Raw genomic sequence first — 55,930 nt, 5'->3', positions numbered from 1 at the left:
ACCCAAGAAGGTGGCGCTGACCGCATGCATGCACAAGCTGCTGACGATCATCAACGCGGTGATCCGCTCGGGCAAGCCGTGGCAGGCTGGTTATCCACAGGCCTGCCGGTGCTTGAGAAAGGCTTGACTTCAAACACAGTTGCTCTCCCTCTTTTGTCCTGCGCATCGTAGTCGCACGCCATAAGCAAGCGCAGCAAAAGCCGAAACAAGCACCGCAGTAGCATCCCCCCATGCGCATCCTCCTGGCCGAAGACGACCACAACCTGGGCACCTGGCTCAGCCGCGCGCTGGAGCATGCGGGCATCCAGGTGGAATGGGTGAACGACGGGCGCCTTGCTGACCGAGCCCTGCAGCAGCACGACAACTACGACGCGCTGGTGCTGGACCTGGGGTTGCCCGGACTGGACGGCCAGGCCGTGCTGCAGCGCCTGCGCGACCGCGACCAGCGGCTGCCCGCGCTGATCCTCACGGCCCGCGATTCGCTGGACGAGCGCGTGCGCTCGCTCAACGCCGGGGCTGACGACTTTCTGGCCAAGCCTTTCGAGCTGGCCGAGCTGGAGGCCCGCCTGCATGCCCTGGTGCGCCGCGCGCGTGGCAACGAGCACCCGCGTCTGGCCTGTGGCGCGCTGGTGTACGACAACCCGCGCAAGCAGTTCACGCTGCATGGCGAGCCCCTGGCCCTGTCGCCGCGCGAGCATGCCGTGCTGCGCGTGCTGGTGCAGCGCAGCGGCGAGCCGTTTTCCAAGCAGCAGATCCTGGACCGCGTGTTCTCTGACGACGAGGACGTGCACCCCGAAGCCGTGGAGGTGTTCGTACACCGCCTGCGCAAGCGGCTGGACGGCAGCGGCGTGCGCATCACCACCCTGCGCGGGCTAGGCTATGCGCTCGAAGCAAATGATGTGGCTCCCCCCTGAGACGCTGCGCGTCTTCCCCCCTGAGGGGGGACGCCACCCGTGGCCTGGCAAAGCCAGTTCCACGGTGGCACTGGCGTGGGCCACGCGCATGTTCAGGACCGCTCCCTGTTCTTTGCGGCGGAGTCCGCTGCCATGTCTTTGATACAACGCCTGCGCCGCGCCAGCCTATGGCGGCTGCTGGCCCTGCTGCTGCTGCCGCTGCTGGCCGTGGTGACGGGGGTGGAGCTGTGGATGACGCGGCACGACGCGCTGGAGGCGGCCAACGCGGCCTACGACCGATCGCTGCTCGGGGCGCTCAAATCCATTGACGCCAACATCTCCACCGCCTCGGGCGGCCTGTCGGCCGAGCTGCCATACAGCATGCTCGAATTTTTTGAACTCACGGCCAGCGGCAATGTGTACTTCCGCGTGGCATCGTCCGACGGGCTGGTGGAGCTGGGCAACGCCGACCTGCCACTGCCGCCCGATCCGCTCACGCCCGGCGTGCCACGTTTCTATGACGCCACTTACTTCGGCGAATCCGTGCGGCTGGCCGCCTACCGCCGCGCGGTGGAAGGTGCCGCGCCGGGGGTCGATCCCAGCAGCGTGCTGGTGCAGGTGGCCGAAAGCACCCGCTCGCGGCAGGAGTTCACCCGCCGCTTTGTGCGCCGGGCAGCGCTGCGCGACACGCTGGTGCTGGCGCTCATGGTGCTGGGCACCGCCGCCACGCTGGCCGTGGCGCTGCGGCCGCTGGCGCGCCTGGCGCGCGAGGTGCAGGCGCGCAGCCCCGACGACATGACCCCCATGGCCGACACCGACCTGCCCGCCGACATCCGCCCCCTGGTGGCTGCAGCCAACCAGCAGATGGCCCGCACGCAAGACCTGGTGGCCCAGCAGCGGCAGTTTCTGGACGACGCCTCGCACCAGCTGCGCACCCACCTCACCACACTGCAGATGCAGATCGACTACGCCCGGCGCGAGGCCGACGCCACCCAGGTGCAGCACACCCTGGAAGCCATCGGCGGCGAAGTCGCACGCGCCACGCGCAGCACCCAGCAACTGCTGGCCCTGGGCCGCAGCGATACGGCTGCGGTAGAGCTGGCCCCGTTCGACCTGGCCGCGCTGCTGCGCGCCGTGGCGCTGGAGCTGCTGCCCCGCGCCCGCGCTCGGCAGATCGACTTTGGCATCCACACCCCCACGCCCGAGTTCATGGCCGTGGGCGACAGCGGCCTGCTGCGCGAGGCGCTCACCAACCTGGCCGCCAACGCCATTGCCTACACGCCTGAACACGGCACGGTCACCGTATCGGCTGCGGGCGACGGCCTGGGCTGGAGCCTCAGCGTGGAAGACAACGGCCCCGGCCTGCCCGCCAGCGAACGCGATGCACTGGGCCAGCGCTACCGGCGTGGCTCGCAGGCGGCGGCGGGCGGCTCGGGCCTGGGACTGGCAATCGCGCGCTCCATCGCCGAGCGGCACCGGGGCGGCCTGCGGCTCGAAGAACGCGCAGGTGGGCCTGGTCTGCTGGCCATCCTGTGGTGGCCCCGGGGCTGAAAACCCCCATCGCGCAGCACCCCAGATTCCGCCAGAATTCGCCCCGCATGCCGTCCGCACCACGCCCCCTCCCCACCCTGCCCCGCCGCCACGCCCTGCAGTGGCTGGCAGCACTGGCGGGCACTTCAGGCGCTGCGCACGCGCCAGCTGCGTGGGCGGCCGATGCATCGCTGGAGCCTGCCGAGTGCATCGCCCCCTCCCGCCCCGGCGGCGGGTTCGACCTGACCTGTGGCCTGGCCACCCAGGCGGTGCAGGTGGTGCGCCCCGCACGCCCACCGCTGCACACACGCTACCTGCCCGGCGGCATCGGTGCCGTGGCGTTTGACCAGGTCGCCACCGGACGGCTGGGCGGGCCAGGCACGCTGGTGGCGTTCTCCAGCGGCTCGCTGCTCAACATCGCGCAGGGTCGCTTCGGCCCCCACCCGGTGAGCGCCGTGCGCTGGATCGCCACGCTGGGCACCGACTACGGCGTGGTGGCCGTGCACCGCGATGCGCCCCACCAGCGCCTGCAAGACGTGGTGGCCGCGCTGCGCAAGGACCCGGCGCGCGTGGTGTTTGGCGCAGGCGGCACCCTGGGCAGCCAGGACTGGATGAAAGCCGCCCTGCTGACCCGCGCCGCCGGGCAGGACCCGAAGCGCATGCGTTTCGTGTCATTCGAAGGCGGCGGCGAGGCGCTCAAGGCCCTGCGGGGCGGCCACATTGGCGTCTTCACCGGCGATGCAGCCGAGGCCCGGCAGGCCCTGGAAAAAGGCGCGCCCCTGCGCTTTCTGGCCGTGCTGGCCCAGGCCCGCCTGCCCGGCGCCCTGGCCGACCTGCCCACGGCGCGCGAGCAAGGCGTGGACCTGGTCTGGCCCACGGTGCGCGGCCTGTACATGGCCGCCAGCGCCCCCGATGCCGCCGTGCGCGCCTGGGTGACGGCTTTTGCCGATGCGCTGGCCGCACCCGGCTATGCCGCGCTGTGCGGCCAGTACGGCCTGTACCCGTTTGCGCGCACCGGCGCGGCGCTGGAGGCGTTTGTGCAACGCAGCCTGGCCGACTACCGCCAGCTGGCGCAGGAGCTGGGCCTGCGGTCCTGGCCGCGCTGAGGCGGCAACCGGCTCAGCCCCACCGGCCGCCCTCAAGCGGGGCGGATGGACAGCAGAGGCCAGCGCTCGGCAAATCGCTTGGACGCCACGCGCTCGCGGTAGGTTTGTGCAGCGGCGCGCACCGGGTTGTGGCGCACAACCAGTTGGAACAAGTCGTCCAGCCCGTGGGGTGCCACAACGCCGATGGAGTCGTCAGCGCGCAGGAACACCCCCACACAGGTGGCAATCTCTGGCCACGTGCCCACGCCATCTTCCAGCGACGCCAACGGCGGCACCTGCAACCCCAGGTGGCGGGCAAACCAGTGGTGCACGGTGGCCTGGTTGGTCACCTCCCATGCCACAGAAGGCATGGCGTGGCGCAACCGGGTTTCCAGCGCCGCGTCGTGCACAGCGCCTTCCACAGTGGGGTCGAAGTAAACAACATCCACGTCGTCCAGCGGCGTGGGTACTGCAAACCCGTGCAAGTCATCCCACACCAGCGAGCGCACGGCGCCGACACCGATGCACCATGGGTTCAGCCCCAGCGCCCGCACGGCACGAAGCGCCTCCATCAACAACGGCGAAGCGCGCACCAGACCGGTCAGCCGCTGGTGGTACTCAGACAAGAAAGGACTGTGGGACTGACTCACAAGGCAAGCCCTGTGACCCGATGGCCTGGCGCACAAGGAGGGATCAGGGCGACGCCACCCCTTGCAAAGACAGGCCCCTTCACCTCTCCAGCCACCACTGGATCACCACCTTGGCCAGGAACCCCAGAAACCCCACGCCCAGGCCCAGGAAGAGCACAAAGGTGCCAAACCGCCCGGCCTTCGATTCCCACGCCAGCTGGCCGATGATGAACAGCATGTAGGCGATGAACGCCCCCACCCCATAGGTGAGGAAGAAGCCCGAGATCTGCGCCTCGGTGAAGCCAAAAATCACGATGCCCCTCCAGGCGTGCGCGCTGGCGCAGCGGGCACGGCCAGGTCGCGCTCGGGCAGGCTGGAGGCATCCACCAGGTCGCGGTAGGCGTGCCAGCTGGCGTGGCCCAGCATCGGCATCACGGCGATCAGGCCCAGCAGCAGCGAGCCCAGGCCCAGCAAGGTAAAGCCTAGGATGATCGCCGCCCAGAACGCCATGGGCATCGGGTTGACCACCACGGCCTGCCAGCTGGTCAGCACCGCCTGCAGCAGCGTGGCGCGGCGGTCCAGCAGCAGCGGCATGGCCACCACGCTGGACGCAAAAATCGGCGCGGCCATCAGGCTGCCCAAGGCCAGCCAGATTTCAAACAACCAGCCATCACGGGCCATGACCACATGGCGCAGAAAGTCGAGCGGCGTTTCGATGGGCACGGGCGCCAGCAGCGTGATGAGCGCCGCCGATGTCATGACCCAGCCCAAGGCCGCCAGCGCCAGCAAGGCGCCAAACTGCACCATGCACCAGTAGTCGTTGCCCCATTTGTTCACATGGCTGTTCTGCCAGTTGAACCAGGTCTTGAGCACCACGCCCAGGTTGGCGCTTTCGCGGCGCTCCAGCGCGCGGCTCAGCGCATACAGGCTGGTGGCCAGCACAGGTGCCACCACCAGAAAACCCGACAGTGCCCCCGCCAGCAGCCAGAACCGGTGGTGCCCCACTGCAAAGATGGCCGCCCCGAACAGCGTGAGCGCCAGGCCATGCGCAAAGCTGATCCAGCCCGCCTGCGCCATGTCGCGCCAAGCCAGCACCAGCCAGGTCATGGGCTGCATCAGGCCGATGGTGCGGATGGCGGGCAATGGCGGGGGATTACGGGGCATGGTGGGAGGGGTCGCCGAGCGACGATGGAGTGTGACGTTATCGGGCAGCGGCATCAACCGCCGCGCGCCCAAACCTTGACCTGAGGCAAGAAACCGGGCCGAGGGAAGCCCGTCAGGCCAACAGCCTGCACAGCGCCGTGAGGCTGTCCACCGTGGCATGCGGCTGCACATCGTCATGGGGCCAGGGGTGGTTGGCGCTGTTGATCCACACCGCCTGCATGCCTGCGTTCAGCGCGCCCTGCGCATCCAGCGTGGCGTCGTCGCCCACATGCAGCACCTCGTGGGGCAACACGTCGGCCGCCGTAGCGGCGGCATGGAAGATGCGCGCATCGGGCTTGGCCACGCCAAACTCCGACGCGCTGATGCTGTGGCGAAAGTAGTGGCCGATGCCGATGCGGTGCACGTCGGCATTGCCGTTGGACACTGCCACCACCGGGTAGCGCGCCGACAAAAAGGCCAGCGCGTCGTGCGCGTCGTCAAACAGCTCCACGCGCATGCGCTCGGCAAAGAACAGGTCAAACGCCGGTTCGGCCAGCGCGGGCTCATCGCCCGCCTGGGTCAGCGCCAGGCGGATGGACTCGCGCCGCAGCGCGCTCAGGTCGTGCAGCAGGTCGGGCCGCAGCGCCACCATCTGGTTGCGGATGGCGCGCAGCGATTCGGTGCTGGAGAACAAAGCCGCCGTGGCGGGCGCATGGTGCGTGAGCCAGTCCAGCAGCACGCGTTCGGCCCGGGTGATGGTGGGCCAGATGGGCCAGAGCGTGTCGTCCAGGTCGATGGAGATGGCGCGAATGCGGGCGATGTCCAGCTGCGGGGCGGATGCCTGCGCAGGCGCGGTGGGTTGAGGCTGGGGGGCGGTCATGGTGCGGCAAGAATACCCGACGGTAACCAGCGGATGTGCCGCAGATCCCGCGTGCCCGCCATGCCCCGGCCCATTTGCCACAATCGGGCCATGCCCTCCACCTTTGCCCCCGCCCCCCCCTACACCCACGGCCAGGCCGACCGCACCGCCGTGCTGCTGTGCAACCTGGGCACGCCCGACGAACCCACGGCCCCGGCCGTGCGCCGGTACCTGGCACAGTTTCTGGGTGACCACCGCGTGGTGGAGATCCCCAGGCTGCTGTGGTGGCCCATCCTGCACGGCATCATCCTGCGCACCCGCCCGGCCAAGTCGGCCGCCAAATACGCGAGCATCTGGACGCCCGAGGGCTCGCCCCTGGCGCACTGGACGGCCAAGCAAGCCACACTGCTGCGCGGCTGGCTGGGCGAGGCAGGCCACGCGGTGCTGGTGCGCCACGCCATGCGCTACGGCAACCCGTCCATCGCCAGCCAGCTCGATGCCCTGAAGGCCGAGGGCGCCACGCGCATCCTCATCCTGCCGCTGTACCCGCAGTACTCGGCCACCACCACGGCCAGCGTGTTTGACGCCGTCTACACCTGGGCCGCACGCACGCGCAACGTGCCTGAGCTGCGCTTCGTCAACCACTACCACGACGCCCCCGGCTACATCGACGCGCTGGCCCGCACCATCGAAACCCACTGGAAGCACCACGGCCAGCCCGACCAGCTGGTGATGAGCTTTCATGGCGTGCCCGAACGCACCCTGCACCTGGGCGACCCCTACCACTGCGAGGCGCGCAAGACCGGCCGCCTGCTGGCCGAACGCCTGGGCCTGCGCGAGGAACGCTTTCGCATCACCTTCCAGTCGCGCTTTGGCAAGGCCAAGTGGCTGGAGCCCTACACCCAGCCCACCATCGAGGCGCTGGGCAAGGCGGGCACGCGGCGGGTGGATGTGGTGTGCCCCGGCTTCACCAGCGACTGCCTGGAGACGCTGGAAGAAATCAACATGGAAGTGCGCGAGGCCTTTTTGCACGCGGGCGGGCAGGAGTTTCACTACATCCCCTGCCTGAACGACAACAACCACTGGATCACCACCCTGAGCCGCGTGGCCCAGCAGCACCTGGCGGGCTGGCCCACCGAGGTGCCCACCGCCGCCGCACTGGCCGATGCACGCAGCCACGCACAAGCCGGGGGCGCCCCCGCCGGGGCCTGTCCCGTGGCCCACTGACCAATCACTATTATTTTTATAGCTGCCAGCGCTTACCCCATAGGCGATAGCAGCCATTTTTATCCAAAAAATTGTCCCTCTCAAACCAGGACACCACCCCGCCCATCCACAGCGGCTTTCCGGTCTTACCCCCCTCTCCCCTCGCGGGAGAGGGTTGGGGAGAGGGGGCTGCACCCGCACCGCGCCCCTGTCACCCCGTGTCACCCCCTCTCTCCGGCCCTCTCCCGCGAGGGGAGAGGGAGTGAGAACCCTCGCTGACACAGCTACCTGAACAGGCTTTTTTCATTCATATTCCGCGATGGCAGCCCCCTGCTGATCTGCAGCCCTGCCGCACCCCACCACCCGCCCATGCCCGCCTTTGCCCTCGCCCCCCACCAGCTGCGGCTGACGATCAACCCCGCCACGCTGGGCTTTGCCAGCACGGCCGAGCTGCAAGACCTGCCCCTGCCCTGGATCGGCCAGGAGCGCGCCCAGGCCGCCGCGCAGTTTGGCCTGGGCCTGCACCAGCCCGACTACCACCTGTTTGTGCTGGGCGAAGTGGGCAGCGGCCGCGCGTCGCTGCTGCGCCAGGCCATGCAGGCGGCGGCCAGCCAGCGCGCCGTGCCGCCCGACCTGTGCTACCTGCACAACTTCGACACGCCCGACCGCCCCCGCGCGCTGCGCCTGCCAGCGGGCCAGGGCCGCCAGCTGCGCCAGGGCCTGGCCGACATGGCCAAGAACCTGCAGGCCGACATCCCCAAACGCCTGGCCGCCGCCGACTTCAAGGCCGAGGCCGAGCGCATCGAAAAAACCTGGCAAACCCAAGAGGCCGAGGCCTTTGCCGTGCTGGACGCGTTTGCCGAAGCCCGCCAGTTCCGCCTGACGCGCGACGGCGGGCAGATGGTGTTCACCCTCACCGGCCCCAAGGGCCAGCCGCTGACCGAAAGCGAAGCCCGCGCCCTGCCGCGCGAGCGCCGCGCCGAGATCGACGCCGCCGAGCAGGAAGTGCGCACCGAGATCGCCCGCTTTCTCGAAGCCGCCCGCCCGCTGGAGCGCACCCGCGACGACGCCCTGGCCGCCCTGCGCCGCCAAACCATCAAGCCCCTGGTGGAACACGCCTTGCACGACATCCGCCAGGGCCTGCGCAAGCAGATCAAGGACACCGTCAAGCTCACCCACTGGCTCGACCAGGTGGAGCAGGCGGTGCTGGGCAACATCGACCTGTTCGAGCCCCTGGATACCGAACGCGGTGGCGACCAGGGCACCGACGCCGAAGACGACCGCAAGGACGCGCTCGACGACCTGCTGGCGCGCTGCCAGGTGAACCTGGTGGTAGACAACCACGGCCGCACCGCCGCCCCCGTGGTGGTAGAGGACAACCCCACCCAGCGCACGCTGTTTGGCAGCATCGAGCACGGATCGGACGCCGACACCGTGCAGGCCGACCACACCGGCATCCACGCGGGCAGCCTGCTCAAGGCGCACGGCGGCTTCATCCTGCTGCACCTGCACGACCTGGCCGCCGAAGAGGGCCTGTGGCAACGCCTGCGCCGCTTTTTGCGCTGCGGGCGCCTGCAGATCGAAGAAGGAGGCGGCGGCCCGGGCCATGGCCCCGGCGGCGCCGTGGCGCTGCAGCCCGAGCCGGTGGACGTGGATGTGAAGATCGTGCTCATCGGATCGGTGGACGAGTACTACGCGCTGCAGGACGCCGACCCCGACGCCGCACGCCGCTTCCGCGTGAAGGTGGACTTTTCAGACCACTTTGCCGCCACGCCCGCCACCCACCACGCCACCGCCATCCTGGTGGCGCAAGTCTGCAAAAAGCGCGGCCTGCCCCACTTCGGCCCCGACGCCGTGGCCCTGCTGCTGGAGCAAACCCACCGCGAGGCCGACGACCAGCGCCGCCAAAGCGCCCGCTTTGCGCACACCGAAGCGCTGGCCATTGAAAGCGCCTCGCTGTGCAAGGCGCGCGGCGGCCCCCTGGTGCAAGCCGCCGACGTGCAGGCCGCCCTGGCTGCCCGCACCCAGCGCCACAACCAGCCCGAAGAAGAGCTGCACGACTCCATCACCGAAGGCGAGCGCTTGATCTCGCTGGCAGGCTCCATCACCGGCCAGATCAACGCCATGACGCAGATCGACCTGGGCGACTACCGCTTCGGCTTTCCGGTGCGCATTACCGCCCGCACCTTTGCCGGGCAAGAGGGCCTGCTCAACATCGAGCGCGAGGTCGATATGTCCGGCCCCATCCACGACAAGGGCGTGCTCATCCTGCACAGCTACCTCACTGCGCTGTTCAGCCACGTCGCGCCGCTGGCGCTCAATGCCTCCATCGTGTTCGAGCAGGAGTACAGCGGCGTGGAAGGCGACTCGGCCTCGTGCGCCGAGCTGTATGCGCTGCTGTCCAGCCTGTCAGGCCTGCCCTTGCGCCAGGGCATTGCAGTGACCGGCGCACTGAACCAGCACGGCGAAGTGCTGCCCGTGGGCGGCATCAACGAAAAGATCGAAGGCTGGTTCCGCGCCTGCGCGACGGCGGGGCTGGACGGCACCCACGGCGTGCTGATCCCCGCCCGCAACCAGCGCCACCTGATGCTGGACCGCAGCGTGCTGGACGCGGTGCAGCGCGGGCTGTTCCACGTCTACACCATGGGACATGTGAGCGAAGGCATTGCGCTGCTGACGGGCGAGGCATCGGGCATGAGCCCGGCGGAATTGCTGCAGGCACAGGCGGAAGAACTGGCTGGAGGCGCGGCCGCGGTGGAAGACACCGTGATGCAGCGGGCGGAGATGACGCTGCGGGCGTATCGGAGGGCCTGCCAGGTGGCGGGGGCAGCGCGCAGGGGGCGCGCCGTTCGGAGACGCTAGGGATGCCTCCCCATTGTCTTGACGCCATCTCTGGAGTGATCGGCAGCCCAATGGGCTTTGAGCTCAGACTGCCAGTCGTTCCATTAGCGCAGAGCGGTCCGCTTGATTCGCGCCACCATCGAGTACTACCGAGCCGCGCTCTAGCATATAGAAACGGTTGACCAAGCCGATGGCACGATGGACGTTCTGCTCCACAAGGACGATGGGAATCCCCTCGCTCGCCAAGTTGCCAATCAAGGTGAACAACTCATCCACAATCATGGGCGCCAGACCCTCCGTGGGCTCATCGATGAGCAGCAGCTTTGGCTCACCAACGAGCACCCGCGCAATAGCGAGCATCTGTTGTTCGCCGCCCGACAAGGTGGTCCCCATCTGACGCCGACGCTCCGCAAGGCGCGGAAACCGCTGGTAGATTTCCTCCATTCGCCTGCGCGCGTCCAAGCGGCTGCGCGACGGGCACTGCATCTGACCCAGATGCAGGTTTTCTTCAACGGTCAGGCCAGGAAAGATGCGCCTGTCCTCAGGCACAAGGCCAATGCCTCGGCGGCAGATTTGGTCTGCGCCGACGCCGTTAATTGATTCGCCGTTAAAGATGACATCTCCACTAGAGGGCGAGACCCAGCCGGCAATCGTCTTGATCACCGTGGTTTTACCCACCCCGTTGCGGCCAAACAGGCCAACCACTTCGCCATGGCCCACGTGCAGGTCTATTCCTTGCAAAACGTGGCTCAGCCCATAGTGGGTGTGAACGCCTTTGAGTTCCAACATCAGAGCTTCTCCCCGAAGTAGGCGGCCTGAACCGCAGGATTGGCACGCACCTGTGCCGGAGTGCCCTCGGCGAGCTTCTGACCCTGGTGCATCACCACCACAAAGTCTGACAACTGCATCACCAGGTCCACGTCGTGCTCGACCAGCAAAATGGAAAGACCATGGTTGTGGGAGAGCCCCCGAATCAGCGATTCGGTCTCACGGGTGTCGCCGTGGCTCATTCCCTGGGTCGGTTCGTCGAGGAGCAGCATGCGCGGGCGTGATGCCAGAGACACAGCAATCTCCAGTCGACGTTGCTCTCCATGCGACAGATAGCCAGCGAGCTCATCTGCCTTGTTACGAAGGTCGAACTGCTCAAGGAGTTCGTCCACGCGCGCAGCAGCAGTCTGGCTGCGGGCCAGTGGGCGAAACAGGCCGCGCCCCTGCTCAAGGAACTGCGCTGCCAGGCGCAGGTTCTCGCGTACCGGAAGCTCAAAGAACAGATTGGTAATCTGGAACGAGCGTGACAGGCCGTATCTGAGAAGTTGGTGGGGCGCACGGCCCGTCACATCCTCCCCATCGAAACGCACCGCCCCCGAAGAGGGACGTATGGCTCCGCTGATGAGGTTGAACAGGCTGCTTTTGCCAGCCCCGTTGGGGCCAATCACGGCCGTGATTTTTCCCGGCTGAGCCTCAAAGCTCACATCTTGAACTGCCTTGAGGGCGCCGAACTGAACGCTGATGCCTTTGACCGACAGAATGGGGTTCATCAACGGTTCTCCTTCTGGTTGCGTCGAGCATCTAGCCAGCGTTGTAGGGCGGGTGTCGCGTAACCGATGAGGCCGCGCGGCATGAGAATCACCACCAACACGAACAACACGCCGATAACAATGTGGTGATGCGTGGTGAAGGAGCCCACCACGGAGCGCAGGCCAGTGAGGATGGCAGACCCATAGAGCGGGCCGATAAGTGTGCCGGTGCCACCGACGATGACGTTGATGACCGCGTTGCCAGAAACCTGGAAGAACATCAGTTCAGGCGAGACGAAGCCGCGCAGCATGGGATAGAGCGCACCACTGCAACCGGCTATGCACGCGGCTGCAACGAAGGCCCCCAGCTTGTAACGCCAGGGGTCCTCACCCAGAAAGGAGACGCGGTGCTCGTTGGTTCGGATGGCGTCGAGCTGGCGACCCACGGGTGTGTCCATGAGATAGCGCAGCACCAGATAGAGCACACCGATGAAGGCGAGCACCACCAGGAAGAAGCCCGATGGCGTGGCCGAGTTGACGCCCCACATGATGTTGGCCGAGGGCACGCCGATGATGCCGTCTGAGGCACCGAGCTCGCGGGTGTTGTAGACCACTTTGGACAGAACCTGGGCGAGGCCGAAGCTGATGAGTGCGAAGTAGACACCCTTGGCGCGAATGGCAATCAGCCCACCAATCAGACCGGCCACAGCACTGAAAGCCAGGGTGACGCCCAAAGCCAGCCAGAACGAATCGCTCCAGTTCTTGAGCACCAACGCAGAGACGTATGCCCCTAGCCCAAAAAACAGCGCTTGTCCCAACGGCAGCAGGCCAACCCTACCCAGCAGAAGATCCACGGACAGGGCCAGACCTCCAAAAATCAGCGCTTCCGTTGCCAGGCGCAGGTAGAAGACGTCCCCCAGGGCCAGGGCAATGCCACCAAACAGCAGTGCACCGGCGAAGAACAGGATGGCTAGCCAGGTGGCTGCAGAGCGGCGCGGCCGCTCGCTGCTCGCCATGGCCACAGCGCCGCCACGTGGGCCAATCGTCGAAGAAGATGCTGGTGTGCTCATTTCAGGCGCTCCCAAGTTTTCCGAACAAGCCTTGCGGGCGCCACATCAGCACGAGGACCATGATGCCGAACAACAGGGGGTCGCTCCACACCGGGGAGATGTAAAGGCTGGAGATGGACTGCACCTGCGTAAGCAACAGGCCTGCGAGCAAAGCACCCTTGATGGAGCCCATGCCGCCGATGATGACCACGCTGAAGGCGATCAGGACGAAGTCCTTGCCCATGGTCGGAAACACCGAGTAGATGGGTGCCAGCAAAACGCCAGCGATACCAGCCAGGGCCACCCCGAAGGCAAAAGTGCCGGCGTAGACGAGCTGCACAGGAACACCCAGCGAGGCGCTCATGTTCCGGTCATATGCGGCCGCGCGAACGATCGCACCCAGCGAGGTGCGAAAGACCAGAAGCCACACCGCAGCGATGAGCGCCCCCCCGAACAGCATGACAAAGAGACGGTAGTTGGGAAAGAACAATCCCAGCATCTCGGTGGCGCCGCTGATGGGCGCCTCCAGGCGAAGGGGGTTGGCGCCGAACGCAATTTTGAGCGCGTCTTCCAGCACTACCGCCACGCCGAAGGTCAGGAGCAGGGTCAGCGTGTGACGGTCCTTGCTGTGAAACACCCGCTGGATCAGTCCTCTCTCGGTGACGAAGCCCAACACCGCCATCAGCAGCGGCGTCAGGACCAAAGCCCACCAGAACGACATGCCCGTCGCTAACAAGGCGACGGCAAGGTAGGCTCCTATGGCGTAGAACTCGCCATGGGCCATGTTGATGACATCCAGCAGACCGAAGATGATGGTCAGGCCCAACGCCATCAACACCACGGCCACGCCAATGGACAGGCCGTTAATCATCTGTGGTGCCAGTACGAACTGCAGCCATTCCATAGCGTTGCTCATGGTGTTGGACTCGGTCGTGGCTTCAGAATCGCGTGCAGACGTCGGCGCCGATGGCCGCGTCGGCCTTGACTTGGCCCACCAGCTCGAACTTGCCGTTGGTCACACGCATCGCGTGCATGTCCTGCATGGCCTGGTGGTCACCCGCACGCATGGTCTTTGTGCCTTGAGGGGTGCTCCACTGCAGCCCACGCATGGCGGCCCGCACCTTGTCGGTGTCGGTGCTGCCTGCGTTCTCGACCGCTGCCTTGTAGAAGAACAACACGCCATAGCTGTCGGCGCCGTAGAGGTCCGGTGCGCTCTTGTTGGCGGCTTCGAAGTCGGCTACAAACTTGCGGTTCTCGGCGCTGTCGATGCTCGTTGCATAGCCCACGCCGGTCACGAAGCCCTCTGCGTTCTTGCCGATGGCGGGCAGGTTTTGCGAGGTCACGGTGCCGGAGGCCCCAACCACCTGAACGTTGCGGTTGATTCCGAACTCAGCCATCTGGGAGAACAGGCGCACCGTGTCGTTACCTGCAACCGAGGTGTAAATCACGGCAGGACGCGACGAACGCATCTGACCGAAGAACGGGGAGTAGTCCTTGTTGTCCAGCGGAGCAAACACCTCGCCCACGGATTTTGCGCCCTTGGCTTCGGCAGCAGATTTGAATGCTGCCACCGTGCTGCGGCCCATTTCGTAGTCGGGTCCGAGATAAAAGACGTTGGCATTGGGCCGTGTGCGAGCTATCCAGTCGGCCAGTGCAGCAGACTGCATACCTGCCCGTGCGTTCACGCGGAACACATTGGGTGAGCACTTGTCACCAGTGATGGAGTCGGCAAATGAAACGGTTGTTGCAATGAGGCGGTTGTTGCGCTCTGCAACCTGACCCACAGCCAGGGTGGCGCCGCTATTGACCGTGCCGGTCAGGAAGTCGACCTTGTTGACCTGGAAGAGCTTCTCTGCCTTTTGCACAGCAACAGCCGGGTTGGCTTCTTCGTCTTCGTACACCAGCTCGAGCTGTCGACCGGCCACTCCGCCGGCGGCATTGATTTGGCGCGCGGCAAGGTCCAGGCCCCATTTCACCTGCTGGCCAATGCCTGCATAGGTACCGGACAGTGGCGTCACGACGCCGATGCGGATGGGCTGGTTCTGCGCAGCAGCGCTGCTTGCAATACAGGCAATCGCCAGGGCGATGGCAGTGTTTCTGGTTTTCACGTATGTCTCCTGTTTGGGTTGTTGGTGGTCAAGCGGCAGGGGGAAGCTGGGGAACGAATTCAGGAAACTCAGGTGCCTGTGAAGCGGGCACGACGCTTGTCATGAAATGCTTCGACACCTTCTCTGAAGTCGTCAGAGCTACGCAGGCGCGAATAGCAGTGGCCTTCAAGTTCGATGGCAATGGACAGGGGCGAGTCCTCGGTGTCGTTGAGCAGCTTCTTTGCAGTACGTTGGGCAAGAGGGGAGAAACCACGCAGCTCGTCGACCAGTGCGTCGGTTGCAGCTTCCAGCTCCGCATCGGGCACACACTCGGTCGCTACACCCCAGTCGTAGGCCTGCGGGCCCGTGATGCGACGACTGCGCATCACGATGTCCTTCGTGCGCGTGATACCAACCATCTTCTGCAGACGTGCAGAGCCGCCGGAGCCAGGAATCTGGCCCAACTTTTGCTCGGGCAGCGCATACAGCGTGGTCGGTGTCACGAGACGGAAGTCGCACGCCAGGGAGAGTTCAAAGCCCACACCAAAGCAGTAGCCACGGGCAGCGGTCACGACAGGCTTGCTGCAGCGGGCGGGTGCTGCAACGTTCCATGCGAGCTTGCTCACGTGCTCGGGAGAGGCCTCAAGGAAGCCCTTGATGTTGCCGCCGCTGGAGAAGTGCTCTCCTTCCGAGCGAAGGACGATGACGCGCACGCTGTCGTTGGCATCCAGCGCTTCAAATGTGATGCGCAGCTGCTCTCGCTGGGTCATGGAGATCACATTGAACGGGGGACGGCACAGAACGATGTCAGCGCGTTCACGCGATGGGTCTATCTCCACGCGGTAGCCGTCCAGGGTGGCGCTCAGCGTGAGCGCAGGATGGTTGAGGTCATTGAGTTGCATGATTTCCTTTGCGACTGGTTGAAGAGGGTTTGAAGAAGTGAATGGATTGATGGACGCGCATCAAGCGGGTGGCACCACAGGCAGCGGAGGTCGCGCTGCTTCAAATTCGCCTGCTACCAACTTGCGACGCAGGACCTTTCCGACAGGGGATTTGGGGATTTCGCGAACGAATACGTACTCGCGAGGGCGCTTGAAGTTCACGAGGTCAGAGGCGCGGCAGTGGGCATCCAGGGCATCAGCCCCCACGGCGTCATGGGTCTTCACGAACGCCACCACCCGCTGCCCCCATCGCTCGTCTTTCAGGCCAGCAACAGCCACCTCATCGACACTGGGGTGCAAAGAGAGCACGGACTCGATGTCCACGGGCGAGATGTTTTCGCCACCGCTGATAATCATGTCGTCAACGCGACCAGTCACGAAGAGGTCACCCTCTGCATCGAGGTAGCCCGTGTCACCCGTGAAATACCAGCCGTCGCGCAGGCTGCGTGCGTTCGCTTCGGGGCGTTTGTGATAGCCCTCGAAGGCTTCGTCGCTGAGGAGGTCGGCCACTATCTGGCCTTCTTCCAGAGGCGCTGCCACGTCTTCCGGGCTCTTGGCATCGAGCTTGATGACACGCAGTCGTGTGTTGATGCCTGCACGTCCCGCAGAGCCGGGCTTACCCACGGCGTTCTGATTGATTGAGAACGTGTAAATCTCGCTGCTGCCGTAGTGGTTGACGAAGAGCTCGGGCTGGAACGCTTGCTGAAGCCGCAGCAGCAGCGCATCGTGCATGGGAGCACCGGCAAAGCCGAGCTTGCGCACCGAGTGCGTGTCAGTTCGCTTGAACTCTGGGTGCGCAAGGAGGTCGTGGTACAGCGTGGGCACCAGATACAGATGGCTCACCCGCTCCGATTCGATGGCTCTCAATGCCGTGGCGGCATCAAATCGGGGCATGCAGACAAAGCGCCCATCGACAAGGGCCATCGTCAGCAGAGAGCGCACGCCCATGGTGTGGTACAGCGGCATCACGCCCAGGGTTCGCTCCCCGTACGCGTAGCGGTTTTGAGCGACGTGGGCGAGTGCTGCCACCCTCTCCGTACGCTGGCGCCGTGGGACGCCTTTGGGCGCGCCCGTTGTCCCCGACGTGTAGAGCATCAAGGACAGGTCTTCGGCGCGGGCCAAAGGTGTTGGGTCTCGGCGTTCTTTGAACAAGTCATCAAAGCGGTTCGCCTCACTACGAACCGTGCCAACGGCCATGCGCGTGACGGTCTTACCCAGAACGGAGCTCTCCAGCGACTCTTCCGACGCAGCCTCGAACACCAGAAGACGTGCCTCGGAGTCACGCAGCACGTAGTCAATCTCCTCGGGCTTGGCGCGCCAGTTCAGTGGCGTCATCACTAGGCCAGAGAACTGGCAGGCCCAGTGCAAGGTGGCCGCTTCGTACCGGTTTTGCAGCACACTGAGGACATGGTCCCCATGACGCAATCCCAGGGCTGCCAGGCCACGCTGGACGCCGCCGATGGCGCGGGCCCACTCACCCCAGGTGAGCCGAACTGAGCCGTCGACAAGTGCTGTCGTGTTGGCAGAGCGGTCAACGCTCTGCAAAAAGGTTCTTCCAAGGTCAAGCACGGGACACCTCCAGGACGGCGTTTACGATGGGGGTGTATCCAGTGCAGCGGCAAATGTGGCCGCTGAGCATGTCGCGTACTTCATGCTCACTGGGTTGGTGGCCTGCGTCGTGCTGACGCTTCAACCAATCTGCGCTGGACATCAGAATTCCTGCGGTGCAAAAGCCGCACTGCAACGCGTGGTGTCGCTTGAACGCAGCCTTGAGGCGAACGAGGTAATCATCCTGGTTCTCCGAGTCTTCGACCGTGTCAACACGCCGACCGTCGACTTGCACCGCAAGCGTCAGGCAGGAGCGGCTTGCCACGCCATCGACCCGGACCGTGCAGGCGCCACAGACACCGTGCTCGCATCCCACGTGCGTGCCTGTTGCGCCCAGTTCGTGGCGTAGAAAATCACTCAGCAGGGTTCGAGGTTGTGCGCGGCCCGAGCGGCTCCGCCCATTCAGGGTGAGCTGCACCAGGTGCAAACCTCCCTTGTCGAGAATTGGGGTATTCATGCTTGTCTCCGTGCTTGCTGGATGGCCTGGGCAGCCAGGCGACGTAACAGATGGCGCCGCGTCGCCGCTGGGGTGGCCGGGTCGTCGCGCACATCAAGAGACCAGGCGAGCTCGTTCAACGCCTTGTCAAGTGCATCGCCCTCAAGTTGAGGAATGACTTCGGCGTGAGGTCTGTCACCAAGCCCTCCCACGGTCACTCGCAGTTCTTTTGCATCTGACACCACAGCCACTGCGCAGAGGGCGAAGTCACCATGGCGGCGCGAGTGTTCGGCAAAGCCAAACCCTTGCCCGCCCGCCGGACGCGGAAAGCTCACCGCTTCAATCAGTTCATTGTTGGCGCGCGCGGTGCTCAGTAGCCCGGTGAAGAACTCGGAGGCAGGCACATCGCGACGTCCACGAGAGCTGAGCAGATGGACAACCCCCTTGAGTGCGAGCAGGCACAGTGGCAGCTCGGCCGATGGGTCGGCGTGAGCAATCGAGCCACAGACCGTTCCCCGATTTCGAATCTGAAAGTGGGAAATGTAAGGAAACGCCAGCTTCAACAGCGGGGGGACGTCCTGGTGGGCCTGAAGCTGCGCTTGGGTCACTGCCGCACCGACCCTCACTTCCCTGGAGCGGACCTCAATCATCGAGAGGGATTCGCAGCGCGAGATGTCAATCAGCAAAGAGGGCTGCGCAAGCCGCATGTTCAGCACAGCCATCAGCGACTGTCCGCCAGCAAGAATCCGGGCACCTTCGCCGAAACGTTCCAGAAGTTGCGCTGCAGCTTCAGCGCTGTCGGCACGGACATAGTCGAAGAGTGGTGGCTTCATTGAGTGACTCCCAGGCGAATCAGCAGGCGACGCCACCATGAGACGTTTGCATCACCTCCGCCCGAGGCCTGACGACCCAGCGATTCGAAGAGTTGAGCAACGATGACTCTGGCGGCGCTCTCAATCATCCGGCTGCCCACCATGGCGACCTTTCCACCGACTTGCGCTCTGTAGTCGTAGTGCAGACGGGTGCCTGTGGGTGTTGCTTCCAGTCGAACCAGGCCATCCCCCGCACCTGTGCCAAGGCTTGAGCTGCCACTGCCTGCCAAACGCAGGCTGTGCGGCGGTTGGATGTCCGACAGCTTGATGAGGGCCTCGTACCTGGCTTTGATGAGTCCAATGCCGACGGTCACGTCTGCGCGATATCGACTGTCCCCATCGGTCTTCAATTCGTGGCAGCCAGGAATTACCTTGGCAAGTGCAACCGGGTCCAGCAGCACCGCGAACACACGCTCAGGCGTGGCGGCAATTTCCACCGTGCCCTGTGCGGACAGCGATAACCCCTCGCCAGCTGGAGCGGGTGCTGGCGTCGCTTTGCGAGCCAGCGGATTCGTCGACTCTGGGTCAGGCGTTTGAAGGTGCTCAAGAACACGAGCAGGAGTCAGCGGAAGCCTCACATCCTCCACATCGCCCAAGGGCCGCAGCGCGTCGCTGAATGCGTTGGCAATGCAAACAGGCGTGCTCATGTTGTTGCCTTCGCCCAAACCTTTGGCGCCCATTGGGGTAAAAGGGCTTGGCGTCTCCAGGTGGACGATGACCGGGTCGGGCGTCTCGCAGGCCGTTGGCATCAGGTAGTCGGCCAGCGTCCCGCTCTGAAAACTGCCGTCTGCACCGTAGCGGAACTCTTCGAGCAACGCAGCACCCAGCCCCTGCGTGAAGGCACCACGGATCTGGCCGTCGGCCAGTGCCGGATTGAGAAGTCGGCCGGCGTCGTGCGCAGTGATGTAGCGGTCGACCACGACAGCACCCGTATTGGGGTCGATTTCGAGTCCGCAGACGTCGAAGACGAATCCATAGGCGGCAGAGGTGTTGACGCGGTCCTGCGCGTCAGGAGCGCGCAGGGTTTCCGGTGTCCAGAACGCGGTCTCCCGCAGACCAGGCTCCACGCCATAAGGCAGTAGCCCCGGTGCCCAGTGCGGGCTGGCGGCAATGCGGGTGAACGGCTGCCTCTGCGATGGCTGCTCACGATTGAAGACCTGTCCGCCTTCGAAGCACACATCTGCCGCGGGACATCCCCAGCCTGCCGCCGCAATGCGAGAGACCTTGTCGCGAAGGCGTTGAGCTGCCAGATGCACGGTTCCGGCAACGGCGCCTGCAAAGCGGCTGCTGTAGTTGCCTGCAGCCACGCTCCAGGCATCCTTGGCCGTGTCAAACTCGACGTTAACCACCACCTGTGACGGCTCGAGACCAAACACGTCGGCCACCACCTGAGCGCAGACCGTCATGTGGCCTTGGCCTGCAGGGGCGGACGCAATGGTGACGTTGATTCCGCCCAGCAGGTCGATGGCGACCGTGGCACTGGCAATCGCGCCGTTCTTCGGACCTGCCTTGGCCCGCTGCTCGGGCGTGAGAACGGTGCTGATGTAGCCCATGTTGGACACCGATGGCTCGACGATGGCCGCCACTCCAATCCCGTACAGCTTTCCCGCCGCGCGGGCGGCTGCTTGTCGCTCTCGCAGCTGATGAACATCCGCTTCGGCCATGGCCATCATCGCAAGGCGTGTGTAGTCACCCGAGTCAAGCACCGCGCCTGCAGCAGCGGTGTAGGGAAAGGCATCGGATGGCACGAAGTTGCGAAGGCGCAGTTCGACCGGGTCGATGGCGAGCGCCACCGCGACGCGGTCCATCAGTCGCTCCAGCGCGTAGTACACCTGCGGCCCACCAAAGCCGCGAACGAGCCCAGTGGGTGTTTTGTTTGTGACGACAACGCGGTTTCGCACGGACAGGTTGTCGATGGCATATGGACCCGTGAGCGCTCCGTGCATCCGATAGAACGTGGCGGGCTCAGGCGCTCGCAGGTAGGCCCCGACCTCGTCGGCCTGGTCGTATCGGAGCGCCAGGATGCGCCCCTCTGGCGTGACCGCGGCTTCAATGTGCGTCAGCCGTGCTGTGGCGGAGGTTGCCGCACTCAAATGTTCGAGCCGGTCTTCCACCCATTTCACCGGTGCGCCGGCCTTGCGGGATGCCAGGCACATCATGACGACGTAGGGGAAAACGGCCTGCTTTACGCCGAAGCTGCCGCCCGAGTCGCGCGGTACGCGGTGGCGCAGCTTGTTGCCCGCCACCTTCAACGCCATCGCCATGACGGCATGCAAGGAGAACGGTCCCATGAAATTGGAGAGGACGTCATAGCCCTCATCGCCCGGCAGGTGCTCGGCGATGACAACGCCACACTCCATCGGAGCGCATGTGTTTCTCGGGTAATGAACCGTGGTGCCGACGGTGCGAACACCAGGCGCGTTGAACGCCGACTCTGGGTCACCATATCGGAACGCCCTGTCCGAGACGACGTTGGAGCCCACGGCTTCATGCAGTACCGTAGACGCATCCGAGAGCCCTTGCTCAATCTCCAAGACCACGGGCAGTGGCTCATACTCGACCTGAACGAGGTCCAGCGCATCTTCAGCGATGTAGCGGTCTTCTGCCACCACCACGGCGACCGGCTCGCCGACGTGACGCACACGGTCCACAGCGAGAACCCAGTGCTGCATGGGTTGCTTGACTCCGACCACGAAAGGCTGTGCCCACGCCTTGACATCCTCTCCGGTCAAAACTGCGCGCACGCCAGGAAGCGCCAGAGCCTTGGCTGCGTCGACCCTAAGCAGCCGTGCATGGGGGTGAGGGGAGCGTAGAACCGCAGCCTCGAGCGTGCCGGGGCGAACGCCGATGTCATCTGCGAAAGCGCCTCTGCCGTTCAACAGGGCGTCATCTTCCAAGCGCTCAATGCGCTGGCCAACCCAGGCCTGGCGGGCCGCCTCTGCGAGTAAAGGGTCTGCGTGCAATTTTGTCTCCTGAGCTGTCTGGCAGCTGCTTTTTTTCTACAGCGCCAGTGTCAGAAAACGAGATGGCTCAGCGTTATCGCTTGAGTCCACCCATTGATCCGCCAGTCGGGTAACTATCCAAATAGTCTGGTGACTTTTCGAGAAGGCCTAAATTTCTTCCACGCGCGGGTCGGAGGGGGGATCGAAAAGGTTCACTTTGCGACGGTAGTCGGTGGGTGTGATGCCCAGGTGGGAGCGGAAGAAGCGCGAAAAATGGCTGGGCGCAGAAAAGCCCAACTCGTGGGACACGTCACCAACGGCATCCTGCGTCTTCGTCAGCCGTTGAATTGCTGCTTCAAAGCGCAAGACGTTGGCGTAGACCAGAGGGGTGACTTGCGTATCGCGCTGAAAAAGCGTGAAAAAGTGTGCCCGCGACAGACCTGTGGAAGTCGCCAGCATGTCCACATCAAGCTCTCGCGCAACGTCCTGACGCATGATTGCAATTGCCCGGCGTACGCGCGGGTCCATGGCGACGGGCGGCCGACTCTTCAGCAAGGTGGAGAGGTCACGCCAGCCGGTATAGCTCTCCACCACGGCAATGATGAGGTTGAACAGAAGGTCTTCGAGGCGAGAGGGCGAAACCTCGTCGTCCCACCACAGCTCCAGGACGAACTCCTCCACCATCTTCCGGGTTGCGGGACTCAAGCGCACGCAGCGCTGCGGAAAAAATCGTGGATGGGCTGAAAGAGCAAGTGAGCGCTGCAGATCTGCGAGCCAGCCTGGCTCGATGTAGAGCGCCAGTATCAGCGTGTGCGCATCGACCGGCGCGACATGCTCGTAAGCGTGTGGCTCCCAAGCGTTGACCAGGACGGCCAACTCGTCCGTGATAGGCGCACGTTCCCCCCGGACAATAAAGGCGCTGTCAGCCCCTCCTGCCTTGATGAGAATATGGCAATGATGATGGGCGTGCGCGACCAGCGGGGCGTCCATGTCAAGAAGGGCGACCCGTCCGAAGCGGCCTTGAAAAATCTTTATCGCAGAGGACAAGTTCGAACTCCTGCAGCTTGAACAATACCCGGAGTTCTATCCCATGGAAAGTGCCGGGGAGTTACTGATGCCTGCAATGCAGCAAAACTCTGTTCGGAGCGCTGGCGTGCGGACCCATGGAACGGTGAGGGCCATTAACGATGACGATTAATTTTCCAGAGCCTCATGGAGACCTACCGTTGAGTCGGCCTCTTTGAACTTGAAATATCCGTTCGGGTTGAGCCTGTCGAAACCTTGCGCAGCGCTTCGACAGACTCAGCGTGATCGGTTCAAGTAGATTCGTGCCGTATCAATAGAAGTCTGCGCGGCAGGTGCGTGCGCAGTACACGAGAGAGTTCAATCACGCGGCTGTTCGGCAGGTCCGCTCGGGTCAGGCGATTGTGGTGGTGGCCAAGGTACTTGGCATTCCCAAAGCGAGCCTGGGCAACTGTTAAGGATGCCCTGCATAACTCCCTCCAGTCTGTGATAGCGCGGTCTCGGGCCATCCGCTGCGTTGCTTTTTTGGCCCATAGCCCCGCTATGGGCTGCAAAAAGACGCCTTGCGGCCTGTCCCGATCCGCACTACCACCGACCCGAGAGGGTTATGCAGGACATCCTTGACGGCTGTCAGCCAAGGCAGAATTGGACAGCGCGGGCGGTGGAGACAAGAACATCCAGACCTCGCCCGAGCAGATGGAGATAGCCCGGTTGCGTGCAGTGAATGTTTGTCTTCGCATGGAGCGCGACATCGCAAAAAAGCCGCGGCGTACTTCGCGCAGGACACGCTGCGAGGTACGACTGGAGTCACCAGATGAGAAAGCTGTACACGGTGACCGCAGGCCGTTTCCCGGGCCTGCCCGCTGGCTGCCTACCGCCGGCAGGGTGTCGACCAGATTCTCGAAGGCCACCGAGTCACGCCTGTTGACCCGGTGACTCAGAGCATCATGGCGATACCTCGGGTTTCCGTGATGATGTGACGCTTGCCGCCCAGCTTGCCTCGATCCGTCGGGTTGGGGCCGGTGTACGGCCCACCCGGGGGGCTGCGTACACTGGCTCAACCATGCTGAATCGGATGAAGTCCAGCTTGTTTGCCTTGCGCAGTTCATCGAGCAGTTTCAGTCAGATGGTGCTCGTGCTACACAACTGCCGCGTGCCAATCGCGCAGTCGCCGCCCGCAGGTCATGTCGCTGCCAAAGCCTAGTTCATGCGGCAACAGTGCTGCGCTGACCTCATTGTTCTTGTTCCGCCCCACGCAGCGTCAAACGCCGATCAGGTGTTTGACGGTGCCATGGTTTTGTTAGCGGCTATGAACGCCGGGCTGAGTCATTCGCCACGAGCAGCCTGGCCACATGCCTTGATCCCCACCGGCCAATCGAGGGGTAGCGCCGCGCAGGGCCGTGTGACGCCCATCCTGCAGCGTGACCTGATGGGGTCAAGGCCGGGTTGTCATGCAGGCAGTTTGGCTGCAAGCAGTTCGACCTTCTCGATATTGGGCGGAGAACTCAGCAAGGTCGCGGCGTTGGCCATCAAGGCCGCGGCGATCTGGCCGTTCAGATGTGCCTGGCGACCTGCCTCATCGGCGAAGGCATCGAACACACCGAAGGTCGAAGGGCCAAACTTCAATGCGAACCAGGCAGTGGTGCCGGACTCGGCGTTGGCGAGCGGCAGTGCGCTGGCCAGGAAGTCGGCAAGCGCAGCCTCCTGGCCGGGTTTAGCTTCGAGGCGAACAAACAGGGCGAGCTTGGTCATGCTGTATTCCTTTGGGTAAATGGAAAAGTGGTTGAAGGGATCGACGAGACTGCAGTCTAAGTCCTCATGACAGACATCTCCAGTGGCAATAATGACAACATTGGTATCATTATTGCCATGAAACTCCACCTCCTTATTTGTGATGGCGTGTTTGATCTGGGGCTTGCGGCGCTCACTGACACAGTGGGCTTGGCCAATGCGATGGCGGGCTCGCTGCCACAGGTCCCCTCTCGCATAGAGCTCACGCTGGTGGGTGTGCGGCGTCGCATCCGAACAGCGCAAGGCTTGACGGTGCCCGTGGTCACTGCGCGTGGTGTGCCCGAACCAGACGTCGTGCTCGTGCCCGCTTTTGGCGACAAGATGCCTGACACGCTCTCGGCTCGGCTCACACGCCCCGATGTGCCCGATGCGGTCGCGGCTCTACAGCAGTGGTCCACCGCTGGCGCGCACCTTGGTGCCGCTTGCTCCGGTAGTTTCTTGCTTGCAGAGAGTGGTCTGCTTGATGGGCATCGTGCGACGACGTCATGGTGGCTGGGGCCGATGTTTCGGCAGCGCTATCCGAACGTCACGCTGGACGAGTCACGCATGATCGTGAACTCGACACGCTTCACCACCGCGGGTGCCGCTTTGGCCCACGTCGACTTGGCCTTGCGCATCATCCGAGGGCGCAGTCCGGCGCTGGCGGCCCTGGTGGCACGCTATCTGCTGGTCGAGACACGCAGTTCGCAAGCCGAGTTCGTGATTCCCGACCACCTTGCGCATGCCGACCCGATGGTAGAGCGCTTCGAGTGCTGGGCCAGACGTCGGCTCGCGCAAGGTTTCTCGCTGGCCGAGGCGGCCAGCGCCGCGGGCACAAGCGAGCGCACCTTGGCGCGGCGGCTGCAAAGCGTTTTGGGCAAGACACCCCTGTCATATTTCCAGGACTTGCGCGTGGAGCATGCCGTCCATCTCTTGCGCACCGGGAACGCCAGCGTCGACCAGGTCGCGGCACAGGTCGGGTACTCGGATGGAGTGACCCTGCGGACCCTGTTGCGCCGCAAGCTGGGCCGGGGGGTCAGGGAGTTGCGACGCGGTGGATGACCAAAGGCGTTTGGTGCATGTACGGCTGGAGACCGCCGCGAAACTGTCGGCAGCCAAGCCTTCCCAACCCGTGTCCACTACATCGTGCGTTGGGTGCAAAAGCACCAGCCGTGCCAAAGCCGTCTTCAGTGACCTTTCGAACGTCTGAGTATTGGGAAACTGTTACCTTTACCACTGCCTTCTGTTCAGTAACCAGTAACCTGGATTTTCATTCGCATGCTATTCAATCCACTTCAAGTAGGTTCTGTCACCCTGCCCAACCGCATCCTTCTGGCACCACTGACACGCGCCCGTGCCGACGCTGGCCACATGCCCAACGCGCTGATGGCCGAGTACTACAGCCAGCGTGCCACCGGTGGCCTGCTGATTTCCGAATGCACCATGGTGGCGCCCGGTACATCAGCCTTCGTCAATGAGCCTGGCATCTACAACGACGCGCAGATTGCAGCCTGGAGGCAGGTGACCGACGCGGTGCATGCCAAGGGCGGACGCATCTTCATGCAGATCTGGCACGCTGGCCGCGCAGCCTACCCTGGCGCTGCCGATGGCGCCCCCATCGTCTCCAGCAGCGCCAGCGCCATTGAGGGTGAGATCCACACGCCCCACGGCAAGGTGCCGCACGCGGTGCCTCACCCCCTGACCGCCCAAGAGATTCCCGGCATCGTGGCTGCGTTTGCTCAAGGCGCACGCAACGCCATTGCCGCCGGCTTTGATGGTGTCGAAGTACACGGCGCCAACGGCTACCTGATTGACCAGTTTCTGCGCGACACGCCCAACCAGCGCACCGATGCCTACGGCGGATCGCTGGAAAACCGTGCACGTTTGCTGTTCGAGGTACTCACTGCCGTGACCCAAGCGATCGGCTCCGAACGTGTGGGTCTGCGCCTGTCGCCCCTCAACAGCTTCAACAGCATGAAAGACAGCGACCCGCTGGCCCTCATCGGCTTCCTGGCCGATAGGCTCAATCCCTTCAAGCTGGCCTACCTGCACGTGATGCGCGCCGATTTCTTCGGCGTGCAGAAGGCCGATGTCATGCCCGTAGCGCGTGAAAAGTTCAAGGGTGTGTTGGTGGGCAATATGGGTTACAGCGCTGATGAGGCAGAGGCAGCCATTGCCGAAGGTAAGCTTGACGCTGTGGCCTTTGGCACCGCCTTCCTGGCTAATCCGGACCTGCCCGCACGCATCAGAGCCAAGGCACCGCTGAACGCGCCTGACTCCAACACGTTCTACACAGGTGGCGCCAAGGGCTATACAGACTATCCGGCACTGCAGGTCGCATAAATCACCGCCCCAAAAGATCGAAGAAACGAGCCACTTTATACCCAAGGCTCTGCCCTTCGATCTTGCGAAGCTGTGAATCGATGGCGTCTACCGAGTGTTGTACGCCATCACGATCTTTAATGGATAAGTTGCCTCGGTTTGCTCCGCCGCCCGCCGAACTCGTACGACGTACATCGTTTCCGGTTCAAACAGTACCAAGGCCGCACCATCCTCCCATCCTGAGGTGACGGTTAGGCCGCGAACGGCAGCCCGCCGCTACTTACCGGCGGCTCAAGATGCAAACGTGATCTTCTGCTTTGGGCCGGGAGCAGCCAGCCACTACCCCCTGGTTACTTGCCGAAAACCTGCCTATTTCACAGGGATCGGGTACCGACTACGCCAGACCCGTATGCGCCCGCAGCCACGCCGCAACATCCCCCGTCACCTCATCCCGATTCGTCTCATTCAAGATCTCATGCCGCGCGGCCGGGTACAGCTTGACCGCCACATCGGCCACACCGGCATCGCGATACCGCTGCCCCAGTTGCTCCAACAACACCCCGCCTGCGGCCAGCGGGTCTGCGTCGCCGGATGCGATGAGGATGGGCAGGTCGCTGCGGATGCGCGCGAGTTGCGCGGGGTCGGCCAGCCGGGGCGCAGGGGCGAAGAGTGAGGGGATCACGTCGGGCGGCACGTCCCAGCCGCACCACGGGTCGGCCACGTAGGCATCTACCTCGGCAGCGTCGCGCGACAGCCATTCGTAGCCGGTGCGGTGCTCAAAGCCTGCGTTGAATGCCGCGAGCCCGGCGGGCGCGTCGGCGGGGGCGTTGGCCATGGCGGCGGCGAACAGGTCAAGGGTGGTGGAGCCTGACAGGATGACGCCGGACCAGGTGGATGAATGGTCAATGATGGCCGCCTGCGCTGCGAAAGAGCCCATGGAGTGGCCGAACAAAAAGAGCGGAAGCTGCTGCGGCCCGTGCTGCGCACGGAGCAAAGCGCCGAACTGCGCTACGTCGGCAATGAGGCCGCTGAAGCCAGCGCTGCCAAAGTTGCCCAGCTTGCCACCTGCTGTGCGCCCGTGGCCGCGATGGTCCACGGCGTGGACGATGAAGCCTGCGGCGTTCAGCGCCCGCGCAAAGCGGTCGTAGCGCTCGCCATGCTCGGCAAGGCCGTGGGAGATTTGAACGACGCCCACAGGCTGGCCCGGGGTTTGGGCCCAGGTGTAGGTGGTGACCTGGGTGCCGTCGGCGTTGGACTGGAAGGAGGAGGTGGTGGTGCTCATCGTTTCATTCTGGCATGGGGTCTGGCCAGCACGCCACGATGAAATTGCCATGGGTGTGGCCTCCAGAGCTTCCCGCAGTCCAACTCAGCAACACGCGTTTTGAGATCAGCGGCAACCTATGGCCCGCCCCCGCCTGCGTGGGTCTTGCCTACCGGCTGGGGCAGCGCACGGGGCTTTTTTCTTGAATCAAAATGGTGCTTTCCGCCCGTCTGTATTCATTGTTAGCTATTTAATTTATAGCAAACAAGCTATCCGCCAGATTGCACGCCCTGCGCGCACGCACCCGGCAGCCCGCCTGCCGCAGGTGCACACCCCGGCGGCGCAGCGCGGGTCGCCTGAGCCGCGCGGGCGGCCTGCACTGCATCGCGAATCGCCTGCAGCACCACCTCGGGCTTCTCCAGGGGGATGCCGTGCCCGCTGTCCACCCACACCTGGGTGGCACCGGGGTAGAGGTGCGCGAAATCGGCGCGTTTTCGTTGCACATCGTCTGCCAGCGCAGACGAAGCCCCCGGGGTGCGCAGCGCGCTGAGCACAAACACGGGCACAGCGGGGTCCACCGGCAGGCTGGCAACGCGTTGCCCGGTGGCATCCAGCGCTGCCAGCTCTTGTTTGACCACGTCAGAGGTGCCCAGGCGGAAGGCCACTTTGAGCCAGGTGGGCCACAGGTCTGGGTTCCCAGCCCCTCGCATCTGGTCGGGGTGGGTGGAGTCCACCAGCACCAGCGCCGCCACCTCGCCGGGGTATTGGCGCGCATACAGCTGCATGTAGAGGCCGCCCAGCGAATGCCCCACCAGCACATAAGGGGGCGGCAGCTTACGGGCCTGGAGCAGCGCCCGCAGTTCTTCCACCACATGGGCGCCGTCGCGGGGCTCTGGCGATGCCTCGCTGTTGCCGTAGCCTGCGCGGTTGTAGGCCAGCGCAGTGGTCTGCTGCACTGTGTCGGGCCAGACCTTGGCCCACCAATCGAGGCGGGCCCCCAGCCCGTTCTCGAACACCACCACGGGTGTGCCCTGCCCTGCCAAGGCGTGTTCCACCGTGCGCCCGCCCGCCGTGTCGGTGACCACGCCCGGCACGGTGGCACAGCCCGCCAGACACACCGACAACCACAAACCCACCCACCGCCATCTTTTCATTTCGCCTTGACCATTCTGTTGAGTGAAGCCGACCCACCTGCCGGTGCAAGCCAGGGCCTTTAAAAACCTGCCGGGGGCACGCCACGGGGGGGCATCAAGCCGCATCACGCCGCCACAAACACGCCGTGAAGCCCCAGCGGCAGTGCATACGGCAACGTGGCCTGGGCCACGGGGCCGTCGGCCAGCGCGTCGGCGGCAAAACACGACAGCAGGGTTTGCTTGCGGGCGTAGTCCAGCGCGGTGCCCAGCACCCAGCCGGGGCCGCGCGCGTCGGGCACCCAGACATGTTCTTCCACGATGGTGTGGGGGCCGTAGCGGTAGCGCTGCGAGGCGCCGGTTTCCACGTTGGTGGAGGCAATGGCGCCCCACAGCGGCAGGCCGCCCTGGGTGCCCGTGGCATGGACGACCTGGCGGTGCCGCTGCCCGACCCGCTGGGGGTCGATGCGCGGAAACTCCGCCTCCACGCCCAGGCTGGCCTGGGTGGCTTTGCCGGTGCGCAGGTCCAGGCGGGCCACCGTCAGCACCGGGCCTGCCGAGCCTGCGAGCCGGGCGCGCATCACCTCGCGCGTGTCGGTGAGGACGCTGGATGCATCGGCTGCGCGCGCGTAGTCGAGATGAATCACCGTGCCGCTGGCGGTTTGCTCCTCCCAGGCGTTGCCCAGGTGGAACAGGAAGCCTGCAGGCAGGTGGAACATCTGCTGCCGCTTCCAGTCCTGCTTGTGGACCACCAGTGCGCGCATGCCCAGCTCGGGGCGCCACTGGTGTGCATCCAGCACGCTCGCCCCGGCCAGGCGGCGCCGCACGTCGTACACCAGCGGGGGCAGCAGGAAGACGAGGTGCCCGGCCGTGACTGCAAAGTCATGCACCATGGGCATGTGGCTGAGCGGGAACGCCTCGGCGCGCCGCAGCGCCCCGTCCGGGCCGATCTCGTACAGCAGCAACAGGCCGTGGTGGGCGTCCACGCCAAAGTTCCAGATCGTTCCATCGGGCTCCACCCGGGGGTGGGCCGAGAAGGGCACGCCTGCCAGGTCTGCACGCCAGGTCTTGAGGCCCCGGGTCTCCAGCGTGCGGGGGTCCAGGCGCGTGGCCGAGCCGCCCTCCCACAGCGCCAGCATGTCGCCCCCCACGGGCAGCATGCTGATGTTGGCGGCGTTCATGCTGTCGGGCGAGCTGGGTGGCTCGCGGCCCGGGAACACGGTGCCAAAGCCTTCGGTCAGCCTGCGGCCCGCCTGGACTTCGGCCTGCCGCTTGGCGGTGGCCACGTAGCGGCCCTGGTGGTGCACGGTGGTGCCTTCGATCACAAAACGGTGGGCCATGCCGTCGCCATCAAACCAGTGCCGGTAGCGCTCCCCGCCCAGGTCGTGGCCCGCCGGGCCCACGCGATACAGCGTGCCCGCCACGGCGTCCGGGAAACGCCCGCGCACCGAGGCTGCTGTCAGAGGAATGTCTGCCGCCGCCGTGGCAAACGCAGGCTTCCACGGCGCCTGGGATGCCTCGAACTGGGCGTGCCAGTTGGCGGAAGGCGCTTGCGCATGTGCCGCAGGGGGAGCCAGGGACGCAAGCAAGGGGCCGCCGCCAGCGGCCATGAGCCGCAGCACCAGATCACGGCGATGGATGGACATGAAGACGCCTCAAAAAGGATTAGCGCAGGCGGATGGTGATGCTGTGGTCGGCATCCAGCGGCACGGCCGCCGCGTCAAAACTGGGCGGGCCCATGCGGCCCCTGGCGTCGTTGGAGAAGCCATACCGCTCCGTGGGCAGGCCCAGCAGGTTGGTGTCCAGCTTGGCGTTGCCGTTTTCGTCGGCAAACGACTTGACCACGTAGCGCCCAGCGGGCAAGCCGCTGAACACCAGCTGCGCGGCACCGTCGCGCAGTTCGATCTTTTGCGAGACCACGGCCTGGTTGCTGGCAAACGCATCGGCCGAGTCAAACACGGCCAGGTAGAGCGTGGCTGGCGCTGCGGGGCCGTCGGTCACAGAGACCCGCAGGTCAGCCGCGCTGGCCGCCAGGGGCAGCCAGGCCGCAGCCATCAACAGGGTGGTGGGGATCGACTTCATGGGGTTGCTCCATGCAGCGTTGGGTAGGCCGCGCTTCAGCACCGCCCGGCCGCTTTCAGCAAGGCGTTGCACTCGGGGCTGGCATTGCGGCCACGGGCTGCAGCTGCTGGGGCTGCTGCGGCTGCAGGGCTGCTGCTGCCGCTTTTGCTGGCCACCATAGCGGTGCAGATGGCGTCGGAGTGCGGCGTCTGCCCAAAGCTCATGGCCTTCTGGAAGCCTGTGGCGCCGTACAGGTAGCAGCGGTAGGCCATGCCATCCAGGGTGTTGACGGTGTAGTTGATGCGGCCACCGGTTTCCTCTTCGCGGTCGGTGATGGAAAACTGCCCCACGGACCGCCCGATGGCCTGTGCCGTGCGCTGCTCCAGGCCCCGCTGGTCGAGGGTGGACGCGCAGCCACTGAGAAGCGCCAATGCCGCAACGGCCGGGGCGGCCCACAAAAGCACAGGGCGTGTAGAAGACTTCATGGGGTTCCTTGGTGTCATTGGTGTCATCGGTTTCATCGGTTTCATCGAACAAAGCAGTTGTCTGCGGGAAGGCTTGCCACGCTCGCGGCCACGGCCGAAAGCGATGGCAGGGAGCTGGGAATCTCGTCGCCCAGCAGGCACAGCCGATGGGCGGACGGCAGGGCCCAGATGGCACCAGCGTGCGTGCCCATGACGGTGTGCAACTCACCCCAGCGGGCGGCCAGCGCCGGGCTTGCGTCAGACCGCGCGAAGCGCACCACCCCCAGCTTGCTTGGGCCCACCTGTTGCGATGCGCCCGCGCAGCCGTTGCCCGCAAAGATCAAAACGCCTTCGTAGTAGTCGAGCGTGGCCTGCCCGGTGGTGCGTGCGCGCAGCGTCTTCTTGAACGACTGCGCCCCCACCGTGACGCAGCCCTTTTGCACCCAGTCGCCCTCCAGCGCGCTGATGGCCGTCATTGGCGCCATGCCTCCTGAGCCGCCGCCCCATCCCCCATCGGACAAGGCCACATCGCCGTCACCACCGCTGCGCCCGCTGCACGCCCCCAAAGGCAGGGTGAGCCCCAGGGCCAAGGTGATGAGGGCCGCAGGCACCACGGCTGCACGGTGCAACGAAGGCAGCAAAGGCAGTGAAGGAGGCAATGGGCACAACGCAGTCATACACGGCTCCTTGGTGGATGGAGGGAGAAAAAGAAGAGGGAAGAAAAAAACAGGCGCGCAGCAGCCCGCCACCGGCCCAGCCCTGCGGGCCCGGCCGTCGTCACGGTCTGCTCAGAAAGGAAAAGAGAGGGCGGTCAGCCCGGCTTGCGGGCCACGATGAAGACCCGGATGTCCTTGCCCCGGGTGCCGTGGCGTTCGACGCTGACAACCTCCAGCCCCTGCCGCACCAGGGCCGCCTGCAGCTGCTGCGCGTCGAAACACAGCACCTGCGGCGCCTTGCCAATGGCCTGCATCAGGGGCAGCGCCAGGCGGGGGATGAGCGGGTTCATCTCGTTGATGCACGGTGTCTTGGAGATCAGCAAACCGCCGGGCCGCAGGGCCTGCACCAGCAGCTTGAGCGCATGGTCCAGGTCCTCCACCAGGTGCAGCATGCTGAAGGCCAGCACCACGTCGTATGCGCCCTGCCCCTGCCCCGGTGCGTCAGCATCGGCCAGCGCAAAGCCCAGCTTCGGCACGGGCTGGGCGGCCAGCCGTTCGCGGGCGATGGCGATCATCCCCGGCGCAACATCGGTGGCCAGCATGCGCCCCGTGAAAGGCGCCAGCCGCATGGCCGTGCTGCCGGTGCCACAACCCACCTCCAGTACGTCCGCTGCGGGAGGCAGCAGCGCCTGCACACGCTGCAGCGTGGTCTCGTAGCCCGCCATGTCGGCAATCGGCTCGGCGGCGTATTTGGGCGCTATGCGGTCCCAGAAGCGGGCCTTGCGGGCAAATGAGGATGCACCCGCCTCAGCATGTGGCGTGGCATGGAGGGCCGGGGCAATGGAAGGCGTTGGCATGGGCGGGTGAGGCATCGGGTGTTGAGCGATACCGGAATGCTATCCATGCAAAACCCCGCAGGGAACGGCCTTTATTGCAGTGAACATATACATTTACGCATGGACAACCTCGACTGGAACCAGCTCAAAGCGTTTCTGGAGACCGCAGAAACCGGATCGCTCTCGGCCGCTGCCCGCAAGCTGGGGCTGACCCAGCCCACGCTGAGCCGCCAGGTGGCAGCCATCGAACAGCACATGGGCGTGACCCTGTTCGAGCGTGTGGGCAAGGCCATGGTGCTCACCCCCACCGGGCTCGACCTGCTGGAACACGCCCGTGCCATGGGCGCCGCCGCCGAGGCCCTGGGCCTGGCGGCCACGGGCCGGTCTGAGGCGGTGGGCGGTGTGGTGTCGGTGTCGGCCACCGACGCCGTGGCAGCCTACCTGCTGCCGCCCATCGTTCAGCGGCTGCGCGACCAGGAGCCCGGCATTGCTGTCGAAGTGGTTTCGTCCAACGCGCTGAGCGACCTGCTGCGCCGCGAGGCCGACATTGCCATCCGCCACGTCAAGCCCGAGCAACCCGACCTTATCGCCCGCCTGATCGGCGAGGCCACCGCCCACTTCTATGCATCCGAAGGCTGGGTGAAGATCCACGGCCACCCGCGCACCGCGCAGGACGCGACCCAGGTGCCGTTTGTGGGCTCGGACCGCGCGGGCCGGTATCTGGAGTACCTGCGCCAGTACGGGCTGCATCTGAGCGAAGACAACTTCAGCTGCTACTCCGACCACACCGTGGCCCACTGGGCGCTGGTGTGCCAGGGCATGGGCATCGGGGCCATGATGGAGAGCATCGCGCGCCACACCCCGGGCGTCGTCCGCGTGCTGGACGATGTGCCGCCGGTGCGCTTTCCGATCTGGCTGGTGTCGCACCGTGAGCTGCGCACCTCGCGGCGGATACGGGTGGTGTTTGAGGCGCTGGCGGAGGGGTTGTCCAACGGTGCGTCGCTGGACAAGCACTGAAGGCGGCACGGGCCAAGGCTCAGCGGTCGGTGGCTATGTGTGCCTCTCACTCGTACCCGCTCCTGCGGCGGCCCGATCCGCATCGACCTTGTGCGGCGCGCGCGAGCGCACTTGGTACCCCGCCGACAGCAGGTGCACATCCCAGCGCTGCTGCACTGCTCCCCAGATGCCTTTGGGCAAAAACAGCGCAAACAGCATGGCAATGGCGCCCAGGCCGATGAGGTAGAGCACGCCCTGCCCGCCCCACACGGTCTCTACCGCAAAGAAAAGCAGCGCGCCGAGGATGGGGCCTTCCATGGTGCCTATCCCCCCCACCAACACCATGAAGATCATGTAGGCCGTCCACTGCACGCTGAAATAGATCTTGGGCTGAAAGCTGATGGACGTGGCCAGCCACAGACCGCCGGCCAGTGCGCAGCCAAACGCCGACAGCACAAACACCAGCCGCTTGATGGCGACCACACGCACCCCAAGCGAAATGGCGGCGGTCTCGTTGTCGCGGATGGCCTGCGCGGCCGTGCCCACCTTGCTGCGCAGAAGCACGGCGTTGAGCCGTTCCATCAATTCCCAGGCCGAGCACTGGATGCGTGTCGGCATGCTGGCCGAGATGTACCCCGACCTGGACCACCGCGAGATTTGCCAGATGCTGGTGCGGGCCGAGCTGGCGGGTGGGCTGGATGTGGCACTGGCGGCGCGGGGTGAGCTGGACAGCAAGCCTGCTACCTCTGCAGCAGACGTTGCCCCCACCGCACGCACCAGAAAGCAGCCCCACTGATGGCGCGCGCTGACCGTGGGGTGCCGATCCGCTCGGCCGAAGAACTGGTGATGGCGCGGCGGGCGGCGCAGCTGGCCGCCGAGGTGCTGGCGATGATCGAGCCGCATGTGGTGCCGGGCGTGACCACCGATGCGCTGGACCGCCTGTGCCACGACCACATCGTGAACGTGCAGGGCGCGCGGCCTGCCAATGTGGGCTACCTGGGCTACCCCAAGACGGTGCTGACCTCGGTGAACCATGTCGTGTGCCACGGCATCCCATCGCCCCAGCAGATGCTGAAGAAGGGCGACATCGTGAACATTGATGTGGCGGTGGAAAAGGACGGCTGGTATGGCGATACCAGCCGCATGTTCTGCGTGGGCACGCCCAGCGTGCTGGCCCAGCGGCTGGTGCGCACCACGTACGAGGCGCTGTGCGCGGGCATCCGCACGGTGAAGCCGGGGGCCACGCTGGGCGATGTGGGCCACGCGATTGCCACCGTGGCGCAGCGCGAGAACTTCAGCGTGGTGCGCGAATACTGCGGCCACGGCATTGGCACCGTGTACCACGATGAGCCGCAGGTGCTGCACTACGGGCGGCGCGGCCAGGGGCTGCGGCTGGAGGCGGGCATGGTCTTCACCATCGAGCCCATGCTGAACGCAGGCCAGCACGAAACCAAGGAGCTGGCCGATGGCTGGACGGTGGTGACCAAGGACCGCTCACTCTCCGCCCAGTGGGAGCACATGGTGGCGGTGACAGACAGCGGCTATGAGGTGCTGACGGCGTGGCCGGGTGGCACGGGCGCGTATGCACCAGTGTGAGCGGCCTTTGAACCTCAAAATTTAGATGAAATAGGCCGCTACCGCGCGACTGTATTGGGTAGCCGGTATCAAAACCATAGCAAACCGCCTTACACACTCCGAGACGGCTACCAGGGCAGCTTGTCACCGCTGTAGGCGTAGAAGCACCCCGTTTCCTCCACCGGCAAACTATCCAGCACCCGCAGCATGTCGCCCGCCGCATCCGCCGCCGGGCGGCCAATTTCTGCACCATTGAACGGGGCCGACAGCGCCGAGTTGACGGTGCCCGGGTGCAGCGCCACCAGCACGGCCTGCGGGTGGGTGCGGGCCACTTCGATGGATGCCGTTTTGACCAGCATGTTGAGCGCCGCTTTGGATGCGCGGTAGCTGTACCAGCCACCCAGGCGGTTGTCGCCAATGCTGCCCACCTTGGCCGAGAGCACGGCGAGCAGGCCACGGCCCTGCTTGGGCAGCAGCGGTGCAAAGTGGGCCAGCACGAGAGCGGGGCCAAAGGTGTTGGTGCGGAAGGTGGCTTCCATCTGCGCGCAGATCAGCTGGCCCAGGCGCTTTTCAGGCATGCCGTGGGGGCCGTGCAGCAGGCCTGCGGCGTGGATGATGCAGTGCCACGGGCCCTGGGCCTTGAGCTGGTGGGCGGCGGCGGCAATGGTGGATTCGTCGTCCAGATCGACCGCCGGGTGGGTGTGGCGGCCCAGGCCCACGGCCAGGGCTCAGCGCGGGTCGGCCTGCAGGTGGGTGAGGAAGGCGCTGCCGATGGCACCGGTGGAGCCGATGACGAGGGCGCGGTAGCCCTCGGGTAAGGAATGCAGGGACTGCAGGGATGGGGTGGACATGGTCGAAACCTCTGGGTCAGTGTCTATCTGCAAACCACCACAGTTCGGGCTGAGCTTGTCGAAGCCAGGGCGCGGGGATAGCCTTCGACAGGCTCAGGCTGAACGGTTGGGAGGTGGCGGTGCGGCCCTTCGACAGGCTCAGGGTGAACGGAGGAACGAAGGCGGCGCGCATGGTGGGCAGTGGCTACAGCGCATCGATCCGCGTGCGCAAACTGGCCGCATGCTCACGCAGCGCATCCAGCTGCGGGCCCTGCATCTTTTGCAACTGGCGGTACACCATGCCGAGGCGGAAATTGCTCCCCAGCGTGCCTGCGTTGCGCGCAAAAAAGTCCCAGTACAGCGCGTTGTACGGGCAGGCACGCTCGCCCACCTTGAGCTTCTTGTCGTAGTGGCAGCCGCTGCAGTAGTCGCTCATGCGGTCGATGTAGGCGGCGCTACTCACATAGGGTTTGGTGGCCAGCAGGCCTCCGTCGGCAAACTGGCTCATGCCCACGGTGTTGGGCACTTCCACCCATTCAAAGGCGTCGATGTACACGCCCAGATACCAGCGGTGCACGGCGGCGGGGTCGAGCCCCGCCAACAGCGCAAAGTTGCCGATGACCATGAGTCGCTGGATGTGGTGGGCATACGCATGCTCCAGCGACTGGCCCACCGCGTGCTGCATGCAGCGCATGCGGGTTTGGCCCGTCCAGAACCATTCGGGCAGCGGTATGTTGTGGCCCAAAGCGTTACGCTCGTCGTAGCCAGGCATGTGGGCCCAGTAGATGCCGCGCACATATTCGCGCCAGCCGAGGATCTGACGGATGAAGCCTTCCACCGCTGGCAGGGGCGCGTTGCCTGCGTGGTAGGCGGCCTGGGCGCGTTGCACCACCTCGTGCGGGCGCAGCATTTTGGTGTTGAGCGCGAAGGACAGCAGGGAGTGAAAGAGCCTGCTGCTGCGCGTGCTCATGGCGTCTTCATACGCGCCAAAGTGCGGCAGCGTGGTGGTGATGAAGTGGTCGAGCCACGCCAGCGCCTCGGCCCGGTTCAACGGCCAGCGCAGCGCGCGGGCCTGGGGGTTGCCGAAGCTTTGCACGCCTGCGGCCTGGATGGTGGCCCACAGAGCGCTGTGGTCGTGCGTGGGGCGGGCGTCGGGCGGCAATGCGGGCGCGTCCTTGGTGTCTGGCCAGGGCTTGCGGTTGTCGTGGTCGTAGTTCCACTGGCCGCCTTCGGGCTCGCCAGCCTCGTCGATCAGCACGCTGTGGCGCTGGCGCATGCGGCGGTAGAAGTGCTCCATGAGCCACTGCTTGCGGCCCTTGAACACCTCGGCCATTTCGGTGCGGGTGGTGTAGAAGTGCTCGCTGCTGACAGCCTGCACCGTAAAGGTTTGCTGTGCACCCCAGGTGCGCAGTTGCTCATCCAGCCGCCACTCATCAGGGTGCTGGTATTGCAGCGTGTGCGCACCGTAGTGGGCCATGAGGGCGGCCAGGTTGTCAGGCATCGACTGGCGGTTGCTCGCGTCGTCGATGCCCACATAGCGCACGCGGTGCCCCGCCTCGCGCAGGTGGCGGGCCAGGTCGCGCATGGCGGCAAAGATGGCGAGGATTTTTTGCGCGTGGTGCAGCACGTAGTCGGTCTCTTGCCGCACTTCCATCAGCACATAGACCACGCCTTCGTCCTGCGCGGCGAACCACGAATGCTCGGGGTTAAGCTGGTCGCCCAGCAGCAGGCGCAGGGTGTGGGCACGCTGTGGGGTGGAGGGTTGTGGCGTGCTCATGCCGTGCCCCACATGCGGCGGTAGCTGCCGTCGGCATCGTGGTCTTGCGCCTGCTTGGTGGGGTTGAAGCGGCGGCCCCCGCGCGGGTCGGTGCCGCGCCCGGCGATGTAGAGCCAGTTGGCCTGGTTGCTGTACACGTCGTAGTCCACCAGTTGCGATTCGAACCACGCGGCGCCAGCGCGCCAGTCGCTGTGCAGGTCGTAGATGAGGTAACTGGCTACGACCTGGCGCAGGCGGTTGCTCAGATACCCGGTGGCAGCCAGCTCACGCATGGCGGCATCGACCAGCGGCTCGCCCGTCTCGCCCCGGCACCAGCGTTCAAAGCCGCGCGGGTTGTACGGGGCGGGCGGTAGTTCTGACAGGCCTCGCACCCGGTACAGCGCTGCGCCGTATTGCAGGTGCAGCAGCCGAAAGTAGTCGCGCCACAGCAGCTCAAACCACAGCCAGTAGGTGCCATCGTTCGCGCCGTGGTCGCGCTCAAAGGTTTTTAGATCGGCATAGATCTGGCGCGGCGAGAGTGCCCCCGTGGCCAGCCAGGGCGAGAACTTGCTGGAGTAGTCCAACCCCGTGAGTCCGTTGCGCGTGGCCTTGTAGCTGTGGGGCAGCTTGCGGGCCAGGTACTGCGCCAGATGGGCCAGCGCGGCAGCCTCGCTGCCATCACATGCAGGCGTTCCGTAGGGGAAGGACGAGCGCGCATCGCTGCCCTGGGGCGGTGCGGGTGGCTGGATGCTGGCAGCGCCCTGCTCTGCGCCCACGGCTTGCAGCACGGGCGCAGGCACTTGGGGCGGCGGCAGCAGTTTGGTGGGTGCGGGCAGTGGTGCAGCGGGGGTGATGCCTGCGCGCTCGACCTTCTGTCGGAAGCTGGTGAACACACCGGGCAGGTCAGAGGCAGGCCAGGGCATGTCGGCCGGGTGCAGCAGGCTGCTGTGCCATACGGTACGCACCTGCAGGCCTGCTGCGCGCAGGGCTGCGACCTCGGCCTGTTCGTAAGGGGCAGCAATGTCTTCGCACACCACGGTGGTGGCCCCCACAGCCTGGGCCAGTTGCGGCAAGGCGGTGGCAGGCGGGGCTTGGCAGATGAGCAGCGGGTTGCCCAATGCATTCGTCTGTTGATGAAGCCAGCGCAGCGCAGCGGCGGTGAAGGCGCGGCGGTGGGAGCCTACGCGGGCAAAGCCCCAGGGCGTGCGTTCATCGGGCGCGGGCAGGCACACCATGGGCAGCAGGTGTGTGGCCCCGCTGGTGAGCGCTGCGTGAAGCGCGGGCTGGTCGTGCAGGCGCAGATCGTTGCGAAACCAGAAGAGCACGGAGCTCATGCGGTGCCCTCCCCTGCCACGCCTTGCGAAGTGCCGCTGCGCTTGCGCTCGCTGCGGCAGCGGTCGGAGCAGTACTTCACCTCGTCCCACACCTTCTCCCACTTCTTGCGCCAGGTGAAGGGCAGGCCGCAGCGCTGGCAGGTCTTTTGCGGAAGGTCGGATTTTTTGCGCATACGCATGGCGGGCCTGTGAGTTGTTTATGCAGGCATCGACACCTGCTGCGCCAGCGCACGCCCGCTGAGCCACGCGCCTTCGACCTTGCCGCCGTGCAACCAGTCGCCACACAGGCCCAGGCGCATTTGCGCATCCCACCAGCTGCCCCGCGTGAGCGCGGGCTCGGTGTCGGCATAGCGCCATCGGTGGGCCGTGGCCGCAACGGGCGCAGGGCCCCCGAGAGCTGCAAAGGCGGCGAGCAGTTCGGCAGTAACGGCATCGGCACTGTCTTCGATATGGGCCTCACTCCACTCGGCGCTGGCGTGCAGCAGCCAGGTTTCTTGCCCCGTGCGGCCGGGTTTGCTGCTGTCGCGCGCCACCCAGCGCAGGGGGCCGGTGTTGATGAACGCGCCCTCCCACGGCAGGGCCACGGGGCTGGCGTAGCGCAGCATCACAGCCCAGCTGCCACGCATGCGTGCGCTGGCGGCCAAGGCGGCGCACGCAGGGGCCAGGGGCGCCAGCAAGGGCACGGCCTGCGGGGCAGGCACGGCCAGCAGCACGGCGCTGTAACGCGGGCTGTGCAGGCCATGTTCTGCCGAGGTGATGGCCCACCCACCTTCGGTGTGGTCCAGCCGCTGGACGGTGGTTTGCCACTGCGCCAGCGCAGGCGCGCCCAGGTGCTGCACCAGCCAGGCGGCGGGCGACGTCATGCGTGGGGTGCCCACAAACCGCTCCAGCGGGGTAGCCGGGGTGGTCCAGGCGTTGCCGTCAAAGCTGGCCAGCCGGGCATTCCACAACGCAGCCACGCCGGCCTGCTGCCAGCGGGCCACTTCGGCGCGAAAGGCCGGGTCGCGGGCGGTGAAATACTGCGCACCGTGGTCGCACTGCCAGGGGCCGTTGTCGTCTTCCGCGCGGCGGGTGCTCATGCGGCCCGACGGGCCTCGGCTTTTGTCGAACACATGCACCGTGTGGCCCGCCTGCAGCAGCGCCTGCGCGCACGACAAGCCTGCCAGGCCTGCGCCGATGATGGCGATGGTTTGTGGTGGCATAGCAAGGCTCATGGCTGTGGGTCGGTGCGTTGGTGGGTCACCCAGATCAGCGCCTGGGTGTCGATGCCCAGGGCCTGTGCGCGGGCAATGAGCTGTTCGCGCACACCCGGGGGCAGCTGCTTGGTGCGCGACAGGATCCAGCAGTAGCTGCGGTCCGGCCCCACCACCAGGGCCCATTGGTAGTCGGTATCCAGCGCGGCCACGTGGTAGCCGCCATAGAACGGGCCAAAGAACGACACCTTGAGCGAGGCGGTGTTGGCATCGCCCGTGAACAGGGCCTTGCCCTCGGCCTGGCGCCAGTCTTTTTTGCCGGTGTCAAAGCCCCGGTTGAGCACGCGCACGCTGCCGTCCGCCTGGCGCTGGTAGCTGGCGCTCACGTCCGTCATGCCACGCTCAAACGAATGGTCCAGCCGGGCCACCTCGTACCAGCGGCCCTCATAGCGGGCCAGGTCAAACGGGGTGACGGGCGTGATGCCCTCGGGCGGGCGGGTGGACGAGCAGCCGCTCAAGGCGAGCACCGCCACGGCCAGCCCGAGCCAGACCCAGCGGCGGAAGCAGGATAGGAAGAAGGGCATAAATTACCAATTGGTCACAAAACAAACCAATTGGTATTCTGCCACCACAAACGCTGTTGTGGCGAAAGCCCGGCGCGGGCGCTTGCCATGGCCCACCCGTAAACTCTGCCCATGACTTTTCAAATCACCGTTTACTCCAAATCCGCCTGCCCCCAATGCGATTCGGCCAAGAAGCTGCTGCAGTCGCGTTCGCTGCCTTTTGAGGAAATCAAGATCGACGACGAGGCCGAACGCCTGGCGTTCTATGCCAAGTGCGGGCCTTCGGTGCGGCAGATGCCGCAGATCTTCATCAACAACCAGCGCGTGGGCGGGCTGGCGGGGCTGCAGGCGGCGCTGGCGCAGATCGGCCAGTGACACCGGCTTTCGCCCCTGGCTGTTTGGCTATTGGTACTTCGCAGCGGTGATGAACTCGCTGAAGGTTTCGCACCACACGATCACGGTGTTGAACTTTGCGGGGTCCACACCCTGCGGCAGCGGGACGATGAAGTTGTTGAACGTCTTCACATCGCCCACACGCAGCATCTGGGGCTTGAGGCGCTTGAAGTCGGCCTCGGTCTCGACAAATTCGGGCGACAGGTAGAGCTTGTAGTCCGGCCCCGGGGCCAGCTTGCCCACCAGGCTGATGGCCTGCGGGCTGATGGACACGGCGCCTTCGCCCCAGTGCAGGGCGTCGCTGTCTTTCAGGTCACGGCGGAAGGTGGCGGTCCATTGCGCAGCGGGCTGGCTCGACTGGATTTGCTGCAGCGTGGGGGCGTCGGGCGCGATCAGGATCGGCAGTGCATACACGCCCAGCGCAAACCCGATGGCCAGGGTGACAAGGTGCGAGGCGATGAGCAGCAGGGGTTTCATGGCGATGGGTTGTTGAGCAGGCCTCTTTAAACTTGAAATATCCGTTCGGGTTGAGCTTGTCGAAACCTTGCGCGGCGCTTCGACAAGCTCAGCGTGAACGGTTCAAGTAGGTTCGTGCCGGATCAACAAGAACGTGTTTACGCTCTACACGGCGTGGCACCAATGTACTGCGCACCGCCCCTGCCTTCAACGCGCCGCGCTGCCAGTCCCTTCGTTCAGGATGCCCGGGCGAGAAACCCATCCACCAGCGCGTAGTGCTCCGGCACATTCAGCGCGGGCGCGTGGCCACAGCCGGGCACCTCCACCACCTGCGCCAGGCTGCGCGCACCGGGGCCCCGGGTCAGCATCTCGGCGGTGGTGTCGCGCAGCACCAGGTCAGACTCTTCGCCGCGCAGGCACAACACGGGGATGTCGAGCGCGTCATAGTGGTCCCAGATCAGGTAGTCGTTGGCGTGGTGGGTGAACTGCTGCACCATGGCCGGGTCGTAGTGCGGCGTCACACGGCCATCGGGCAGGCGGCGGGTGCTGCTCTCGGTCAGCAGGCGCCACTGGGCATCGCTGAGCCAGCCGTAGGGCGTGTACACCTGCCGGAAGAACGCCTCCAGCTCACGCACCGTGTCGAACGCGGGCGGGTGGCCTGCGTAGGCCTTGATGCGCTCCAGCGCGGCATCTGCCAGGCGCGGGGCGTTGTCGTTGAGCAGCAGACTCTGGATGCGGCCCTTGAGCTGCGGCTCGAACAGGCCCGACGCACACACGGTGCCGATGGCGCCGCCCATCGAGGTGCCCACCCAGTGCGCTTTCTCGATGTTCAACTGATCGAACAGGTCAGCCGCAATGCGCGCGTAGAACGACAGGCGGTATTCATCCTGCGGGGCGCGCGCCCACTGGCTCAGGCCCCGGCCCAGGGTGTCGGGGCAGATCACGCGATAGCGCGACGCGAGGTGGGCGGCCAGGGGGTCCATGTCGCGCCCCGTGCGCGCCAGGCCGTGCCATGCAATCACCACCGGGGCATCTGCCGCACCCCATTCCGTGTAATGGATTTCATAGCCAGCGCAGGTGGCGTAGCGTGATAACGGAGTCATGGTGGGCAACCTTGTGAGTCAGTGGAAGAGTGCAGGCTGCGGACAAAACAACCTGTGGATGGGTAGCGGCTCACAAAACTCAGCGAAGCGGTCCTGGCCAGGCGTCGCGTCGCGGACAGTACTGGAAGTACGGCAAGACGCGACAACGACGCCAGGAGAGTTTTTTGAGCCGCGTTCATTTCATGAGGCGGCCATTGCTGCCGATGACAGTGACCTCGACATACCGCGAGCCGATGCGGTTGGTGGGCGAATAGCCCAGCGTGATGCCGCCGAGGTCATAGCTTTGCAAGGACTCCAGCGCCTTGACGACCTTGGCGCGTGTGGGCACGGGGCCTGCGCGGCGCAGAGCCTCGACCAGCACTTTGGCACCCAGAAACTGCTCGAAGCTGGTGTAGTTGACCTCGGCCTCGGGCGCGTACTTCTTGAGCAGCGACTGGTATTCGCGCACCACCGGCAGCTGTGGCCGGTAGGGATACGGCACCACCTGGCTGATGCCCAGGCCGTGCGCGTTCTTAAGGCCCGCAAGCTTGACCAGCTCGGTCGGGTCCACCACCGAGATGTTGTAGAGCTGTGCGCCCCCGCCCTGCTCGCGGTAGCGCTGGATGAAGGCCGCTGCGGGCTTGTTCACCGCGATCATGATGACCGCGTGCACGTCGGACGCCTTGATGGCCTTGACGGCCTCATCCACCTTGTCGGTGTTGCGTTCGTAGCCAGCAGCCACCACCACCTTGAGGCTGCGCTTGGCCAAAGCCGCCTCCACGCCTGCCAGGCCCGCCTTGCCAAAACCGTCGTCCTGGTACATCACGGCCACGCGGTTCATGCCCAGCGTGGTGAGCTGCTGCACCATGTGCTCGGCCTCGTCGGCGTAGCCTGCGCGCACGTGGAAGATCCAGGGGTTGAACGGGTTGCGCAGCGATTCGCCCCCCGTGTAAGGCGCCACCAGCGCCGCACCGCCCTCTTGCAACACGCCGTCTGCTAGCAGTTGGGTGATGTTGGCCGTGCCCGCAAAGCCGTACAGCGCCACCACCTCGGGCTTGGCCAGCAGCTCGCGGGTCAGCTTCACGGTATCGGCGACCTTGTAGGCATCGTCCACCACCGACTGGCGAATGCTGGCGCCATGCACCCCGCCCTGGGCGTTCACCCAGTCAAAGTAGATCTTTCCGCCCAGCACCATCTGCGCGCCGGTGCTGGCCAGCACGCCAGTGAGCGGCGCCACCTGCCCCACCACAATTTCGGCAGCGTGCAGCGCGGGCGCGGTGGCCCCGCCCCACAGCACCGCCAGCGCTGCCGCCGCGCGGCGGCTCCATGTCTTGACCTTGTCCATGTCGGTTCATCCCCTGGTTGAGTGGCTTGCAGCCGCGACCACGGGCGGCGCAAGGGCAGACAGCCCCGGCGCGTGCCCGGCAGGCGGCGGTGACGGTGTGTCGTCTGGCAAAGCTCCTTGGGTCAGTCGGGGATGGCGATGGTGCCCGCCGTGATGGCAATGGCGTTGGCGGCAGCAGGCGTGGTGGCCAGCGGCGGCACGTTGGCGGCGGTGATGGCCGGGGCGCTGCCCGGTGTGCCACCGCGTGGCACGGTGCGCACCACCTGGCTGGCGGGCAGGGCCTTACCGCTGGCAAGGTGGTCGTACACGGCGTCGAGCGCGTGGTTCAGGTACACATGCAGCGGCACGTAGCGGCTGTCGTAGCCCGGCAGCACCGTGGGCAGGCCGATGAAGCTGTCGAAGTGCTGGGCGTTGGCCACTTCCACATAGCTGAGCTTGCTGGCGGAGCCTTCGACCTTCTTGTTCAGCGCGGCGTAGGGGCGCGAGGTGTGGCTCACGGGCAGCAGTGCATCCGCACGGCCATGCACGATCACGGCGGGCTTGCCGCGCAGGTTGCCGTTGCGGCGGGTTTCATCCACACCGGCCTGCAGCTTCTTGGCGGCGGCATCGTTGCCGGTGACCAGGTTGCGCAGGCACTGGGCACCGCTCAGGTTCCAGTCGGCGACACCGGCGTCCGACACCGACAGGAAGTCGCGCGCCGGGCCCAGCTTGCCGAGGTTGTTGACCAGGTTGATGCCGCCCGAGGGCGGCACGCCGTTGCCGGTGGCAAACATGCCGGGCAGTGCAGCGGCGGCCAGCGGGGTGACCCCGCCAGTGGCTGCCGTGGCGGCGTAGCTGAAGCCGCAGAGGTTGTCTTGCACGCTGGCGCGCGAGAGGCCGTTGGCAAAGGTCACGGCCACGGCGGGGGACACTTCAAACGCGGCCATGGAGGCATGCAGGTCGCTCGACTCGGGCTCCCAGCCATAGGCGCGCAGCTTTTGCAGGGCCTCTTCGGCCTGCGTGGCCGTGGTGCTGGCCGTGAGCAGCCCCGCTGCCTTGAGCGACGCGCAGCGGTTGGGCGCAATGGGCAGCGCGGTGCTGGCAAACCCGGCGGCAAACGCGGCCGCAAACGGGCTGGTGCTGACCGAGGGCGCCAGCGACGCGCAGGCCTGGTAGAGGTTGGCGTAGGTGGTGAAGTCCACCAGCGTCTTGCCGGTGACGGCCACGTCGGCGCTGCCACGGCGCACCGTGACGCCGGGGTTGGCGGGCATCTCGATGGCAGGCTCAGACACGGCCACGCCGCTGATCAGGCCCTGCGTGTCCAGCTCGGCCGCAGCTATGGCCGCGCCACCGCCGTTGGAGATGCTGGACGCAATCACGATGGTGTTGGCCGGGGTCAGCGTCTTGAGGCGCTGGCCCGCTGCGTCGGTGGCGCCGTAGCGCTGGTTGAGCACGTAATAGCCAAACTCCACGGCCTGCAGCGTGCTCGTGCCCCAATCCTTTTCAGAGTTCTGGCCCGAGTGCGCGTGCTTGAACGCAAAGCGGTTGGGCGTGGCGGTGTTGAAGGCGGCCAGCTCGGTGGCCGTGAGGCCCGCATTGAAGGCTGCGGCCTTGCCCGCTGCGGCGGCCGTGGTGCGTGTGCCGTCGATCAGCGGCACGGTGTCGTTCTGCAGATCGTGCGGCGCGCCGCCCGTGCCCTTGTCGGAGTACGCCACGGCGCAGCCCTTCTTGAGGCCCCACTCGCCCGTGGAGATGCCGCCATACACACCGCGCGAGCCCGAAGTGGTGGCGGTGATCATGCAGGGCTTCTTGGGGTCGAAGCTGGCAGGCACCTGCACCATGAGGGTGACGCTCTTGCGGCCCGTGCCGTCGTCGGCAAACGCGATGTATTCGGTGCCGGGCACCTTGCCCTCGCCCGTGGTGACCTTGCCCTGCGCATCCACATTGGGGCCGTAGAGCGTGCCGTAGCCGCCGGCAGCCGTCATGTCGAGCATGGCGCGGTAGTTGGTGTGGATGGCCGTGCGGCGCAGCTCGGCCGCCGTGGGCTTGAGGGGGTCGGCAAACGCGGGGGGCACGGCAGCGGCCAGACCCGTGGCGCCCAGGCCCGCCGTGAGCAGGTCATTGCTGCTGCCGTCGTAGGTGGTCTCGCTGATGGTGCCCAGGTAGCCGGGCTTGGTGTTGGGGGCGGCGCTGTCGCCGCTGCTGCCGCCGCAGGCAGCCAGCACCGCCGCAGTCAGCGCGGCGGGAACGAAAGGACGAAAACGCGGGTTCTTCATGCTCATCTTCATGTGCTTGTCTCCTGGAGTTTTTTCTTTGCGTCTTGTTGCACAGCTCATCCACACACCCGGGCCACGCCGGTCACCCGGCGCGGCCGGGGCCACTCACCCCGCCTTGCGCGCAGCTGCCGCGCGCAGGCGCCCCACCACACCGGTGGGGAAGTAATAGACCGAAAGAACGAAGAGCACGCCCAGCCACAGCAGCCAGCGGTCGGGCGACAGCAGGGCCGACAGCCAGGGCAGGCCCGAGGTGGCCTCGTGGCCCAGGCGCAGCAGATCCTGCAGGTAGCTTTGCGCCACCAGGAACAGCACCGCGCCGATGGCCGATCCGTAGATCGTGCCCATGCCGCCGATCACGACGATGAGCAGGCAGTCCATCATGATTTCGAAGCTCAGGGACGTGTCCGGCCCGTTGTAGCGCAGCCAGAGCGCGAGCATCGCACCCGCCATGGTGGCAAACAGCGCCGACAGCACGCTGGAGGTGGTGCGGTACACCACCACGCGGTAGCCAATGGCCTCGGCGCGGAACTCGTTCTCGCGGATGGCCTGCAGCACGCGGCCAAACGGCGAGTTGACGATGCGCAGCAGGGCCAGCACCAGCGCCACGGCGGTGACGAAGAGCAGGTAGTAGCAGATCAGCCGCCCGTCGATGCTCACGCCCAGGAAGGGCTCGTCAAACGGCTCGAAGCTGGGCGAGAGGATCTCGGGCACCTTGAAGGTCAGGCCGTCTTCGCCGCCGGTGATGTCCGACAGCTGCGAAGCCAGCGTCTGGAACGCCGCCGCCACGGCCAGCGTGATCATGGCAAAGAAGATGGCGCGCACGCGCAGCGAGAACAGGCCCACGGCCAGCGACAGCAGCAGCGACAGCAGCAGCGCGCCGCCAACGCCCACGCCCAGCGCCGTCCAGGTAGGGCCCAGGCGCGTGGTGGCCACCGCAATGCCATAGGCGCCAATGCCAAAGAACATGGTGTGCGCAAAGCTCACGATGCCGGTGTAACCCAGCAGCAGGTCGAAGCTGGCAACCAGCACCACAAAGATGAGCACCTTGGCCGCCACCGAGAGCGCCTTGACGCCGGGGAAGAGGAAGGGTGCAAACGCCAGCCCCAGCAGGAGGGTCACGAGGATGACCGCGAGCACCTTGCTGCGCGGGTAGTCGCCAGAGAGAAGTCGATTCAGCATGTTGTGGGACTCCTCATCAGCGGTTGGCAACCGGGTAGACGCCTTGCGGGCGCCACAGCAGGATCGCGACCATGAGGGTAATGTTGGAGAACAGCGCCACCTTGGGCACCAGGAAGCCGGTGTAGTTGGCCATCAGCCCCACCAGCAGCGCACCGATGAGCGCGCCGCCCGTGCTGCCCAGGCCGCCGATGATGATGACGATGAAGATCAGCACATTGACCTGCGCGCCCATCTGGGGCACCACACTTTGCTGGTACAGGCCCCACATCACGCCACCCAGGCCCGCCAGGGCCGATCCCACCACAAACACGCCAATGAACAGGCGGCGGATACGGTAGCCCAGGCTTTCGACCATCTCGCGGTCTTGCACACCAGCGCGGATGAGCAGGCCGACCTTGGTGCGCGACAGTGTCCAGGCCAGCACGCCGAACACCAGCAGCCCCACTGCCATGGCCAAGAGGCGGTATTTTTCGATAGCGGCATCGCCCACCAGCAGCGAGCCACGCATGCCTTCGGGCAGCGGCAGCGGGATCTGCTGCGGGCCCCAGATGACCTTGATGAATTCCTCACCAATGATCATCCCGCCCATGGTGATGAGGATCTGCTTGAGGTGCTGGCCGTACACGGGCCGCACGATGAAGCGCTCGAACGCCAGGCCCACGGCCCCGGCCACGGCCATGGCCACCAGCATGGCGGGCAGCACGGCCATCAGGTTGCGCCACAGGTCAGCGCTTTGTGTGTAGTCGCCCATGGCGCCCAGCACGCTGGTGGCCACAAAGGCACCCAGCGCAATGAACACGCCGTGGCCGAAGTTCAGCACGTCCATGAGGCCGAACACCAGCGTGAGGCCCGAGGCGATGATGAAGATGATCATGCCCATGGCCAGCCCCGCCACCGTGAGCGTGAGCCAGGTGCTGGGCGAGCCGATGAAGGGCAGCACCAGCAGCGCCAGCGCGGGCACCAGGGCCAGGGGTTTCCAGTCGAAGTCGCGGGCCATGCTCATGCCAGGCCTCCTTGTTGGGGGGTGGGGGGATGTGCCATCACTATGTTTTTGATAGCTATAACCGCTTGATGGACGCGCGCAGACGGCCTAAAAAGCTTGAAACCAAGGGTGAAACTCATAGCGCCAGCCCCAGCAGCGAGCGCTGCAGTTCCTCGTCCGCCGCCAGCGCGGCCATGCTGCCTGCATGCACCACCTGGCCGTTGTCCATCACGGCCACGGTGTCGCCCAGCCGCTTGGCAAAGTTGATGTTCTGCTCCACCAGCAAGATGGTCACGCCGCTCTTCTTGAGCTGGTCGAACGCATCGATCATGTTGTTGATGATGGCGGGCGCGAGGCCCTTGCTGGGCTCGTCCACGATGAGCAGATCGCGCGGCTCGACGATGGCGCGGCTCACGGCCACCATCTGCTTCTGGCCGCCGCTGAGCTTGCCTGCGGGGTGGTTCCAGAACTTCTCCACCGCCGGGAAGAGCTTGAAGATCCACTGCAGCCGCGCCTCATCCATCTGCGTGGCATTGCGCGCGCTGCGGGCGGCCAGCAGCATGTTTTCCTTCACCGTGAGGTCGGCAAAGATGCCCATGTTCTCGGGCACGTAGGCGATGTTCAGGCCCGCGATGGCGGGGGTGTTCATGGCCGTGATGTCCTTGCCACCGAAGTGGATGGAGCCCTGCGATGCATGCCACAGGCCCATGATGGTGCGCAGCGTGGTCGTCTTGCCCGCGCCGTTGCGGCCCAGCAGCATGGTGAGCTGGCCCTTGGGCACGGCCAGATCCACGCCGTGCAGGATGTGGTACGCACCGATGTGCGTGTGCACGCCCTTGAGTTCGAGCAGGTTGGGAGGGGTTGTGTTGCTGGTGCTCATGCGGCCTCCTTGGTCACACCCAGGTAGGCCTCTTGCACCACGGGCGATGCAATCACCTCGGCCGGTGGGCCGTCGGCCACCAGCGTGCCGTTGGTCAGCACGATGATGCGGTCGGCCAGCTCGCGCACCACATCCATCTTGTGCTCCACCAAGAGGATGATCTTGGTCTTGTCCTTCTTCAGCTCACGGATCAGGTTCAAGATCACGGGCGCCTCGTCGTGGCTCATGCCAGCGGTGGGCTCGTCGAACATGTAGACCTGTGGCTCCAGCGCCATAAGCAGCGCCACTTCGAGCTTGCGCTGGTCACCATGCGGCAGGCTGGCCACGGGGGTGTCGGCACGGTCGGTCATGGCCACGGCCTGCAAGATCACACGGGCACGCTGGGTGAGCGCGGTGTGGTCGCTCCAGATGCTCCACAGGTTCAGGCCCCGGCGGTGCTTGCCCTCTTGCGTGGCCTGCACGGCCAAGCGCACGTTTTCGAGCACGCTGAGGTTGGGGAACAGGTTGGTGAGCTGGAATGCCCGGCCCAGGCCCGCATGCGTGCGCGCCGAGACGGACAGACCCGTGAGGTCCTGCCCGCCCAGCGTGACGCTGCCACTGCTGGCCTTGAGTTGCCCGGAGATCAGGTTGAAGTACGTGGTCTTGCCCGCACCGTTGGGGCCCACGATGGCGGTCAGCGTGCCGGGCTCGAAAGAGCAGGTCACAGCATTGACCGCCACGTGGCCGCCGAAGCGGATGGTCAAGTCCTTGGTGGCCAAGGTGCTCATGGGTGGTGGTTCACTTTCACGGTCTGAGTCATTTCATTCAAAGAGCCCGGCAACCCTGCCCTGCGGCGGGGTGCCAAGGCCTTCACTGGGTTTCCATCGTCAACAGTCTCCGCAACTGGCACGGTCGAAGCCAGCGACCGCCGCGCAAGGGCCGCCCCGCCGCGCTGGCGGTGTCCCCCTTCCCGAATGGCGCAGCCATTCGAGAGAAGGGGGAAGACGCGAAGCGGCTCAGGGGGTTGTACATATTTCAGCAGGTGCCAATCACGTAGTAGTTGGTGCTGGTCTGCTTCAATGTGTTGGTCACAAACACGTTCCACAGGCCCATGTTCTGGTTGGAGCCCAGCGCATAGGTGTAGCCCCCGGCGGCATAGGCGCGCCCGGCCAGCGTGTGGGCATAGTTGCTGGCGGTGGTGCAGGTGGCGGTGCCGCCCGAGCCCGCCAGCGTGGTCCCCGAGGCGGCGGCCGATGTGGCGCCCTCGGCCCCGTTGGCATCGGCCGCGCGCACCGTCCAGCTGTAGGTGGTGGACGCGGCCAGGCCGGTGTCGGTGTAGCTGGTGGCCGTGACGGGCAGCGCGTTGACCTTGTTGGCGTTGCGGTACACGTTGTAGCTGGCGGCGCCGCTGACGGCAGCCCAGCCCACGGCCATGCTGCTGGCCGTGGCGCCCGAGGTGCTCACGCCCGTGGGGGCAGGCAGGGCCGCCGGGGGCGTGGTGCCACCCGTTCCGCTGGAGACGCGGTCCACCATGGCCTTGATGGCAGCCATCTGCGGGCCGGACTTCTTGGAGTAGTTGGCGCTGTCATAGCCCCACCAGTCCCAGCAGCTGTTGGTGGCGGCCAGGCTGGTCTGCGGGTACAGCATCACGATGTTGTTGCTGTCGGCCCAGCGGTTGTAGCCGGTGTTGCGCACGTACTGCTGCTGCACGTCGTTCACGTTCTGCTTGCAGCCATGCAGCACCACGTGCAGCTTGCAAGTGGCGCTGCCGCCCGCCTGGCAAGCCTGGGGCACATAGGCCCAGCCGGTGGTGGCCATGCCGTGGTTGGTGATGAATTCGCTCTGGTTGAACTCGATGTAGTTGCCGGTGGGCAGCGTGGCGTTGTTGCGAGCGTTCAACGTGCCGTACAGGTGCTGCAGCATGGCCCCAGCCAGGTCGAAGTTGCAGTCACTGATGTAGGGCGCACCCTTGGTAGAGCAGCCGTTGCCGTAGTCGTCCGTCACCATCGCGTGTTCGGCCGCGATGTCCTTCTTGTAGACCACGTTGGCGGTGGGCACGAAGCTGTTGTAGTAGGTGCGCAGCGCGTCCATGGCGCCGGTCTTGACCACGCTGTCGAGCGTGCCCGAGAACAGGTAGACCTTGGAGTTTTGCAGGTTGGCCACCGGGTCGATGGTGCCCTGGCTGGCCCAGGTGCTGGTGGTGCTGACCAGCGTGCTGGTGGGGATGCCCGCAGGGCTGGCCATGCAACGCCCGGTGGCGTTGACGACCGAGCCTTCAGCGCAATAGAACGGGCCGCCCGCGACCACGCCTGCGCCCTTGGCGAACGTGGCCGAGTAAGCCACGTGCAGCTGCACCGCCATGAAGCCGCCCGAGGACAGGCCCGATACCGTCGTCTGTGTCTTGTCGATCTTGAGTGCTGGCAAGTTGACGGCGGCCAGGGCGCCGCCCGTGCCACACAGTGCCATCGCAGCCCCTGCTGCAGCCGCCCGGATGAAATTGAAAGCCATGTTGTCTTGTCTCCAAATAATTTTTGAGAAAAACCGACCCAGCCCCCGTGTAATCCGGGGGTTCATGCATCAATTCACTGGAAAAAAAAGGGGCGGCCGCCCCTGCGGGATGGACCCCGAAGGAGCAGGACGGTGGTCCTGTCCGACGGGCCTCGCTAACCGCTTACCGCTTGTTGGTAATCGGGATATCCATTTCCTCGGGCTTGATCTCGCGGACCAGCTCGGGCACGCCCCAGGCGAAGGCGGGGTCGTTCTTGATCTTGAAGTGGAACATGCTCTGCATGGCCTGGTGGTCTTCCTTGCGGAAGGTCATCTTGCCTTTGGGCGTGTCAAAGCTCATGCCTTCCATGGTGCTGATGAGCTTGTTGGTATTGGTGTCGCCAGCGGTCTTGTTGAGCGCCGTCACGATGGCCATGGCGGCGGAGAAGCCACCAGCGGTGAAGAAGTCCGGCGGCGCCTTGAACTCCTTGTAGTGCTGGGCCACCATGGCATCGTTCACCGGATTCTTGGGAATGCCGAAGTAGTAATACAGCGCGCCTTCCATGCCGGGGAAACTCTTGTAGGCCACCATGGCGGGCAGGATGTTGCCGCCCGTGGCGAGCTTGATGCCGTAGCGTTTTTCCAGCTCCAGATCAGCGATCTTGGCGAACGGCGCCGGGGCGCCAGACCAGGCTACCGACAGGTACTTGTTGCCCGGCTGGTCCTTGAGCTTGTCAATGATGCGCTGCAAGCCGGCCGTGAAGTCGGTAGTGCCCACAGGCAGGTATTCCTCGTGGACGATCTTGGCCTTCTTGGTGAAACTCTTGGCGGCCTTCACACCGTCGCGGCCGAAGGCGTTGTCGTTGGCCAGCACGGCGATCACGTTGCCGGGCTGGTCCAGTGCGACGGCATTGGCTGCGGCGTCCTGGCTGGAGTTGCGGCCCGTACGGAAGATGTACTTGTTCCACTTGTCTCCGGTGATGCTGTCGGCCACGGCGGGCTCCACCAGCAGGATCTTCTTGTATTCCTCGGCCACGGGCAGCATAGCGAGCGCCACGGGCGAGGCTGTGGGACCGACGGCGATGTCCACCTTTTCATCGGCGTAGGCTGCGGCCAGCGCGGCCTTGCCCACGTCGGGCTTGCCCTGGTCGTCCTTCTCCAGCACGACCAGCTTGCGCCCGGCCACCGTCATGGTGCCGCCGGTGGCGTAGTTCAAGCCCATGTGAAAACCCACGATGGTCTGCTTTGCATAGGCTTCCAGCGGGCCCGTCTTGCTGGCGATGATGGCGATCTTGATGTCCTTGCCCTGGGCTTGCGCCAGGGGCGAGGCCAGTGCGGTAGCGGCCAGGGTGGCAAGGGCGATCAGTGAGCGACGGTGCATAGCGATGTCTCCTGTTGTGATGCCTGAACATTGCACAGTTTGTGCCAGCTCGCAAGCTGTTGATTTGTATGAAACTTCTGCTAACACCTCAGAAGCAGTGTCTGAAATTAATGCAGTTGATTTGACTGAATTTCGGACATCTGCCTGAAATTTATTCAGGGTTTTCCAGACGTCCATACAGCGTGGCGCGCGAGATGCCCAGTTGCCGCGCGGTGGCCAGCTTGTTGCCGCCATGGGCTTTCAGCGTGGCGGCAATGGCCTTGCGCTCCAGCTCGGCCACCTGTTCGGCCAGGGGACGCAGGTAGCGGCTTTCGTCTTCGGCGTCGGCGGCGTGGCCCGGGTCCTGCACCGGGGCGGGGGCGGCGGGCTCCACGCCCGCCTCGCGCAGGATGCGCTCCAGCTGCGCGGCGTCGATGGACTGGCCTTCGCCGCGCATCACCGCCTGCTCCAGCACATTGCGCAGCTCGCGGATGTTGCCGCGCCAGGGCTGGCCCGCCAGCAGGGCCATGGCGTCGGGCAGCAGCTCGGGCGGCGGCGTGCCGTTGCGCAGCGCCAGGTCTTCGCCCAGGGCTTCGACCAGCGCGGGGATGTCACCGCGCCGCACACGCAGCGGCGGCACGCGCACGGGCAGCACATGCAGGCGGTAGAACAAGTCCTCGCGGAACTTGCCTTCGCGCACCAGCGTGGCCAGGTCGCGCGAGGTGGCGGCCAGGATGCGCACGTTGAAGGGCACGAGCTTGTTGCTGCCCAGCGGCTCGATCTCGCCCTCTTGCAGCGCGCGCAGCAGCTTGGCCTGCAGGCTCTGCGGCATGTCGCCGATTTCGTCGAGGAACAGCGTGCCGCCATCGGCCAGCTTGAACTTGCCGTCGCGGCCCTTGCGGTCGGCGCCGGTGTAGGCGCCGGGAGCGACGCCAAAGAACTCGGCTTCGAGCAGCGTGTCAGGCACGGCGGCGATGTTCACGCTCACAAACGGGCCGCTGGCGCGGCTCGATGCGGCGTGAATCGCGTGGGCCAGCAGCTCTTTGCCGGTACCGGTTTCGCCCAGCAGCAGCACGGGGCTGGTGGACTGCGCCGCACGCCGCGCCTGGCGCTTGACTTCGGCCGCAGCGGGGCTCGATCCAATGAAGCTGGCAAAGGTGTACTTGGACCGCCGCTCGCCATCGCCCGCCACCGCCAGGCTGCGGCGGCGCTGGCTGGCCAACTCGCGCCGTGCGTCGTCCAGGTCGCGCTGCAGCAGCGCAAACTTGCTGATGAGGGGCTGGAGTGTGGTTTCGGGGTGGTCGAACAGCACGATGCCAATGGCGCCGATGACGCTGCCCGCATCGTCGCGCAGCGGGATGCGGCTGACCACAAAGGTGCCCGCCTTGTTGGTGAGCAGGTCGATCAGCACCGGGTTGCCCGTCTCCAGCACGCGGCGCATGCCGGTGTTGGGGATCACCTCCTCCACCATGCGTCCCAGGAACTGGTCCAGCGACGAGAAGCCCAGGTCGGGCAGAAAGCGCTGATAGCCCTCGTTCACCCAGACGATGCGCCCGCTCAGGTCCACCAGGAACATGCCCTGGCTGACGCTGGAGAACAGCTGGAACATGGAGCGTGCCGCCAGTTCGAGGATGCCCTGGGCATCCAGCGGCAGGGCGGGGGCGTCGTCAACAAGCAAGGGCATCTGCGGATGGTAGCGCGGCGCTGGCGGCCGGCGCCCGCCTGCGCACGCGGGCAAAGGCTGCCTCCAGCACCTCAATAGCTATTATTTTGATAGCTATTAAGGCAATACCATCGCGCGGTAACGGCCATTTTTATTCAGATTTCTGCATCTTCAGGCTGTGCGGACGCCGCAGGCAGGGCGGCTGAGGCCACGCGCAGCACCACCATGGGCCGGAGGGCGGCCAGCGCCTGCGCCTCGCGCACGGCCAAGGGCTGATCGACCAGGATGCAGGGCTTGCCCGTGCGGCGGCAGTGGTCCTGCACGCGCCAGTAGTCGTCGTGGCTGATGCAGCCCGTCTGGCAGATCACCAGGTCGGCGGCGGCCAGGCTGGCATCCAGGTCTGCGCTACCGATCGCGTCGCCCTCCCCGGCCTGCGCATGCGCATGCGGCGGGAGATGGCC

General features: G+C 65.5%; 55 protein-coding genes and 1 pseudogene (1 of these 56 only partly in view). 12 read left to right on the top strand and 44 right to left on the bottom strand.

The genetic code is table 11. The features are described 5' to 3' along the window. The first annotated feature begins 230 nt into the window (after positions 1-230). The 3 genes from A1D30_RS23855 to A1D30_RS23845 all read left to right on the top strand — a co-directional run bounded on the left by A1D30_RS23855 (position 231) and on the right by A1D30_RS23845 (position 3,529). Positions 231-914: a response regulator gene (locus A1D30_RS23855; RefSeq protein ID WP_063463203.1), complete on the top strand. Its 684-nt coding sequence runs from the start codon at positions 231-233 to the stop codon at positions 912-914. A gap of 132 nt (positions 915-1,046) precedes the next feature. Continuing rightward, the gene (locus A1D30_RS23850) at positions 1,047-2,444 is read left to right on the top strand and encodes a sensor histidine kinase (protein WP_063463221.1); all 1,398 of its coding nucleotides are present in this window, start codon (positions 1,047-1,049) and stop codon (positions 2,442-2,444) included. A gap of 47 nt (positions 2,445-2,491) precedes the next feature. Then, a complete protein-coding gene (locus A1D30_RS23845; protein ID WP_063463220.1) occupies positions 2,492-3,529 on the top strand; it encodes a tripartite tricarboxylate transporter substrate-binding protein in 1,038 nt (345 codons plus the stop codon). Positions 3,530-3,561: 32 nt separating this feature from the next. On the opposite strand, the gene A1D30_RS23840 is transcribed toward A1D30_RS23845, so the two are convergent. The 4 genes from A1D30_RS23840 to A1D30_RS23825 all read right to left on the bottom strand — a co-directional run bounded on the left by A1D30_RS23840 (position 3,562) and on the right by A1D30_RS23825 (position 6,160). After that, on the bottom strand, positions 3,562-4,134 hold the full coding sequence (locus A1D30_RS23840) for a nucleotidyltransferase family protein (RefSeq protein ID WP_347336249.1): 573 nt from the start codon (positions 4,132-4,134) through the stop codon (positions 3,562-3,564). Between the two features lie 103 nt (positions 4,135-4,237). Next, a complete protein-coding gene (locus tag A1D30_RS23835) occupies positions 4,238-4,450 on the bottom strand; it encodes a DUF2788 domain-containing protein (protein ID WP_056064510.1) in 213 nt (70 codons plus the stop codon). Further along, positions 4,447-5,301, bottom strand: coding sequence for a DUF2189 domain-containing protein (locus A1D30_RS23830; protein WP_063463202.1), 855 nt, complete (start codon positions 5,299-5,301; stop codon positions 4,447-4,449). The genes A1D30_RS23835 and A1D30_RS23830 overlap by 4 nt, the downstream gene beginning before the upstream one ends. Before the next feature lie 112 nt (positions 5,302-5,413). After that, positions 5,414-6,160: an HAD-IA family hydrolase gene (locus A1D30_RS23825; protein ID WP_063463201.1), complete on the bottom strand. Its 747-nt coding sequence runs from the start codon at positions 6,158-6,160 to the stop codon at positions 5,414-5,416. A gap of 90 nt (positions 6,161-6,250) precedes the next feature. On the opposite strand from A1D30_RS23825, the gene hemH reads away from it, so the two are divergent. After that, the gene (gene hemH / locus A1D30_RS23820; protein WP_063463200.1) at positions 6,251-7,366 is read left to right on the top strand and encodes a ferrochelatase; all 1,116 of its coding nucleotides are present in this window, start codon (positions 6,251-6,253) and stop codon (positions 7,364-7,366) included. Between the two features lie 348 nt (positions 7,367-7,714). Then, positions 7,715-10,207, top strand: a complete 2,493-nt coding sequence (locus tag A1D30_RS23815; protein ID WP_063463199.1) for an ATP-binding protein — start codon at positions 7,715-7,717, stop codon at positions 10,205-10,207. Positions 10,208-10,270: 63 nt separating this feature from the next. Here A1D30_RS23815 and A1D30_RS23810 read toward each other — a convergent pair whose 3' ends face one another. The 11 genes from A1D30_RS23810 to A1D30_RS23760 all read right to left on the bottom strand — a co-directional run bounded on the left by A1D30_RS23810 (position 10,271) and on the right by A1D30_RS23760 (position 22,685). Continuing rightward, positions 10,271-10,975: an ABC transporter ATP-binding protein gene (locus A1D30_RS23810; protein ID WP_063463198.1), complete on the bottom strand. Its 705-nt coding sequence runs from the start codon at positions 10,973-10,975 to the stop codon at positions 10,271-10,273. Further along, complete coding sequence (locus tag A1D30_RS23805; RefSeq protein WP_082836602.1) at positions 10,975-11,724, bottom strand: ABC transporter ATP-binding protein; 750 nt, start codon at positions 11,722-11,724, stop codon at positions 10,975-10,977. Before A1D30_RS23805 ends, A1D30_RS23810 begins: the two co-directional genes overlap by 1 nt. Next, positions 11,724-12,773, bottom strand: a complete 1,050-nt coding sequence (locus A1D30_RS23800) for a branched-chain amino acid ABC transporter permease (RefSeq protein ID WP_242422020.1) — start codon at positions 12,771-12,773, stop codon at positions 11,724-11,726. Before A1D30_RS23800 ends, A1D30_RS23805 begins: the two co-directional genes overlap by 1 nt. A 1-nt stretch (position 12,774) precedes the next feature. Continuing rightward, positions 12,775-13,668, bottom strand: a complete 894-nt coding sequence (locus tag A1D30_RS23795) for a branched-chain amino acid ABC transporter permease (protein WP_242422019.1) — start codon at positions 13,666-13,668, stop codon at positions 12,775-12,777. 22 nt (positions 13,669-13,690) lie between these two features. Beyond that, the gene (locus A1D30_RS23790; RefSeq protein ID WP_063463195.1) at positions 13,691-14,860 is read right to left on the bottom strand and encodes an ABC transporter substrate-binding protein; all 1,170 of its coding nucleotides are present in this window, start codon (positions 14,858-14,860) and stop codon (positions 13,691-13,693) included. 68 nt (positions 14,861-14,928) lie between these two features. Further along, the gene (locus A1D30_RS23785) at positions 14,929-15,741 is read right to left on the bottom strand and encodes an enoyl-CoA hydratase/isomerase family protein (protein WP_063463194.1); all 813 of its coding nucleotides are present in this window, start codon (positions 15,739-15,741) and stop codon (positions 14,929-14,931) included. A gap of 60 nt (positions 15,742-15,801) precedes the next feature. Next, positions 15,802-17,349, bottom strand: a complete 1,548-nt coding sequence (locus A1D30_RS23780) for an AMP-binding protein (RefSeq protein ID WP_063463193.1) — start codon at positions 17,347-17,349, stop codon at positions 15,802-15,804. Next, complete coding sequence (locus tag A1D30_RS23775; RefSeq protein WP_063463192.1) at positions 17,342-17,845, bottom strand: (2Fe-2S)-binding protein; 504 nt, start codon at positions 17,843-17,845, stop codon at positions 17,342-17,344. Before A1D30_RS23775 ends, A1D30_RS23780 begins: the two co-directional genes overlap by 8 nt. Further along, entirely contained in the window at positions 17,842-18,657 is an 816-nt protein-coding gene (locus A1D30_RS23770; RefSeq protein ID WP_063463191.1) for an FAD binding domain-containing protein, read from the bottom strand. The genes A1D30_RS23775 and A1D30_RS23770 overlap by 4 nt, the downstream gene beginning before the upstream one ends. After that, positions 18,654-21,659 carry a molybdopterin cofactor-binding domain-containing protein gene (locus tag A1D30_RS23765; RefSeq protein WP_063463190.1) on the bottom strand — a complete coding sequence of 1,002 codons (3,006 nt, stop codon included), beginning with the start codon at positions 21,657-21,659 and terminating at the stop codon, positions 18,654-18,656. Before A1D30_RS23765 ends, A1D30_RS23770 begins: the two co-directional genes overlap by 4 nt. Before the next feature lie 147 nt (positions 21,660-21,806). Continuing rightward, positions 21,807-22,685 carry an AraC family transcriptional regulator gene (locus tag A1D30_RS23760; protein ID WP_063463189.1) on the bottom strand — a complete coding sequence of 293 codons (879 nt, stop codon included), beginning with the start codon at positions 22,683-22,685 and terminating at the stop codon, positions 21,807-21,809. Positions 22,686-23,273: 588 nt separating this feature from the next. Between A1D30_RS23760 and A1D30_RS26595 the strand changes: the two are divergent. Then, positions 23,274-23,499, top strand: a pseudogene (locus tag A1D30_RS26595) (IS3 family transposase); the annotation flags it as partial. A 611-nt stretch (positions 23,500-24,110) separates the two neighbouring features. On the opposite strand, the gene A1D30_RS23755 reads toward A1D30_RS26595, so the two are convergent. Next, complete coding sequence (locus A1D30_RS23755) at positions 24,111-24,413, bottom strand: antibiotic biosynthesis monooxygenase (RefSeq protein WP_007182542.1); 303 nt, start codon at positions 24,411-24,413, stop codon at positions 24,111-24,113. Positions 24,414-24,530: 117 nt separating this feature from the next. On the opposite strand from A1D30_RS23755, the gene A1D30_RS23750 reads away from it, so the two are divergent. Both A1D30_RS23750 and A1D30_RS23745 read left to right on the top strand, forming a co-directional pair. After that, entirely contained in the window at positions 24,531-25,493 is a 963-nt protein-coding gene (locus A1D30_RS23750; RefSeq protein WP_109791023.1) for a helix-turn-helix domain-containing protein, read from the top strand. Positions 25,494-25,709: 216 nt separating this feature from the next. Beyond that, positions 25,710-26,774, top strand: a complete 1,065-nt coding sequence (locus tag A1D30_RS23745) for an alkene reductase (RefSeq protein WP_063463187.1) — start codon at positions 25,710-25,712, stop codon at positions 26,772-26,774. Between the two features lie 373 nt (positions 26,775-27,147). On the opposite strand, the gene A1D30_RS23740 is transcribed toward A1D30_RS23745, so the two are convergent. The 7 genes from A1D30_RS23740 to A1D30_RS23710 form a co-directional block, all read right to left on the bottom strand. Beyond that, a complete protein-coding gene (locus tag A1D30_RS23740) occupies positions 27,148-28,035 on the bottom strand; it encodes an alpha/beta fold hydrolase (RefSeq protein WP_063463186.1) in 888 nt (295 codons plus the stop codon). A 248-nt stretch (positions 28,036-28,283) separates the two neighbouring features. Continuing rightward, positions 28,284-29,168 carry an alpha/beta fold hydrolase gene (locus A1D30_RS23735; protein WP_082836601.1) on the bottom strand — a complete coding sequence of 295 codons (885 nt, stop codon included), beginning with the start codon at positions 29,166-29,168 and terminating at the stop codon, positions 28,284-28,286. A gap of 104 nt (positions 29,169-29,272) precedes the next feature. Next, the gene (locus A1D30_RS23730) at positions 29,273-30,790 is read right to left on the bottom strand and encodes a carotenoid oxygenase family protein (RefSeq protein WP_347336248.1); all 1,518 of its coding nucleotides are present in this window, start codon (positions 30,788-30,790) and stop codon (positions 29,273-29,275) included. 19 nt (positions 30,791-30,809) lie between these two features. After that, positions 30,810-31,226, bottom strand: a complete 417-nt coding sequence (locus A1D30_RS23725) for a DUF2141 domain-containing protein (RefSeq protein WP_063463216.1) — start codon at positions 31,224-31,226, stop codon at positions 30,810-30,812. A gap of 35 nt (positions 31,227-31,261) precedes the next feature. Further along, positions 31,262-31,690, bottom strand: coding sequence for a hypothetical protein (locus tag A1D30_RS23720; protein ID WP_063463185.1), 429 nt, complete (start codon positions 31,688-31,690; stop codon positions 31,262-31,264). A gap of 41 nt (positions 31,691-31,731) precedes the next feature. Beyond that, positions 31,732-32,346, bottom strand: coding sequence for a hypothetical protein (locus tag A1D30_RS23715; protein ID WP_131798537.1), 615 nt, complete (start codon positions 32,344-32,346; stop codon positions 31,732-31,734). A gap of 134 nt (positions 32,347-32,480) precedes the next feature. Beyond that, a complete protein-coding gene (locus tag A1D30_RS23710) occupies positions 32,481-33,182 on the bottom strand; it encodes a class I SAM-dependent methyltransferase (RefSeq protein ID WP_063463183.1) in 702 nt (233 codons plus the stop codon). Between the two features lie 99 nt (positions 33,183-33,281). On the opposite strand from A1D30_RS23710, the gene A1D30_RS23705 reads away from it, so the two are divergent. Beyond that, the gene (locus A1D30_RS23705) at positions 33,282-34,178 is read left to right on the top strand and encodes a LysR family transcriptional regulator (protein WP_063463182.1); all 897 of its coding nucleotides are present in this window, start codon (positions 33,282-33,284) and stop codon (positions 34,176-34,178) included. A 33-nt stretch (positions 34,179-34,211) separates the two neighbouring features. Here the strand turns inward: A1D30_RS23705 and A1D30_RS23700 are convergent, their stop codons facing one another. Then, positions 34,212-34,739: a branched-chain amino acid ABC transporter permease gene (locus tag A1D30_RS23700; protein ID WP_242422018.1), complete on the bottom strand. Its 528-nt coding sequence runs from the start codon at positions 34,737-34,739 to the stop codon at positions 34,212-34,214. Here A1D30_RS23700 and A1D30_RS23695 point away from each other — a divergent pair. After that, positions 34,681-34,953 carry a ParD-like family protein gene (locus A1D30_RS23695; protein ID WP_063463181.1) on the top strand — a complete coding sequence of 91 codons (273 nt, stop codon included), beginning with the start codon at positions 34,681-34,683 and terminating at the stop codon, positions 34,951-34,953. The genes A1D30_RS23700 and A1D30_RS23695 overlap by 59 nt on opposite strands. Further along, positions 34,953-35,753 carry a type I methionyl aminopeptidase gene (gene map, locus A1D30_RS23690; RefSeq protein WP_063463180.1) on the top strand — a complete coding sequence of 267 codons (801 nt, stop codon included), beginning with the start codon at positions 34,953-34,955 and terminating at the stop codon, positions 35,751-35,753. The genes A1D30_RS23695 and map overlap by 1 nt, the downstream gene beginning before the upstream one ends. Positions 35,754-35,860: 107 nt before the next feature. Here map and A1D30_RS23685 read toward each other — a convergent pair whose 3' ends face one another. From A1D30_RS23685 to A1D30_RS23660, 8 genes are read right to left on the bottom strand one after another with little or no spacing between them, the layout of a single operon-like run. Beyond that, positions 35,861-36,457 carry an SDR family NAD(P)-dependent oxidoreductase gene (locus tag A1D30_RS23685; RefSeq protein ID WP_242422023.1) on the bottom strand — a complete coding sequence of 199 codons (597 nt, stop codon included), beginning with the start codon at positions 36,455-36,457 and terminating at the stop codon, positions 35,861-35,863. A 3-nt stretch (positions 36,458-36,460) separates the two neighbouring features. After that, complete coding sequence (locus tag A1D30_RS26710) at positions 36,461-36,583, bottom strand: hypothetical protein (protein ID WP_277922029.1); 123 nt, start codon at positions 36,581-36,583, stop codon at positions 36,461-36,463. A gap of 16 nt (positions 36,584-36,599) precedes the next feature. Continuing rightward, the gene (locus A1D30_RS25945) at positions 36,600-36,755 is read right to left on the bottom strand and encodes a hypothetical protein (RefSeq protein WP_157891356.1); all 156 of its coding nucleotides are present in this window, start codon (positions 36,753-36,755) and stop codon (positions 36,600-36,602) included. A 12-nt stretch (positions 36,756-36,767) separates the two neighbouring features. Next, a complete protein-coding gene (locus tag A1D30_RS23680; RefSeq protein WP_063463179.1) occupies positions 36,768-38,339 on the bottom strand; it encodes a cryptochrome/photolyase family protein in 1,572 nt (523 codons plus the stop codon). Next, positions 38,336-39,652 (bottom strand): DASH family cryptochrome, encoded by a 1,317-nt coding sequence (locus A1D30_RS23675; RefSeq protein WP_063463178.1) that lies wholly within the window; start codon positions 39,650-39,652, stop codon positions 38,336-38,338. Before A1D30_RS23675 ends, A1D30_RS23680 begins: the two co-directional genes overlap by 4 nt. Then, entirely contained in the window at positions 39,649-39,831 is a 183-nt protein-coding gene (locus tag A1D30_RS23670; protein WP_063463177.1) for a DUF2256 domain-containing protein, read from the bottom strand. Before A1D30_RS23670 ends, A1D30_RS23675 begins: the two co-directional genes overlap by 4 nt. Before the next feature lie 18 nt (positions 39,832-39,849). Beyond that, positions 39,850-40,866: an FAD-dependent oxidoreductase gene (locus tag A1D30_RS23665; protein WP_082836600.1), complete on the bottom strand. Its 1,017-nt coding sequence runs from the start codon at positions 40,864-40,866 to the stop codon at positions 39,850-39,852. Beyond that, entirely contained in the window at positions 40,863-41,429 is a 567-nt protein-coding gene (locus A1D30_RS23660; RefSeq protein ID WP_063463175.1) for a lipocalin family protein, read from the bottom strand. The genes A1D30_RS23665 and A1D30_RS23660 overlap by 4 nt, the downstream gene beginning before the upstream one ends. 111 nt (positions 41,430-41,540) lie before the next feature. On the opposite strand from A1D30_RS23660, the gene A1D30_RS23655 reads away from it, so the two are divergent. Further along, complete coding sequence (locus A1D30_RS23655; protein WP_055400446.1) at positions 41,541-41,783, top strand: glutaredoxin; 243 nt, start codon at positions 41,541-41,543, stop codon at positions 41,781-41,783. Positions 41,784-41,810: 27 nt separating this feature from the next. On the opposite strand, the gene A1D30_RS23650 is transcribed toward A1D30_RS23655, so the two are convergent. The 12 genes from A1D30_RS23650 to A1D30_RS23595 all read right to left on the bottom strand — a co-directional run. Next, positions 41,811-42,278 carry a DM13 domain-containing protein gene (locus tag A1D30_RS23650; protein WP_063463174.1) on the bottom strand — a complete coding sequence of 156 codons (468 nt, stop codon included), beginning with the start codon at positions 42,276-42,278 and terminating at the stop codon, positions 41,811-41,813. 215 nt (positions 42,279-42,493) lie between these two features. Continuing rightward, positions 42,494-43,360 (bottom strand): alpha/beta hydrolase, encoded by an 867-nt coding sequence (locus tag A1D30_RS23645; RefSeq protein ID WP_063463173.1) that lies wholly within the window; start codon positions 43,358-43,360, stop codon positions 42,494-42,496. A gap of 175 nt (positions 43,361-43,535) precedes the next feature. Then, positions 43,536-44,684, bottom strand: coding sequence for an ABC transporter substrate-binding protein (locus tag A1D30_RS23640; protein ID WP_063463172.1), 1,149 nt, complete (start codon positions 44,682-44,684; stop codon positions 43,536-43,538). Positions 44,685-44,806: 122 nt separating this feature from the next. After that, the gene (locus tag A1D30_RS23635) at positions 44,807-46,951 is read right to left on the bottom strand and encodes a D-(-)-3-hydroxybutyrate oligomer hydrolase (RefSeq protein WP_109791021.1); all 2,145 of its coding nucleotides are present in this window, start codon (positions 46,949-46,951) and stop codon (positions 44,807-44,809) included. Between the two features lie 93 nt (positions 46,952-47,044). Beyond that, positions 47,045-48,118, bottom strand: a complete 1,074-nt coding sequence (locus A1D30_RS23630) for a branched-chain amino acid ABC transporter permease (protein ID WP_063463171.1) — start codon at positions 48,116-48,118, stop codon at positions 47,045-47,047. A gap of 16 nt (positions 48,119-48,134) precedes the next feature. Beyond that, positions 48,135-49,121 carry a branched-chain amino acid ABC transporter permease gene (locus tag A1D30_RS23625; protein ID WP_063463170.1) on the bottom strand — a complete coding sequence of 329 codons (987 nt, stop codon included), beginning with the start codon at positions 49,119-49,121 and terminating at the stop codon, positions 48,135-48,137. Positions 49,122-49,236: 115 nt separating this feature from the next. Next, positions 49,237-49,980 carry an ABC transporter ATP-binding protein gene (locus tag A1D30_RS23620; protein ID WP_063463169.1) on the bottom strand — a complete coding sequence of 248 codons (744 nt, stop codon included), beginning with the start codon at positions 49,978-49,980 and terminating at the stop codon, positions 49,237-49,239. Further along, positions 49,977-50,747 (bottom strand): ABC transporter ATP-binding protein, encoded by a 771-nt coding sequence (locus A1D30_RS23615; protein WP_063463168.1) that lies wholly within the window; start codon positions 50,745-50,747, stop codon positions 49,977-49,979. The genes A1D30_RS23620 and A1D30_RS23615 overlap by 4 nt, the downstream gene beginning before the upstream one ends. A gap of 247 nt (positions 50,748-50,994) precedes the next feature. After that, positions 50,995-52,467 carry a PHB depolymerase family esterase gene (locus A1D30_RS23610; protein ID WP_063463167.1) on the bottom strand — a complete coding sequence of 491 codons (1,473 nt, stop codon included), beginning with the start codon at positions 52,465-52,467 and terminating at the stop codon, positions 50,995-50,997. 163 nt (positions 52,468-52,630) lie between these two features. After that, on the bottom strand, positions 52,631-53,827 hold the full coding sequence (locus tag A1D30_RS23605) for a substrate-binding domain-containing protein (protein WP_063463166.1): 1,197 nt from the start codon (positions 53,825-53,827) through the stop codon (positions 52,631-52,633). A 151-nt stretch (positions 53,828-53,978) separates the two neighbouring features. Continuing rightward, positions 53,979-55,490 (bottom strand): sigma 54-interacting transcriptional regulator, encoded by a 1,512-nt coding sequence (locus A1D30_RS23600; protein WP_063463165.1) that lies wholly within the window; start codon positions 55,488-55,490, stop codon positions 53,979-53,981. A 134-nt stretch (positions 55,491-55,624) separates the two neighbouring features. Then, positions 55,625-55,930, bottom strand: partial view of a DUF2325 domain-containing protein gene (locus A1D30_RS23595; protein WP_063463164.1) — the 3' portion only. Its footprint extends 450 nt past the window's final position; 306 of the gene's 756 nt are visible here — the last part of the coding sequence; the start codon falls outside the window, past its right edge; it ends in the stop codon at positions 55,625-55,627.

Origin of the sequence: Acidovorax sp. GW101-3H11 (assembly GCF_001633105.1) — a bacterium.
In the GTDB taxonomy this organism is placed as follows: domain Bacteria; phylum Pseudomonadota; class Gammaproteobacteria; order Burkholderiales; family Burkholderiaceae_C; genus Acidovorax.
This window is presented reverse-complemented; position numbering and strand designations above follow the sequence as displayed.

Coding starts and splice junctions, on each gene's coding strand:
- A1D30_RS23645 (WP_063463173.1), bottom strand. CDS start 43,360: ATGACTCCGTTATCACGCTACGCCACCTGCGCTGGCTATGAAATCCAT.
- A1D30_RS23720 (WP_063463185.1), bottom strand. CDS start 31,690: ATGAAGTCTTCTACACGCCCTGTGCTTTTGTGGGCCGCCCCGGCCGTT.
- A1D30_RS23610 (WP_063463167.1), bottom strand. CDS start 52,467: ATGGCTTTCAATTTCATCCGGGCGGCTGCAGCAGGGGCTGCGATGGCA.
- A1D30_RS25945 (WP_157891356.1), bottom strand. CDS start 36,755: ATGCGCGCCGCCTTCGTTCCTCCGTTCACCCTGAGCCTGTCGAAGGGC.
- A1D30_RS23700 (WP_242422018.1), bottom strand. CDS start 34,739: ATGGAACGGCTCAACGCCGTGCTTCTGCGCAGCAAGGTGGGCACGGCC.
- A1D30_RS23805 (WP_082836602.1), bottom strand. CDS start 11,724: ATGAACCCCATTCTGTCGGTCAAAGGCATCAGCGTTCAGTTCGGCGCC.
- A1D30_RS23695 (WP_063463181.1), top strand. CDS start 34,681: ATGGCCTGCGCGGCCGTGCCCACCTTGCTGCGCAGAAGCACGGCGTTG.
- map (WP_063463180.1), top strand. CDS start 34,953: ATGGCGCGCGCTGACCGTGGGGTGCCGATCCGCTCGGCCGAAGAACTG.
- A1D30_RS23715 (WP_131798537.1), bottom strand. CDS start 32,346: ATGACTGCGTTGTGCCCATTGCCTCCTTCACTGCCTTTGCTGCCTTCG.
- A1D30_RS23800 (WP_242422020.1), bottom strand. CDS start 12,773: ATGAGCACACCAGCATCTTCTTCGACGATTGGCCCACGTGGCGGCGCT.
- A1D30_RS23650 (WP_063463174.1), bottom strand. CDS start 42,278: ATGAAACCCCTGCTGCTCATCGCCTCGCACCTTGTCACCCTGGCCATC.
- A1D30_RS23615 (WP_063463168.1), bottom strand. CDS start 50,747: ATGAGCACCTTGGCCACCAAGGACTTGACCATCCGCTTCGGCGGCCAC.
- A1D30_RS23775 (WP_063463192.1), bottom strand. CDS start 17,845: ATGAATACCCCAATTCTCGACAAGGGAGGTTTGCACCTGGTGCAGCTC.
- A1D30_RS23665 (WP_082836600.1), bottom strand. CDS start 40,866: ATGAGCCTTGCTATGCCACCACAAACCATCGCCATCATCGGCGCAGGC.
- A1D30_RS23830 (WP_063463202.1), bottom strand. CDS start 5,301: ATGCCCCGTAATCCCCCGCCATTGCCCGCCATCCGCACCATCGGCCTG.
- A1D30_RS23815 (WP_063463199.1), top strand. CDS start 7,715: ATGCCCGCCTTTGCCCTCGCCCCCCACCAGCTGCGGCTGACGATCAAC.
- A1D30_RS23625 (WP_063463170.1), bottom strand. CDS start 49,121: ATGAGCATGGCCCGCGACTTCGACTGGAAACCCCTGGCCCTGGTGCCC.
- A1D30_RS23705 (WP_063463182.1), top strand. CDS start 33,282: ATGGACAACCTCGACTGGAACCAGCTCAAAGCGTTTCTGGAGACCGCA.
- A1D30_RS23620 (WP_063463169.1), bottom strand. CDS start 49,980: ATGAGCACCAGCAACACAACCCCTCCCAACCTGCTCGAACTCAAGGGC.
- A1D30_RS23670 (WP_063463177.1), bottom strand. CDS start 39,831: ATGCGTATGCGCAAAAAATCCGACCTTCCGCAAAAGACCTGCCAGCGC.
- A1D30_RS23630 (WP_063463171.1), bottom strand. CDS start 48,118: ATGCTGAATCGACTTCTCTCTGGCGACTACCCGCGCAGCAAGGTGCTC.
- A1D30_RS23825 (WP_063463201.1), bottom strand. CDS start 6,160: ATGACCGCCCCCCAGCCTCAACCCACCGCGCCTGCGCAGGCATCCGCC.
- A1D30_RS23635 (WP_109791021.1), bottom strand. CDS start 46,951: ATGAAGATGAGCATGAAGAACCCGCGTTTTCGTCCTTTCGTTCCCGCC.
- A1D30_RS23655 (WP_055400446.1), top strand. CDS start 41,541: ATGACTTTTCAAATCACCGTTTACTCCAAATCCGCCTGCCCCCAATGC.
- A1D30_RS23785 (WP_063463194.1), bottom strand. CDS start 15,741: ATGCAACTCAATGACCTCAACCATCCTGCGCTCACGCTGAGCGCCACC.
- A1D30_RS26710 (WP_277922029.1), bottom strand. CDS start 36,583: ATGTCCACCCCATCCCTGCAGTCCCTGCATTCCTTACCCGAGGGCTAC.
- A1D30_RS23810 (WP_063463198.1), bottom strand. CDS start 10,975: ATGTTGGAACTCAAAGGCGTTCACACCCACTATGGGCTGAGCCACGTT.
- A1D30_RS23640 (WP_063463172.1), bottom strand. CDS start 44,684: ATGGACAAGGTCAAGACATGGAGCCGCCGCGCGGCGGCAGCGCTGGCG.
- A1D30_RS23855 (WP_063463203.1), top strand. CDS start 231: ATGCGCATCCTCCTGGCCGAAGACGACCACAACCTGGGCACCTGGCTC.
- A1D30_RS23710 (WP_063463183.1), bottom strand. CDS start 33,182: ATGCCAACGCCTTCCATTGCCCCGGCCCTCCATGCCACGCCACATGCT.
- A1D30_RS23680 (WP_063463179.1), bottom strand. CDS start 38,339: ATGAGCACGCCACAACCCTCCACCCCACAGCGTGCCCACACCCTGCGC.
- A1D30_RS23735 (WP_082836601.1), bottom strand. CDS start 29,168: ATGAAAAGATGGCGGTGGGTGGGTTTGTGGTTGTCGGTGTGTCTGGCG.
- A1D30_RS23850 (WP_063463221.1), top strand. CDS start 1,047: ATGTCTTTGATACAACGCCTGCGCCGCGCCAGCCTATGGCGGCTGCTG.
- A1D30_RS23660 (WP_063463175.1), bottom strand. CDS start 41,429: ATGCCCTTCTTCCTATCCTGCTTCCGCCGCTGGGTCTGGCTCGGGCTG.
- hemH (WP_063463200.1), top strand. CDS start 6,251: ATGCCCTCCACCTTTGCCCCCGCCCCCCCCTACACCCACGGCCAGGCC.
- A1D30_RS23675 (WP_063463178.1), bottom strand. CDS start 39,652: ATGAGCTCCGTGCTCTTCTGGTTTCGCAACGATCTGCGCCTGCACGAC.
- A1D30_RS23605 (WP_063463166.1), bottom strand. CDS start 53,827: ATGCACCGTCGCTCACTGATCGCCCTTGCCACCCTGGCCGCTACCGCA.
- A1D30_RS23845 (WP_063463220.1), top strand. CDS start 2,492: ATGCCGTCCGCACCACGCCCCCTCCCCACCCTGCCCCGCCGCCACGCC.
- A1D30_RS23750 (WP_109791023.1), top strand. CDS start 24,531: ATGAAACTCCACCTCCTTATTTGTGATGGCGTGTTTGATCTGGGGCTT.
- A1D30_RS23730 (WP_347336248.1), bottom strand. CDS start 30,790: ATGTCCATCCATCGCCGTGATCTGGTGCTGCGGCTCATGGCCGCTGGC.
- A1D30_RS23795 (WP_242422019.1), bottom strand. CDS start 13,668: ATGAGCAACGCTATGGAATGGCTGCAGTTCGTACTGGCACCACAGATG.
- A1D30_RS23740 (WP_063463186.1), bottom strand. CDS start 28,035: ATGAGCACCACCACCTCCTCCTTCCAGTCCAACGCCGACGGCACCCAG.
- A1D30_RS23725 (WP_063463216.1), bottom strand. CDS start 31,226: ATGAAGTCGATCCCCACCACCCTGTTGATGGCTGCGGCCTGGCTGCCC.
- A1D30_RS23600 (WP_063463165.1), bottom strand. CDS start 55,490: ATGCCCTTGCTTGTTGACGACGCCCCCGCCCTGCCGCTGGATGCCCAG.
- A1D30_RS23770 (WP_063463191.1), bottom strand. CDS start 18,657: ATGAAGCCACCACTCTTCGACTATGTCCGTGCCGACAGCGCTGAAGCT.
- A1D30_RS23755 (WP_007182542.1), bottom strand. CDS start 24,413: ATGACCAAGCTCGCCCTGTTTGTTCGCCTCGAAGCTAAACCCGGCCAG.
- A1D30_RS23745 (WP_063463187.1), top strand. CDS start 25,710: ATGCTATTCAATCCACTTCAAGTAGGTTCTGTCACCCTGCCCAACCGC.